General features: G+C 62.7%; 48 protein-coding genes (1 of these 48 running past the window's edge). 40 read left to right on the top strand and 8 right to left on the bottom strand.

Going from position 1 to position 57,671, the window contains the following annotated elements:
* The 10 genes from ABCN07_RS06720 to rfbB all read left to right on the top strand — a co-directional run.
* Positions 1–555, top strand: the final stretch of a protein-coding gene (locus tag ABCN07_RS06720) for an acyltransferase (protein ID WP_343005950.1). 585 nt of this gene lie to the left of the window's left edge; the window shows 555 of its 1,140 coding nt (coding positions 586–1,140); the start codon falls outside the window, past its left edge; the stop codon is at positions 553–555.
* 211 nt (positions 556–766) lie between these two features.
* A complete protein-coding gene (locus ABCN07_RS06715; RefSeq protein ID WP_343005949.1) occupies positions 767–3,781 on the top strand; it encodes a DUF4422 domain-containing protein in 3,015 nt (1,004 codons plus the stop codon).
* Between the two features lie 6 nt (positions 3,782–3,787).
* Positions 3,788–5,080 carry a glycosyltransferase gene (locus tag ABCN07_RS06710; protein ID WP_343005948.1) on the top strand — a complete coding sequence of 431 codons (1,293 nt, stop codon included), beginning with the start codon at positions 3,788–3,790 and terminating at the stop codon, positions 5,078–5,080.
* 36 nt (positions 5,081–5,116) lie between these two features.
* Positions 5,117–6,751 carry a hypothetical protein gene (locus ABCN07_RS06705; protein ID WP_343005947.1) on the top strand — a complete coding sequence of 545 codons (1,635 nt, stop codon included), beginning with the start codon at positions 5,117–5,119 and terminating at the stop codon, positions 6,749–6,751.
* A gap of 147 nt (positions 6,752–6,898) precedes the next feature.
* Complete coding sequence (locus ABCN07_RS06700; RefSeq protein WP_343005946.1) at positions 6,899–8,242, top strand: polysaccharide pyruvyl transferase family protein; 1,344 nt, start codon at positions 6,899–6,901, stop codon at positions 8,240–8,242.
* 173 nt (positions 8,243–8,415) lie between these two features.
* Positions 8,416–10,071: an S-layer homology domain-containing protein gene (locus tag ABCN07_RS06695; protein WP_343005945.1), complete on the top strand. Its 1,656-nt coding sequence runs from the start codon at positions 8,416–8,418 to the stop codon at positions 10,069–10,071.
* A gap of 579 nt (positions 10,072–10,650) precedes the next feature.
* The gene (locus ABCN07_RS06690; protein ID WP_343005944.1) at positions 10,651–12,093 is read left to right on the top strand and encodes an S-layer homology domain-containing protein; all 1,443 of its coding nucleotides are present in this window, start codon (positions 10,651–10,653) and stop codon (positions 12,091–12,093) included.
* A gap of 987 nt (positions 12,094–13,080) precedes the next feature.
* On the top strand, positions 13,081–13,653 hold the full coding sequence (locus tag ABCN07_RS06685; protein ID WP_343005943.1) for a hypothetical protein: 573 nt from the start codon (positions 13,081–13,083) through the stop codon (positions 13,651–13,653).
* 49 nt (positions 13,654–13,702) lie between these two features.
* Positions 13,703–14,932, top strand: coding sequence for an S-layer homology domain-containing protein (locus ABCN07_RS06680; RefSeq protein ID WP_343005942.1), 1,230 nt, complete (start codon positions 13,703–13,705; stop codon positions 14,930–14,932).
* Between the two features lies 1 nt (position 14,933).
* Positions 14,934–15,953 (top strand): dTDP-glucose 4,6-dehydratase, encoded by a 1,020-nt coding sequence (gene rfbB, locus ABCN07_RS06675; RefSeq protein WP_343005941.1) that lies wholly within the window; start codon positions 14,934–14,936, stop codon positions 15,951–15,953.
* A 133-nt stretch (positions 15,954–16,086) separates the two neighbouring features.
* On the opposite strand, the gene ABCN07_RS06670 is transcribed toward rfbB, so the two are convergent.
* Entirely contained in the window at positions 16,087–16,905 is an 819-nt protein-coding gene (locus ABCN07_RS06670; RefSeq protein WP_343005940.1) for an MBL fold metallo-hydrolase, read from the bottom strand.
* A 259-nt stretch (positions 16,906–17,164) separates the two neighbouring features.
* Between ABCN07_RS06670 and tilS the strand changes: the two genes are divergently transcribed.
* From tilS to ABCN07_RS06645, 5 genes are all read left to right on the top strand, one after another.
* On the top strand, positions 17,165–18,727 hold the full coding sequence (tilS, locus tag ABCN07_RS06665) for a tRNA lysidine(34) synthetase TilS (protein ID WP_343005939.1): 1,563 nt from the start codon (positions 17,165–17,167) through the stop codon (positions 18,725–18,727).
* Positions 18,728–18,960: 233 nt separating this feature from the next.
* Positions 18,961–19,512, top strand: coding sequence for a hypoxanthine phosphoribosyltransferase (gene hpt / locus ABCN07_RS06660; protein ID WP_293837074.1), 552 nt, complete (start codon positions 18,961–18,963; stop codon positions 19,510–19,512).
* 1 nt (position 19,513) lies between these two features.
* Complete coding sequence (ftsH, locus tag ABCN07_RS06655; protein WP_343005938.1) at positions 19,514–21,619, top strand: ATP-dependent zinc metalloprotease FtsH; 2,106 nt, start codon at positions 19,514–19,516, stop codon at positions 21,617–21,619.
* Positions 21,620–21,931: 312 nt separating this feature from the next.
* Entirely contained in the window at positions 21,932–23,128 is a 1,197-nt protein-coding gene (locus ABCN07_RS06650) for a pyridoxal phosphate-dependent aminotransferase (protein WP_343005937.1), read from the top strand.
* Between the two features lie 10 nt (positions 23,129–23,138).
* A complete protein-coding gene (locus ABCN07_RS06645) occupies positions 23,139–23,936 on the top strand; it encodes a phosphatase (protein ID WP_343005936.1) in 798 nt (265 codons plus the stop codon).
* Between the two features lie 156 nt (positions 23,937–24,092).
* Here ABCN07_RS06645 and ABCN07_RS06640 read toward each other — a convergent pair whose 3' ends face one another.
* A complete protein-coding gene (locus tag ABCN07_RS06640; protein ID WP_343005935.1) occupies positions 24,093–24,923 on the bottom strand; it encodes an exodeoxyribonuclease III in 831 nt (276 codons plus the stop codon).
* A 318-nt stretch (positions 24,924–25,241) separates the two neighbouring features.
* The gene (locus tag ABCN07_RS06635; protein WP_343005934.1) at positions 25,242–26,246 is read right to left on the bottom strand and encodes a patatin-like phospholipase family protein; all 1,005 of its coding nucleotides are present in this window, start codon (positions 26,244–26,246) and stop codon (positions 25,242–25,244) included.
* Positions 26,247–26,415: 169 nt separating this feature from the next.
* Here ABCN07_RS06635 and ABCN07_RS06630 point away from each other — a divergent pair, with 169 nt between their 5' ends.
* The 3 genes from ABCN07_RS06630 to ABCN07_RS06620 all read left to right on the top strand — a co-directional run bounded on the left by ABCN07_RS06630 (position 26,416) and on the right by ABCN07_RS06620 (position 29,757).
* Positions 26,416–27,168, top strand: a complete 753-nt coding sequence (locus tag ABCN07_RS06630) for an NAD-dependent protein deacylase (RefSeq protein WP_343005933.1) — start codon at positions 26,416–26,418, stop codon at positions 27,166–27,168.
* 115 nt (positions 27,169–27,283) lie between these two features.
* On the top strand, positions 27,284–28,915 hold the full coding sequence (folP, locus tag ABCN07_RS06625) for a dihydropteroate synthase (protein ID WP_343005932.1): 1,632 nt from the start codon (positions 27,284–27,286) through the stop codon (positions 28,913–28,915).
* On the top strand, positions 28,906–29,757 hold the full coding sequence (locus tag ABCN07_RS06620) for a biotin--[acetyl-CoA-carboxylase] ligase (protein WP_343005931.1): 852 nt from the start codon (positions 28,906–28,908) through the stop codon (positions 29,755–29,757). The genes folP and ABCN07_RS06620 overlap by 10 nt, the downstream gene beginning before the upstream one ends.
* A 153-nt stretch (positions 29,758–29,910) precedes the next feature.
* Here the strand turns inward: ABCN07_RS06620 and ABCN07_RS06615 are convergent, their stop codons facing one another.
* Positions 29,911–30,765: a type III pantothenate kinase gene (locus tag ABCN07_RS06615; RefSeq protein ID WP_343005930.1), complete on the bottom strand. Its 855-nt coding sequence runs from the start codon at positions 30,763–30,765 to the stop codon at positions 29,911–29,913.
* Positions 30,766–30,981: 216 nt separating this feature from the next.
* Between ABCN07_RS06615 and rpmE the strand changes: the two genes are divergently transcribed.
* Positions 30,982–31,407, top strand: a complete 426-nt coding sequence (gene rpmE / locus ABCN07_RS06610) for a 50S ribosomal protein L31 (RefSeq protein WP_293815707.1) — start codon at positions 30,982–30,984, stop codon at positions 31,405–31,407.
* A 231-nt stretch (positions 31,408–31,638) separates the two neighbouring features.
* Here the strand turns inward: rpmE and ABCN07_RS06605 are convergent, their stop codons facing one another.
* Positions 31,639–32,619: a hypothetical protein gene (locus ABCN07_RS06605; RefSeq protein WP_343005929.1), complete on the bottom strand. Its 981-nt coding sequence runs from the start codon at positions 32,617–32,619 to the stop codon at positions 31,639–31,641.
* Between the two features lie 90 nt (positions 32,620–32,709).
* Here ABCN07_RS06605 and ABCN07_RS06600 point away from each other — a divergent pair, with 90 nt between their 5' ends.
* Positions 32,710–33,867: a DUF1385 domain-containing protein gene (locus tag ABCN07_RS06600; protein ID WP_343005928.1), complete on the top strand. Its 1,158-nt coding sequence runs from the start codon at positions 32,710–32,712 to the stop codon at positions 33,865–33,867.
* Between the two features lie 319 nt (positions 33,868–34,186).
* A complete protein-coding gene (locus ABCN07_RS06595) occupies positions 34,187–35,560 on the top strand; it encodes a DUF4143 domain-containing protein (RefSeq protein WP_343005927.1) in 1,374 nt (457 codons plus the stop codon).
* 149 nt (positions 35,561–35,709) lie between these two features.
* Here ABCN07_RS06595 and ABCN07_RS06590 read toward each other — a convergent pair whose 3' ends face one another.
* A complete protein-coding gene (locus ABCN07_RS06590) occupies positions 35,710–36,873 on the bottom strand; it encodes an Mbeg1-like protein (protein WP_343005926.1) in 1,164 nt (387 codons plus the stop codon).
* A 372-nt stretch (positions 36,874–37,245) separates the two neighbouring features.
* Between ABCN07_RS06590 and prfA the strand changes: the two genes are divergently transcribed.
* Positions 37,246–38,313 (top strand): peptide chain release factor 1, encoded by a 1,068-nt coding sequence (gene prfA, locus ABCN07_RS06585; RefSeq protein WP_293815699.1) that lies wholly within the window; start codon positions 37,246–37,248, stop codon positions 38,311–38,313.
* 188 nt (positions 38,314–38,501) lie between these two features.
* Here prfA and ABCN07_RS06580 read toward each other — a convergent pair whose 3' ends face one another.
* Positions 38,502–39,305 carry a peptidoglycan recognition family protein gene (locus tag ABCN07_RS06580; RefSeq protein WP_343005925.1) on the bottom strand — a complete coding sequence of 268 codons (804 nt, stop codon included), beginning with the start codon at positions 39,303–39,305 and terminating at the stop codon, positions 38,502–38,504.
* A 22-nt stretch (positions 39,306–39,327) separates the two neighbouring features.
* Positions 39,328–40,287, bottom strand: a complete 960-nt coding sequence (locus ABCN07_RS06575) for a YARHG domain-containing protein (protein ID WP_343005924.1) — start codon at positions 40,285–40,287, stop codon at positions 39,328–39,330.
* A 198-nt stretch (positions 40,288–40,485) separates the two neighbouring features.
* Between ABCN07_RS06575 and prmC the strand changes: the two genes are divergently transcribed.
* The 18 genes from prmC to ABCN07_RS06485 all read left to right on the top strand — a co-directional run bounded on the left by prmC (position 40,486) and on the right by ABCN07_RS06485 (position 57,367).
* The gene (gene prmC / locus ABCN07_RS06570; RefSeq protein ID WP_343005923.1) at positions 40,486–42,039 is read left to right on the top strand and encodes a peptide chain release factor N(5)-glutamine methyltransferase; all 1,554 of its coding nucleotides are present in this window, start codon (positions 40,486–40,488) and stop codon (positions 42,037–42,039) included.
* Between the two features lie 193 nt (positions 42,040–42,232).
* A complete protein-coding gene (gene glpK / locus ABCN07_RS06565; RefSeq protein WP_343005954.1) occupies positions 42,233–43,759 on the top strand; it encodes a glycerol kinase GlpK in 1,527 nt (508 codons plus the stop codon).
* A gap of 242 nt (positions 43,760–44,001) precedes the next feature.
* Positions 44,002–44,442 carry a ribose 5-phosphate isomerase B gene (gene rpiB, locus ABCN07_RS06560; RefSeq protein ID WP_293815692.1) on the top strand — a complete coding sequence of 147 codons (441 nt, stop codon included), beginning with the start codon at positions 44,002–44,004 and terminating at the stop codon, positions 44,440–44,442.
* A complete protein-coding gene (gene upp / locus ABCN07_RS06555; protein WP_343005922.1) occupies positions 44,442–45,110 on the top strand; it encodes a uracil phosphoribosyltransferase in 669 nt (222 codons plus the stop codon). Before rpiB ends, upp begins: the two co-directional genes overlap by 1 nt.
* 2 nt (positions 45,111–45,112) lie before the next feature.
* Complete coding sequence (locus ABCN07_RS06550; protein ID WP_343005921.1) at positions 45,113–45,403, top strand: hypothetical protein; 291 nt, start codon at positions 45,113–45,115, stop codon at positions 45,401–45,403.
* A gap of 481 nt (positions 45,404–45,884) precedes the next feature.
* Complete coding sequence (gene atpB, locus ABCN07_RS06545; protein WP_343005920.1) at positions 45,885–46,685, top strand: F0F1 ATP synthase subunit A; 801 nt, start codon at positions 45,885–45,887, stop codon at positions 46,683–46,685.
* A gap of 190 nt (positions 46,686–46,875) precedes the next feature.
* Positions 46,876–47,067 carry an ATP synthase F0 subunit C gene (locus ABCN07_RS06540; protein WP_320680197.1) on the top strand — a complete coding sequence of 64 codons (192 nt, stop codon included), beginning with the start codon at positions 46,876–46,878 and terminating at the stop codon, positions 47,065–47,067.
* A 37-nt stretch (positions 47,068–47,104) separates the two neighbouring features.
* Positions 47,105–47,707: a F0F1 ATP synthase subunit B gene (gene atpF / locus ABCN07_RS06535; RefSeq protein ID WP_343005919.1), complete on the top strand. Its 603-nt coding sequence runs from the start codon at positions 47,105–47,107 to the stop codon at positions 47,705–47,707.
* Positions 47,691–48,170 carry a F0F1 ATP synthase subunit delta gene (locus tag ABCN07_RS06530; RefSeq protein WP_343005918.1) on the top strand — a complete coding sequence of 160 codons (480 nt, stop codon included), beginning with the start codon at positions 47,691–47,693 and terminating at the stop codon, positions 48,168–48,170. The genes atpF and ABCN07_RS06530 overlap by 17 nt, the downstream gene beginning before the upstream one ends.
* Positions 48,170–49,807 carry a F0F1 ATP synthase subunit alpha gene (gene atpA, locus ABCN07_RS06525; RefSeq protein WP_343005917.1) on the top strand — a complete coding sequence of 546 codons (1,638 nt, stop codon included), beginning with the start codon at positions 48,170–48,172 and terminating at the stop codon, positions 49,805–49,807. Before ABCN07_RS06530 ends, atpA begins: the two co-directional genes overlap by 1 nt.
* A gap of 11 nt (positions 49,808–49,818) precedes the next feature.
* Complete coding sequence (gene atpG, locus ABCN07_RS06520) at positions 49,819–50,733, top strand: ATP synthase F1 subunit gamma (protein ID WP_343005916.1); 915 nt, start codon at positions 49,819–49,821, stop codon at positions 50,731–50,733.
* Positions 50,733–52,214, top strand: coding sequence for a F0F1 ATP synthase subunit beta (gene atpD / locus ABCN07_RS06515; protein WP_343005915.1), 1,482 nt, complete (start codon positions 50,733–50,735; stop codon positions 52,212–52,214). The genes atpG and atpD overlap by 1 nt, the downstream gene beginning before the upstream one ends.
* Positions 52,215–52,225: 11 nt before the next feature.
* Positions 52,226–52,657 (top strand): ATP synthase F1 subunit epsilon, encoded by a 432-nt coding sequence (atpC, locus tag ABCN07_RS06510; RefSeq protein ID WP_293815988.1) that lies wholly within the window; start codon positions 52,226–52,228, stop codon positions 52,655–52,657.
* Between the two features lie 112 nt (positions 52,658–52,769).
* Entirely contained in the window at positions 52,770–54,050 is a 1,281-nt protein-coding gene (murA, locus tag ABCN07_RS06505; protein ID WP_343005914.1) for a UDP-N-acetylglucosamine 1-carboxyvinyltransferase, read from the top strand.
* A gap of 3 nt (positions 54,051–54,053) precedes the next feature.
* Positions 54,054–54,254: a hypothetical protein gene (locus tag ABCN07_RS06500; RefSeq protein ID WP_343005913.1), complete on the top strand. Its 201-nt coding sequence runs from the start codon at positions 54,054–54,056 to the stop codon at positions 54,252–54,254.
* 71 nt (positions 54,255–54,325) lie between these two features.
* The gene (locus tag ABCN07_RS06495) at positions 54,326–54,745 is read left to right on the top strand and encodes a metal-dependent transcriptional regulator (RefSeq protein ID WP_293815995.1); all 420 of its coding nucleotides are present in this window, start codon (positions 54,326–54,328) and stop codon (positions 54,743–54,745) included.
* Between the two features lie 221 nt (positions 54,746–54,966).
* A complete protein-coding gene (locus tag ABCN07_RS06490; RefSeq protein ID WP_343005912.1) occupies positions 54,967–55,854 on the top strand; it encodes a sugar phosphate nucleotidyltransferase in 888 nt (295 codons plus the stop codon).
* Between the two features lie 103 nt (positions 55,855–55,957).
* Positions 55,958–57,367, top strand: coding sequence for a phosphoglucomutase/phosphomannomutase family protein (locus tag ABCN07_RS06485; RefSeq protein WP_343005911.1), 1,410 nt, complete (start codon positions 55,958–55,960; stop codon positions 57,365–57,367).
* Positions 57,368–57,671 lie beyond the last annotated feature (304 nt).

Genomic DNA, 57,671 nt, shown 5'->3' with positions numbered 1-57,671 from the left:
TTTTCGTTGACGCGGTTCAATTCGATTTGCGCTTTCTACTACCTATTGGGTGGATACATCGGAAGATATAGAACGTTTTTGGACGACATTTCGGCCCCGCTGTGTGCAGCGGGTTATTTTGTTTGCACGTGCGCAATGATAATTTGGGGCCTGACCTCAAATGGGTATTTCAGCGGATGTGTAGCTGAAGGGTATAATTCCTATCCAATTAGCATTTCATCGCCGTTATGCGTTGCGCAATCATTGTTTCTCTTGCATCTATTAAAAAAAGAAGAGATCAAGTTACGAGCTTTGCCGGTAGAAGTGCAATCAGTCATTAAAAAGCTATCAGGCGCCGCACTTTATGTTTACCTGATTCATATTCTTCTGGTCAATCTGCAACCGGTCGGAAAGATGACTCTTGTTCATCGGATAATCAATCATTCTCCTGGAATTAAGCTCATTCTTGTGTATCTGATTTCGGTTGCGATTGGAGTATTCGTTCTAGATATGCGAAGACGCATGTTCGCGGTGAAGATTAAGCGATGTGACACCCAGAATCAATCTAACGAATAGTGGAGCGGACGGAAAGCGCCTCTGCGGCTGTTTTGTACACGGCAGTGAACGAATCGTTTTGCAAGTTGTGCCATCTCCTGAGTTTCTGGCGAGCGTGATGCTTTCTTGCCGCTTGTGTACTCCTATAGTTTATCGTGGACGGTTGGCAGATGCGTCAGGGCCTGGTCATGGACTATAAAATGGCGGGTCGTTAAATAAAAGGAGCAGCGTTATGCCGCAATTTTCAGTTGTGATTCCGGCCTACAACAACGCGGAATACCTTCCGGGTTGTCTTGATAGCCTGAAGGCCCAGTCGTTCGCTGACTGGGAGGCGATTGTTGTCATTGATGCCAGTCCGGATAACTGCAAGGAGATTGCCGAGCGCTATGCAGCGGAAGACGAACGCTTCGTTGTCCTGGCAAAGACCGTGAATGGTGGCGCCCATCTTGCGAGGCGAGATGGTGTTGCCGCTGCTAGCGGTGACTTTATTACGTTCCTGGATGCCGATGACGAGCTCGATCCTGATACCCTCCGGCTCTTGTCGGCGGTCCTTCCGTCAGAAGAACGTCAAATTGTCCACTTTGGTCTTAAGTGTGTGGGCGAGGATGTCGACGAAGGACGCGCACGTTCATTTGAGGCCTGGGCCAATTCAGGCTTTGGGCAGCTTGATAGGGACGAGCTTCTTTCGGCCATTTTCCAGACCCCTCCTCACAAAGGCGGTAAAGACTGGAACGTTGATCACAGACTGGTTGGCGCTTCCTTTGCTAAAGCGGCTTTCGAGAGGATGACATCCGAGCGTCTCTCTCGCGCAGAGGATGGTTACGAGGCATTCGTGCTCGCCAGTCTTTCGACGGGCGAGGTTTCGCATGACGAAATTACCGGTTATCTCTATCACATTGGCAGGGGAGTTACGAGCGACCGCGAGCTGACGTCTGACCGCTTCATTACTGAGACGCGTGACCTTCTCGATTGCTCCAGGGCGGCGGAAGATATCTCTGCTTCTCTTGGTGACGAGAAGGTTCTGGCTGCTGCGCGTGCTTTCAACGACCGACTTGTCGAGTCCGCTGCAAACGAGTGGTTCGAGCGCGTCCCTCTTGCGGAAAAGGAAAAGGCCTTTTCCGCATTCGTGGATCTTGCTGGTCGGGAGGAGGCTGCTACGAATCTTATGCGCTTCGCGAGGGACCTGTCGTATTCTGCGCTCTCTAAGGGCGAGCCTTATTCGGAGACCTCTCTCTATGCGAAGTGGAAGGCTCGTGCTGAGGAACTTATGCGTGACTGTGAGGAGCCGACGCACATGTATCTGAAGTACAGGAAGTCGGCAGCGGAGCATATCGAGGAGATTAAGGTGCGTTCAAGGAATTCGAAGTACGGGGCGTCGCCGGTCCGTATTTTTGTTTCGACCCACAAGGATGTCGATTTGTTCGACAGCACGATCTTCCAGCCGGTCCAGGTCGGTTGCGCCAATGCCGCCTATAAGTTCCCCTGGGCCTTCCACGATGATGAAGGGGACAATATCTCTGACCAGAACCCGATGTATTGCGAACTTACGACGCAGTATTGGGCTTGGAAGAATGTCGATGCCGAGTATTACGGTTTCTGTCACTACCGTCGCTACTTCGATTTTTCCGATGTGAGTCACAAGGAGAACGCCTGGGGCATGGTCCTTGACGGCTACATTAACGGCCAGACCCAGAAGCGCTACGGGCTCGATGACAAGACTATTCTCAAGGCGATCGAAGGCTATGACGTCATCACGACGGAAAGCAAGGACCTGAGCAAGTTCCCGGGTCCGGATCATACGCCCCTTGCACAATATGAGGCTGCGCCCCTCCTTCATGTGGAAGACCTACACCGCGTCATTGCCATTTTGAATGAGATGCACCCGGATTATGCCGAGGATGCTGAGGCGTTCCTTCTGGGCAAGTGCTCCCGTTTCTGCAACATGTTCATCATGCGCAAGAAGGTCTTCCAGGATTATTGCGCCTGGCTCTTTCCGATCCTCGAGCGCTTTGTCGAGGCGACCGACTTCTCCCTCTATAGTGTTGAGGCGATTAGGACCCCTGGCCATCTTGCCGAGCGCCTTTTCAACATTTACCTCCTCCACCAGGAGAGGACCGGCGCCAACCTGCGCGTCAAGGAGCTTCAGAGCGTTCAGTTCGAGCATCCCGAGAGGAGTAGGCTCGAGCTGTCTGTTCCGTATGAGGAGGCGTCCGACAGGAAGATCGTGCCCGTCGTATTCGCAGCGGACGATGGCTATGTGCCCATGGTGACCACCACCATTAGGTCGATGCTGGACAATGCAGATCCGACACGCTTCTATGATGTCGTTGTCCTGACGAGCAACATTACCGGCGAGCATCAGGAGCTCATGCGCGATTGCCTCATTGGCGAGAGCGATAATGTCATGCTTCGTTTTCACGATGTCTCTTCCGTGATGAACGAGTTTGACCTCGCGACCAATAACGCTCACATTGGCATTGAGACGTACTACAGGTTCATCATCCAGCACGTTATGCCCGAGTATAAGAAAGTCCTGTATCTTGACTCCGACCTCGTGATCGAGGGCGACGTCGCGAAGCTGTACGATATCGAGCTTGGCGACAACCTGCTCGCTGCGACGCGCGACGTTGACTACCTGGGCAATCTGAATATGAATGACGGCTGGCGTCTCGAGTACACGAAGACCAAGCTTGGGATGAAGGATCCCTATGCCTATTTCCAGGCCGGAGTGCTCCTGCTGAACATTGCGGAGATGCGAAAGGCGTATTCGACGAGGCAGTGGCTGGAGTTCGCAAGCGTCCGGGACTTCATCTTCGATGACCAGGATGTTCTCAATGCGCACTGTCAGGGCCGTGTTGTCTACCTCGACCAGGCGTGGAACGTTATGCATGACTGCGGAAACCGCGTTGCGAATGTCTACCCGTTTGCTCCCGCATATGCGTACAAGGAATACATGTCCGCTCGCCAGCACCCGCTCATTCGCCACTATGCTGGGTGCGATAAGCCCTGGAACCTCCCTGGCTGCGATTGGGGGCAGCACTACTGGAAGTATGCTCGCGAGACTCCGTTCTACGAGGACCTCATTGCGTTGCTTTGCAACACCAGGCCCAAGAAGAACAGGATGCCCGCTCCTGCACTGGGCGAAAACAACCCGATTCGCAAGATAGTCGACCCTCTTATGCCGCTTGGCTCGAGGCGTCGCGAGGTCGCAAAGAAAATCGGACGAACGCTTCGCGGCAGGGAATAATAGCTTATGGACAAGCCATCAGTGACCGTTCTGGTCCCGGTCTATAACGTCGAGAAGTATCTCGAGCACTGTCTTAACAGCTTGGCCGCCCAGACATACGAGAGCATTAGCTTCGTCTGTATAAACGACGGTTCGACGGATGCGTCGCCCCAGATTCTCGCTAACTATTCTCGTGCCGATTCGCGGTTCAAGGTTATTTCGAAAGAGAACAGCGGCTACGGCGCGTCTATGAACATCGGTCTCGACATGTGCGAGTCGGACTATGTCGGCATCGTCGAGCCCGACGATTTTGCCGATTCGCACATGTTCGAGCGCCTAGTGGCGCTCGCTGAGAACACCGGTGCGGACATGGTGAAGAGCAACTACTACGAGCACCATACGGGAGACGATCCCCAGAGCGACTGCCTTGTCGAGAACCTCGGTCAGGGCCTGCCCTTTGGAGAACCCTATTCGGTCGCTGATGACAGGCGCGTTCTCTGGAGCGCCGCTTCCATCTGGAGTGGGCTCTATAGGCGTGCCTTCCTAGTGGAGGAAGGCATCAGATTTCTCGAAACCCCGGGGGCGTCGTTTCAGGACACCTCGTTTAACCTCAAGGCGCTTATGGCGGCGAAGAAGGTAGCCCTTGCAAGCCAGGGCTACCTTCACTACCGCATCGATAACTCCGGCTCGTCGGTTAAGTCCCCGTCCAAGGTCTTTCCCATTTGCGAGGAATACGCCGAGGTTTGGCGCTTTTTGCGCCCCGAGGGAACTGAGCGCTACGACTCATTTGCCACCGCCATCGCAAACATACAGTTTAAGGGCTACTGCTGGAACCAATGGCGTCTCGCGCGAAGGTATTGCGAGCAGTTCTTCGATAGGTTTCTTGACGAGTTTAGGCAGCTTGAGGCCAGGGGGCTTCTCGACAAGGCGTGTTGGTCTGACTATGACTGGAACGATTTGACTCAGCTTCTCGAGGAGCCGGATGCCTTTTTTGCCCGCGTGTGCGGCGCTCGGGGCATTAGGAAGACCGTGATCGTATTCGCGGGCCTGGCGACCTCCGACGCGGAGCTTCGCGCATTTGTCGCGACGGTGGACGACGATGAGGAAATCGCTGTCTATGCGCCCGGCAACCAGAGCCTTGTTGAGTCTGTTCGCCAGCTGGAGAAGGAGGACCTCCGAGTTCGCCTGCTGCCGGAGGTGTCGGGAAGCGGTTTGATGGAGCTCAGCTCCATGAGGGGCGACGTGATCCGCGTTGCCACGCTGGAGGGGACAAAACGCTCTCGCTGCCTTGCGGGCTTGTTCCGGCGCGATCGCGCCTAGTTGGAGGCACGGTTTGAGAGGCGAGGTGGGACGGCCGTGGTGAGCACGTCTTACGAAAAGAACGGGATGGGGCGACGCCGCTCGTCGAGCGATGACGGCGCGGGCGACTTCCCAGGTGTCGGCGTAAGCCTCCTTTGTCGTGTACTGCTCAATATGGGCGTCCTCTTGCTTTCGTACGGGACCTTTCTGCGCGTTCACTATTCGGGCGATACGTATGCCGTATACGCCAGGGACGACTCTCTGGTTAATATCAGGAACGGTCGTCCGCTAGGCTTCCTGTTTGCGAAGGGCGCATATCTCCTGGACATTCAGAAGGCGGCCGTTCAGCCGCTAATGACGGTTTTGTTCCTGCTGCTTATATCGACGTGCGTGGCGGTTGTCGCCGGGCGTCTCATTTCAGGCGGCGATAGCAGCGCAGACTGTGCGAGGGCGAGCCGCTTTAAGGTGCTACTTGCGGACCTCGCCCTTCTCATCCTCTTCGTAAACGGATTCTTCCTGGACTGGATGAGGTTTCCCGAGTGCTACGTAATGATTTACGGCCCGGCACTGTTTTTTGTGTTTTGCGCCTTGTATGTGACGGCGACGATCCTTGCGGACGAACGTGCCTGCGATGCAAGGAAAAAGGCGCTTAGATGGCTTGTGGTCGTGATTTGCCTCCTGCTTTCTTCCTGGTGCTACCAGGTTGCCCTTTTCATATACCTCCAGCTTGCGATCGGCGTCTCTCTCTCCGAGTCCACGAGAAGATTTGAACACGCTGCTCGCACTGCGGTTTGCAGTGCCTTTGCGGTGCTTGCCGCGGGCCTGTTGAGCATGATTGGGGCAAAGGCGGTCTATGCGTTGTTCGTTGCGCGTGGGATGGTTGACCCCTCCCTTCCCGTGCGGGAGAGCGCTCTGAGCCTAGAGATGATTGCCGGGAATGTCCTGTTTGTCTTGGAAAACCTGAGCCATGTGTTCGTCGGAGGCATGGACTCCAATTTGCCCTATCTGCTCCTGTTTACGACGACGGCGCCTTTGGCTGGGGCTCTACTCCTGACGGTGCGTTCGAACGGTGGTCAGCCTCTCAGGATGCTCCTGTCCCTTCTGGCTATTGCGGCAATGCTGTCCATGATGTTTGCGGTGCAGATCATCTCTGCAAATCACGATATGTCTGCAAGGACGCTCCTTGGGTGTTTTGGGGCAAGTTCTGGACTCTTGCTCATGTCAATTTGTGCGAAGTGGCCAGAGCCGTCCAAGCCGGCGCAGGCGCTCAATGTTGCCGTCATTACAGTTGTCCTGATTGCGGGAATTGTTGTTTGCAGAATCGGCACATGCGTCGAGCTTCAGATAAACGAACAGGAACGTTGGTATGCCGAGATGGTTGAGACCGCCATTCGCGACTACGAAAATGAGACGGGGTGCGTTGTCACAACTATCTCGAGGACATCGGATTCCTCGCCGAGCATGGGTCGAGATCCGGTTAATGCCCCGTTGTTCCGCGACAGGGCATGGAGCATCGCGACATATTGGACAACAACCAATATGATTAACGAATACGAGGGTACGGCCTATGCTAACGAGGAGATGAGCGCCGAGGACAAGGAGCGGCTTTTCGGAAACGTGAACTATGACTCCTTCGATCCCGTCGCTGAGATGGCTTTCGAGGGGGACAAACTCTACCTTCTCGTCTATTAGGGCCGTTCCGTGTGCCCGCCCGTGATCTTGTTTGGGGGGGGGTGAGCGCGCCGAGGATTCCTGTCGGATTTTCGGTATCAAGGATGCACGTTTCGTTTCTCATCTCGTATGAAGTACGAGATGAGAGTCCCTAGCTGGAGGATAACTGTGTTTAGCGGTCTAAAAGAGCGTACGAAGCAAGGCGTTCAGCATCTGCTCTCTACGGCGATCGACCCCGTCTCTGCGAAGCTTGACTCTCTCGAGGAGACACGGGACTCTCTTCGTCTTGAGGGCAGGCTTGCCTGGCTTGAGTCCGAGACGGGGCGGGCCCGTCGCGCGGCGCTGTTGAGCTGTGAGCTTCAGGGTTTCGAGCGCAGCCTGAGGGGCTGCTCCGGGAAGAGGATTCTCGTTGCCGGCTGGTATGGCGCCGACAACCTGGGTGACGAACTTATGATGCGCTCCGTCCTCGAGCGCCTGCCCGAGGAGGCGCTGTGCCGGACAGCCGTCCTCCTGTGGGACAACCCGACGTACGACAGGCTCAATGTCGATGCCCGCGTTCATCCGATCCATTACCCCGCGACGACGAGGGAGCTTGACTCCATCGTCGACTACTTCGATGCCGTCATCTGGGGCGGCGGTGCCATTCTCGATGACGGTCAGTTTAACGATGACGTGAACAACTTCAATACCAGCAACCTGTTTATCAGGATCAACGAGCTCATGATCGCGCGTGGCAAGGATGTCTACTGCCTTGGCTTGAGCACGAACGAAGAGATCTCCGATAAGGCATACATCGAGCATCTCCGCCGCGTAGTTGCTGGCTCGCGCCATTTCTCGCTGAGAGACCCTCGTTCAAAGGAGATCCTGGTGGAGAGGGGCATTTCTTCGGATCAGCTGACCGAATGCGATGACCTTGTGTTTGCGCTCAGGGAGCTGGGGGACGGCGCTCGCGCAATCAACGATAAGGTGCTTACGCTTGGTTTTGTATTTCTTCATACCTGGGACCTGCTGGACACGTACGCCAATGTGGTTAAGGCGTGCGTAGAGGAGGCGAGCGCCTGTGCGGAGGGAAGGGACGTCTGCGCCCTTCTCATCCCCTTCATGAACGACGGCCACTATGACGAGAACATGAACGAGGCTCTCAGGGAGAGACTCGCTGCGGTTGGGGTCGAGGTTGAGCTCGCGGGCTATTCTCCCAAGGTGGTCGAATCCCCAATCCTGCGTTGCGACGCGCTCGTCAGCTACAAGTATCACTCCGCGCTGATCGCATGTTGCTACGGCATCCCGTGCCTGTTGGTATCGAGGGACGAGCATCCTCACTACGCAAATAAGATGCATCATCTCGCAGATCTCGCTGGTGTTGGAGAGATGTGCGTCGGGTCTGGTGAGTTCGAGGAAAGTCCGGCAGAGCTGGCAAAGAGGCTGTTTATGGATCCCGCCGTGCCGAGGATCGATCCCTTGCTCTGCGAGGGTGCCGACCGTGATCTGACCGGGGTCTGCTCGGGCCTCTAATTCGCGCAGCGATAATTGATCGATTTGACGCCGAAGACGGGACGCTTGTCCCGTTTTCGCATTTATCGGGCCGCCCGTCGAATGCGTGGGGTAATTGATGTCAGCTTGAGACACAATTCAGATAGAGGCGTGTATTCAGAAAACTGTCAGCGTGCTGAGGAAAGAAGGGGACCATGCGAGTAAGAAACGTGGTCAAGACCGGCCTGCTGGCCATTTGTTCGATCAGCCTGCTCCTGTGCTCTCCTAGCGTGGCGCTTGCGGATTCTGACGATGGCGAGAGGCTGACAAGCCCCGCCGCTGAGGCGGATGCGGTGCCCGCCGATGACGTTGGCGAGATTGAGGGTCGTGCGAACGGCAGCTCCTCTGGGCGCGTCTCGTCTGTGACGGGCGTGAAGATTGGCACGGGCTTCCATGCGAGAAAACAGATCTACGTCGACCAGAACGCCGTCTACGAGGATGCGCTTGATGCAATTACGTATTGGCGTAAGGAGGCGTATTACAACTCTGATGTGAAGCTCCTTTATAACGATTATCTTGTGACCATTCCCGAATACCTCAACTATGTGGGAATCAGCAGGGACGAGTACTTCTCGCCCAAGTGGTCGAATACTCTCGAGAGGATTGCGCTCCAGCGCGCTGTCGAGGCGGGAGATGACAACTTGGGCAATCGCCGCCCGGACGGATCGTACTGGCACACGGCAACGTACAACGGCGTTGGCTCTGAGGGCGAGATGCTCCAGTGGGGTGCCGGCAACATCTGCCAGGCCATCGATTACTGGGGTGCCGAGAAGGCGCAGTGGATTAAGTTTACGAATGGAGAGTCCAATTACGGCGAGTACAGCAATTACCTGATGCTGATCACCCCCGAGATTCGCTCTTACGGCTTCGCTCAGGCACCCGCGACGCGTTTTGACTACGTCTTCACGTGCGAGTACTCAACGAATGTATTCAGTGATCAGAGTCCGACGCGAATCGAAGGTCCCAACAATACGTTCGATGCCACCCTTAATCTCGCGTGGCTGGATAGCGACTTTGTCACTAACGTCCCGGAAGATGGCCTCTTGGTGGGCAGGCCGCTTTTGTATGTGATTGTCCCCGAGTATTCCGGCGGAGAATATAACCTGGTCGGCACGCTTGGGGTCGACTCTCCGAGTCTTGTGTCCGTTGAAAATGACTTCCTCGTTCCTCATGCTGCCGGTACGGTTACCGTGTGTCTGACGGACGATGCCGGTAACAGCATTCCGGGCGTGTATGAGGTCCGCTTCTTCTCCGACGTTCCGTCCACGGTGGACCACGCCGACGACATCAATTGGATGGGCGAGACCGGGATTTCCACCGGCTTCGACAACGGCGACGGCACCTTCGCCTTCCAGCCCTACGCCTCGGTCGCCCGCTGCGACATGGCCGCGTTCCTGTACCGCGTCGCGGGGTCGCCCGCCTACGAGGCCCCCGCGTCCTCGCCCTTCTCCGACGTCACCCCGGACACCCCGCACTACCGCGAGATCTGCTGGCTCGCCGAGAGCGGCGTCTCCCGCGGCTTCGGCGACGGCACCTTCCGCCCCTACGCCACGGTGGTCAGGCAGGACATGGCCGCGTTCCTGCGCAGGCTGAGCTCCCGGGCGGGCCACGACGTCTCGTCCGTGGGCGGGAGCCCCTTCTCCGACGTCCGCGACGGCGACGAGGCAAACCACGCCTCCGACGTCTGCTGGCTCGCCGCCAACGGCGTGTCCGCCGGCTTCCCGGACGGCACCTTCGGCGGAATGCGCAACGTCGCCCGCTGCGACATGGCCGCGTTCCTGCGCAGGATGAGCGACAAGGGCCTGGTATAGGGCGAGGTGGCATAGGCTCCAATGGCGCGCGGGGAGTGTCGGGTATCCGGTGCCCCCGCGCGTCTTTAGATGGGAGGTTATGAACGGCTCGCTGTCGCTTGCTACGCGCTTGGTGAGGGCGTTGCGATGTGCCTTGCGATGGAGCTACCCCTTGGAATCGGTGCGGGTTAGTTTCAGTGCTAATTTCAAGCGCCGCTTGTCGAATATATGGGTAGTTCGCCTGTGACATGGAGCACAATCGGTGTGAACAGGGCTATTCAGGAAGCGTTCAGCCTTTCGTGGCAGTGTGGGAATCCTGGCCCCGAGGAGCCATATGGTGCGGCTTGTTCCATTGTAGGTACATCGAAGAAAGAGGGGTCTATGCGAGTAAGGAATTTAGCTAAAGCGGGCCTGTTGGCAGCTTGTTCGATTAGCCTGTTACTGTGCTCTCCTCGTATAGCGCTTGCCGAGAGTATCAACGGGGAGGAGCTGTTTAGCGCACCAGTTGAGGCCGACCCGAACGCGACGGCCGACGATGCGGAAGTAGTCTCTGATCGTGACGGCGCCCGCTCCGTTTCGCGACCCTCCTCAATAACTGGCGTGGAAATCGGCAGGGCCTTCCATGTGACGGCGCAGGCCAGCGTCAATCAGAACGCCGTCTATGCAAATGCTCTCGACGCCGTGATTCGCTGGCGAAGGGACGCCTATAACGACTCCAGCGTGAAGCTTGAGTACAACGGTAGCTACGTGACGGTCAGGCAGTACCTCAGCAATGCGGGGATTAGCGTTAGCGAGTACCTTTCGCCCAAATGGTCGAATGCGCTCGAGAGGATAGCTCTGCAGCGTTCGATTGAGGCGTATGACTACAATTTGGGTCACATGCGTCCGGATGGAACGTCCTGCTTTACGGCAACCTACAACGGCATTTCTGCTAATGGCGAGGTTCTGGCGTGGGGAGAGAGCAACATCTCTGAGGCAATTGACGATTGGGCGAGCGAGAAGTCAGAATGGATTAAACATACGGCTGGGCAGAATAGCGGCGAATATGGTCACTATCAGGCTCTAATTGATCCGACGTTTCGATCTTATGGCTTTGCCCAGGCGCCGGCATTGTATCCTTATGGCAGCGTATTTGCCGGCGAGGCTTCAGCGGAAGTGTATGACGACCAGAGCCCGACTCGCATCCAAGGTGATAATCTGACTTTCGACGCCACGCTGTTCTTTGAGATGTTGGGCGCCCAGTTCTTCCATAATGTGAAACCCACCGGTCTCGTGGTTGGTCAGACGCTTGATTATAAGCTGGAATCCAACTATTGCGACTGGCGTTATGACCTTGTTGGCACTCTGACAAGTGCTGACAACAGCATCGTATCCGTCGAAGGAGGGCGGCGTCTCGTGCCTCACGCGGCGGGCACTACTGATCTATACCTTACTGATGACGCGGGTAACAAACGGATTGTATACATCTCCGTTTGTTACTTCAGCGATGTGGCGTCTTCGGTGGATCATGCGAACGACATCAATTGGATGGCGTCGCAGGGCATCACGACCGGCTTCGACAACGGCGACGGCACCTTCGCCTTCCAGCCCTACGCCTCGGTCGCCCGCTGCGACATGGCCGCGTTCCTGTACCGCGTCGCGGGGTCGCCCGCCTACGAGGCCCCCGCGTCCTCGCCCTTCTCCGACGTCACCCCGGACACCCCGCACTACCGCGAGATCTGCTGGCTCGCCGAGAGCGGCGTCTCCCGCGGCTTCGGCGACGGCACCTTCCGCCCCTACGCCACGGTGGTCAGGCAGGACATGGCCGCGTTCCTGCGCAGGCTGAGCTCCCGGGCGGGCCACGACGTCTCGTCCGTGGGCGGGAGCCCCTTCTCCGACGTCCGCGACGGCGACGAGGCAAACCACGCCTCCGACGTCTGCTGGCTCGCCGCCAACGGCGTGTCCGCCGGCTTCCCGGACGGCACCTTCGGCGGAATGCGCAACGTCGCCCGCTGCGACATGGCCGCGTTCCTGCGCAGGATGAGCGACAAGGGCCTGGTATAGGACGGGTAGGGTTCGGCAACTGGCGAGTTTGGGGGCGTCGGGTTTCCGGCGCCCCCTCTTCGTTTGAGATTGTGCAGGGATGGTTACTCGGGGTCAGTGGACCCGTCGATGAGTTGCCGACTTCACTCGCTAGCGCTTCCCATCCCTGTCATAGAGGCTCTCCACGACGTTGACGATGGCGAGTGAGATGCGCGAGGGCATGTAGGGGCACCCCTGCCGGGCTTCAGGACGGACATGACGGCTTCCTCCATGGTGCCGGTGCCCGATGCGGTGAGGAAGACGCAACGGCTGTCCTCGGGGACGTTGAGGAGCCCAAGCGTCAGATGCTCGTTTTCGAGCATGACCTGCGAGAACCCGGCATTGTTTCGTTGTGGGCGGCGGATTCCAATTGCGCCCCTTGGCGCCCTTTCGACATTGGTGCCGAGAAGTCGGGCTTCTCGCGCGAAAGCTTTCATCGGCCACGCCATTATGTTGTTGCTGGGATAATCTGGACAGGAACGGTCTGGACGGTCGATCGGGGAGCAGTCTCATTGGGGTCTCGGCAGAGAGAATACGGGCTAGACATCGCTCGTCTTGCAAGCATGTTCATGGTTGTCCTCCTGCACAATCTTGGTCGGGGGGGTACTGGATTGGTCGCTGGCGACGCGCGGTGAGCTAATCTATGCCTGCCTCAATAATGCGGCGTCAGTCGCCGTTAACGTTTTCGCGATCATCAGTGGATACCTTGCCGTTGGAAGGAAGACAAATTGGCGAAAAGTTCTCGGCCTCTGGGAGACCGCCGTCTTTTGGTCGGTTTCTACGGCTTTGGTTGGGCTGCTTGGTGGCGCCGAGCCCGGACCGTGGCTATATCGTGCTTTCTTCCCTGTGCTGACCTCGAGATATTGGTACCTGAGCTCCTATCTCGTTATGCAACTACTGCTGCCCTTCGTTTGCGAGGGCATCGAGCGATTGGAGTCGCGCCGGATTGGGCGCCTGTCCGTTCTTCTCGTGATCGCGTGTAGCGTTCTCGGGTCTATTCGCTATGACAACAGGGCGGGCATCGGAATTAACGACGGCTATTCCGTTATGTGGCTGATCGCTCTTTGGATTTTGGGTGCTGCCATCAAGTTGAACCTGGACAAGATCAACGCCGCGCTCCGTAGCCCTGTCCTCGTTGGCGCTGTTCTCGTTATTCCCGTTGTGCTGACGTTTCTCGAGGTAAAGGGTCTTGCTGTTGGCATCGAGCCACATGGGTGGATTGCATATGTGTCCCCTCTCCTGGTGGTGGATGCGATCTGCGTCTTTCTCCTTTGCCAGAGGATTGCCGGGTTGCCCAAGCCGGTGGAGCGAGTGCTTGTCGTTCTCTCGGGCTCTGCCTTTGGCGTCTACCTTATCGATACCAGTAGCTGGTTTTATGATATCTGGCTTGTCGGCCGCTTTGCGTGGATTGGCGAGCTGCCTCTGGTCATGGGCCTTCCGATGCTGCTTGGCATGACGTTGCTTATGTTTGTGGGCTTCCTGCTGCTCGAGACCGCACGAAGGAAGCTCCTCGCTATGGTTAAGGCCCTGGCTAAGGCTTAAACTTAGCTAAGTTCCTTCATTAATTCTCGCGCGAGTCTTTGGAGTGACAATGGTTAGAAGAGCCCGCTCGGTCGCGTTGGCGCTGCTCGTTGCGCTGGCGGTATCGTTTGTGCCGGCGACCTTGGCCCATGCCCAGGATATGAGCCGCATCGTGTACGTGTCTCGTACGGGCTCCAAGTATCACTACGTTAGCAACTGTTCGGGGATGAAGAACCCCACCTCCATGACGCTCCAGGAGGCTATCAATAAGGGCAAGACCCCATGCTCAAATTGCGTGCACGAAAGCGGCGGGTCCACCGGTGGCGGCTCGAGCAGCGGCGGTACTTCTGGCGGGGGCAGCTCGTCTGGCTCCGGCGGCACCCCTTCTGTTCCCAAGCCGCAGCCTATTAGCCCCTTTACGGATGTCTATGCCGACACGGGCCACAGCGACGACGTCGCGTGGCTCTACTCGACCGGCGTAACCACCGGTTGGCCCGTTGCTGGCGGCATTGAGTTTCGTCCCTATGAAACGGTGAAGCGTTGCGACATGGCGGCCTTTCTCTACAGGCTTGCGGGCTCTCCCGAGTTTGAGCCCACGGAGCAGGATAGGGCCCGTTTCTCTGACGTTGACGAGAACTTCTATCATGCCAAGGAGATCTGGTGGCTTGCCTCGGTGGGCATCTCGACCGGCTTTAGCGACGGCACCTTTCGTGGTATGGACACGGTTGCCCGCTGCGACATGGCCGCGTTCCTCAAGCGCCTCGCGCTCTATATGGGTGGCGATGTGAACGGCATGGCCGTCAACCCGTTTAGGGACGTCAACACCTCAACGTATCACCGTGACGACATCCTCTGGATGGTGTCGTCCGAGATCAGTACCGGTTGGATTAATGGTGATGGATCTCGCGAGTATCGCCCGATGAGTTCGGTGACCCGTTGTGATATGGCGGCGTTCCTGCGTCGTCTCAAGAACTGGTGTGACCGTAGTAGCCATGCCCACGATTGGGTGGCCCAGGCCAAGACCGTGCACCACGATGCGGCGACGCATGAGGAGTGGGTTGAGTCAACGGTTCAGGAGCGCTCCATTTGCGGTGGCTGCGGGGAAGATATTACGGGAATCGAGCGAGAGCACATCGATGCTTCTCTTTTGAGCGGTGGCGATTGCGGCTCGTGGAACTCGGAGTATGTCACTGTTGAGGGTCATTACGTGACCGTCGTAGATGCCGAGGCGTGGGACGAAGAAGTTCCCAACGGCTATAGGTGCTCTACCTGCGGTGCCACGATTGGCCAGGCAGCATAAGGTGGCAGAGACCTTCGAGCCCCACAACATCATCGTCACGGGCGGCTGCGGCTTCATCGGCAGCAACTTCGTGCACTACGTGGTGAACAACCACCCGGACGTGCACGTGACCGTGCTCGACAAGCTCACCTACGCGGGCAACCCCGAGAACATCGCGGGACTGCCGGCCGACCGCGTCGAGCTCGTCGTGGGCGACATCTGCGACGCGGCCCTGCTCGACGAGCTCGTGCCCGGGCACGACGCCATCGTCCACTACGCGGCGGAGTCCCACAACGACAACTCCATCGCGGACCCGGAGCCGTTCCTGCGCACCAACGTCGAGGGCACCTTCCGCCTGCTGGAGGCCGTGAGGAGGTACGGCGTCCGCTACCACCACGTGAGCACCGACGAGGTCTACGGCGACCTCGCGCTCGACGACCCGGCGCGCTTCACCGAGGAGACCCCGTACCACCCGAGCAGCCCGTACTCCTCCACCAAGGCGAGCTCCGACATGCTCGTCCGAGCCTGGACCCGCACCTACGGCCTGCGCACGACCATCTCCAACTGCTCGAACAACTACGGCCCCTACCAGCACGTGGAGAAGTTCATCCCCCGCCAGATCACCAACGTCATCGACGGCGAGCGCCCGAAGCTCTACGGCGGGGGCGAGAACGTTCGCGACTGGATCCACACCGAGGACCACTCCTCCGCCGTGTGGGACATCCTCACGAAGGGCCGCGTGGGGGAGACCTACCTCATCGGCGCGGGCGCCGAGCAGAACAACATCACGGTCCTGCGCATGATCCTCGAGGCCATGGGCAAGGACCCGGACGACTTCGACTGGGTGCGCGACCGCCCCGGTCACGACCACCGCTACGCCATCGACTCGACCAAGCTGCGGCGCGAGCTCGGCTGGGAGCCCAGGCACACGGACTTCGCCGAGGGCCTGCGCCAGACGATCGCTTGGTACGTGGCCAACGAGGCCTGGTGGCGTCCCGCGAAGGCGGCCACCGAGGCCAGGTATGCGAAACGGGGGCAGTAGGGGCTGGTGCCGATTCGCTTCCATTCAGGAGCTGCTAACGGAAGCGAATCGCATTTCACTTCCGTTAGCGAGGGCGTAAGGGAAGCGAATTAGCGCTTGGCGGCGTAGACGCCCCCCGGCGCGCTCGTCCCCGCTACCACACCGACATCGGGCGCGCTTGCGCTGCGGCGCAGATGGTGAGGCGGCCGTCCGCCGTGCGGGCTTCCGTGAAGGTAGAGTTCGCGGCCTTCGCGCCAACGGCGGCAGCAAGCGTGCGGACGGCGACGCTCGGGCGGTTGTTCTCCTCCGAGAGATGCATGGCAACGACGGTCTCCGTGTCCGGCCCGACGAGCTCGCGCAGCGCCGCCGCGGCCTGGTCGTTCGAGAGGTGGCCGTGGTCTCCCGCGACGCGCTGCTTGAGAAAGCCCGGGTAGGGGCCGGTTGCGAGCATGCGCGCGTCATGGTTGCTCTCGAGCGCAAGAACTCGCACGCCGGAGAGCAGCTCGAGCGCGCGATCTCCCAGCATGCCGGTGTCCGTGCAGAAGCCGAGGGAATCCGCGTCCTCGCCCGCGCCGCAGTCGAAGCGAAGGCCGAACGGGTCCGCCACGTCATGCGAGGTGGGGAAGGTGCGCACGCGCATGCCGCCCGCCTCGAACTCGTCTGCGTCCCCCACGAGCTCGAACGGCAGCTGCGCGAGGTACTTGCGCCCGCTTGCGGTGCCGGCCGTGGCGACGAGGCGGCCCTCGTACTTGTTGCAGAAGACGCTAAGGCCGCTCACGTGATCCGCGTGCTCGTGCGTGACGACGACGCAGCAGATGCGATTCATGTCGACGCCCAGCTCGTCCGCGCGGCGGAGGAGCTCCCTGCGCGAGAGGCCGTCGTCGATGAGGACGGAACCTGCCGGGCCCTCCACCACAGACGCATTGCCCTTCGAGCCGCTGGCTAGAACGTGAAGGTGCATCTGCGGCATCATCGGCGCGCTCCGTCTTGCATGTGAGGGTTCCTCTCGACGTAAACTTGACCCGTATAGGATACGCGCGATGGCTGACGTTAATGCGCGGCGACGGGCGCGGGCGTGTGCCGAGCGTGCGGCGACGGGCGCGGGCGGGCATCGAGCGGGCGCGTCGAGCGCGCGGCGCCGGCTGCCGAGCGGGCACGGGCGTCGAGCGAGCGCGTCGAGCGCGCAGCGCCGGCTGCCCGGGTCGTCGGCCAAAGCGCACGAGGGGAGTGTCATGACAAGTGTGAGCAGGAGATACGCGGCGGCGACGTCGCCCGTGCGCGCCGGCCGCGCAGATGCCGAGGCGGCGGGCCCCGTCGTCCTCATGGTCTCTGGTGGCGCGGACTCCACGGCCCTCCTTCTGCTCGCCGCGACGGACGAGCTCGACATCGATGACGGCCGTGGCCTCGCGCGCATCGCCCGCGAGCGCCTCCATGTGCTCCACGTGAACCACCAGCTCAGGGGTGACGCAGCGGATGGCGACGAGGCTTTCGTGCGCGAGCTCTGCGCCAGCCTCGGCGTTCCCGTCGAGGTCGTGCGGGTAGACGTCGCGGCGCTCGCGGCGGATCCTGCCACCGGCGACACCAACGTCGAGAACGTCGCGCGAGAGGTACGCTATGCCGCGGCGACGCGCCTGGCGAATCGCCTGTGCGAGGAGGCGGGCCTGCCCCGCTCCGTCGCGCGCATCCTCACGGCCCACACTGCCAATGACCGTGCGGAGACCTTCTTCATGCATGCCATCAAGGGCTCCGGTACGCAGGGGCTCTCGTCCATCCCGCGCCGGCGCAACCGCATCGTGCGCCCGCTGCTCGACCGCACGCACGAGGAGCTCTGCCGTCTCCTCCGCATGCGCGGCATCGCTTGGCGCGAGGACGCGACGAACGCCGACACCCGTTACCTGCGGTCCTTCGTGCGCCACGAGGTCGTGCCGCGGGCGCTCGAACGCAACCCGCGCCTCTTCGAGAGCATGGCTGCCACCTGCGAGATCCTCTCGGACGAGGACTCCTACCTCACGCAGGTCGCCTCGCGCGCGTTCCGCGCCCTCGAGCGCAGGCAGGAGGAGGGGCTCGTCGTGCTCGACGGCGCCCGCCTCGCCGCGGCGGACGTCGCCATCGCGCGCCGCGTCGTGCGCATGGCAGTGCTCGCGGCGTGCCCGGGTTGCCGCCTCGATTCGCGTCACGTCACTCGCGTGCTCGAGCTCGTGGCGGCGGGCGAGGGCTCTGCCACGTTGCCGGGCGGCGTCGACGCGCGCGTCTCGTACGGGATGCTCTTCGTGCGCGCCCGCGTGGCGCAGGCCAGTGTCGCCACCTCGGGCTGGATCGAGGTTCCCGCGCTCGAAGGGATGGCGGGCGCTTCGAGCGTGCTCGCGGCTCCCGGGCCCGAGGGTGCGCTTCTGCTTGCTGGCGGCACGCTGACGGCGCGTCTGCGCGAGGTCGCCCCGGGGAGTGACCCGGTAGCGCTCGCCCGTGCTCACGCCCGCGAGTGGGAGGGCGCGTCCGTGCTGCTCGACGCGGAGGCATGCGGGCTTGGCCCCCTCGGCGGCAGCCTCTGGGTCTCCTCGCCGGAGGTGGGCGAGGTACTTTGCCCACTGGGGATGCACGGTCAGTCGAAGAAGCTCTCCGACCTGCTGATCGACGCGAAGGTCCCCGCGGCGGAGCGTGCTGGCGTGCCCGTCGTGCGCGCCGGTGATGGCGGGCGGATCCTCTGGGTGGCACCCCTCCGCGCCGACGAGCGTGCCCGCGTGACCGACGCCTCCCGCGTCCTCCTCGAGCTCCGCCTCGTCCCCACGCGCCAGTGAGGCAGCTCGCACTGGCCACCAGAAAAAGGGACAGTCCCTTTTTCTGGTGACTGCGGCGGGGTTGACAAAGGGACTGTCCCTTTGTCAACTGATGGCGACCGCCTGCGCATCGTTTCCCGTGCCGTCCCGTTTATTGTCAGACGGGGCTGGTAGAATGGCAGTTCCCACCGTGAGCGCCGGCAAGCGGCGCCGTGGGGCAAATGAGGCGACCGGCCTCAGAGAGGAGCGCTCCCATGGAGCAAATCCATCCAGACGTCGAGAGCGTCGTGCTCTCCGAGCAGGACATCAAGGATATCGTCACCCGCATGGGCGCGGAGATCACGCGTGACTACGCAGGCAAGAACCCGCTGCTCATCGCCGTGCTTCGCGGCGCCGTCGTCTTTATGGGCGACGTCATGCGTGCGATCGACTGCGAGCTCGGCATCGACTTCATGGCCGTCTCGAGCTACGGCGATGGCGCCAAGAGCTCGGGCGTCGTCCGTATCGTGAAGGATCTCGACACCAAGATCGAGGGCCGCGACGTCCTCATCATCGAGGACATCCTCGATTCTGGCCTCACGCTGTCCTACCTCATGAAGAACCTGCGCTCGCGCAAGCCCGCCTCCCTCGAGATTGCGGCCTTCCTCGTGAAGGACGTCGAGGGTCAGACCGCCGCCGTCAAGCCGCGCTACGTGGGCGCGCACGTGCCTGACTCCTTCATCGTGGGCTATGGCCTCGACTTCGCCGAGCGCTACCGTAACCTGCCCTACATCGGAGTCCTCAAGCCGGAGGTTTACGGTAAGTAGCATGAGTGAGAACAACCAGAGCAACGGCCCTGAGCGCCCTGGCGCCCCGGTGCCTCCCGGCACGCCCAATCCTGGCGACCAGCGCCGCGGCATCGTCTACACCATCCTGACGCTCGCGCTTATCGGCTACATCGTCTTCTCCTTCATGCCGGGCTTCATGTCCGGTCAGGCGGGCGCTGCGGAGCTCCCCACGAATGACGTCGTCACCGCCATCAAGGAGGATCGCGTCGATAACCTCACGTATCGCGCGGCGTCGGGTGAGCTTGCCGGTGAGTACTGGGCCAACAAGCAGGATGTCGGCGATGATTCCAAGCTCGTCGCCTTCAAGAGCTCCTACGTTGGCTCCGACTCCCTGTCTGAGCTCATGGAGGAGCACCCCGGCACCACCTACGTGGTGGATACCTCGAACGATGACTGGATCGAGACCCTTCTGTTCACCGTCCTCCCGACGCTGATCATGGTTGCCGTCTTCGTCTACTTTATGCGCGGCATGCAGAACCAGAACGGTCGCGCCATGGGCTTTGGCAAGACCAAGGCGAAGACGACGGAGCAGACGCGCCCCAAGGTCAAGTTCGCCGACGTCGCCGGTGTGGACGAGGCCGTTGAGGAGCTCAGGGAGATTCGCGACTTCCTCGCCGAGCCCGAGCGCTTCCAGAAGATGGGCGCCAAGATCCCCCGCGGCGTGCTGCTCGTCGGCCCTCCGGGTACGGGCAAGACGCTGCTTGCCAAGGCCGTCGCCGGCGAGGCGGGCGTGCCGTTCTTCTCCATCTCCGGCTCTGACTTCGTGGAGATGTTCGTGGGTGTTGGCGCGAGTCGCGTCCGCGACCTCTTCAAGCAGGCCAAGGCCGCGAGCCCCAGCATCATCTTTATCGACGAGATCGACGCCGTCGGCCGTCAGCGTGGCGCTGGTCTCGGCGGTGGCCATGACGAGCGCGAGCAGACGCTCAACCAGCTCCTCGTCGAGATGGACGGCTTCGAGGCAAACGACGCGGTGATTCTCATCGCCGCCACCAACCGCCCGGACATCCTCGACCCGGCGCTGCTGCGCCCCGGCCGCTTCGACCGCCAGGTCACGGTCGACCGTCCGGATGTTCTCGGTCGCGAGCGCATCCTCCGCGTTCACGCGGAGAACAAGCCGCTCGCCCCGGACGTCGACTTCAAGCGCCTCGCCCAGCTCACTCCGGGCTTCACCGGCGCGGACCTCATGAACCTCATGAACGAGAGCGCCCTTCTCGCTGCCCGCTGCAACAAGCCCCAGATCACCATGGCCGAGGTCGAGGAGGCAATGGAGCGCGTCATCGCCGGCCCCGAGCGCAAGAGTCGCGTCATGACGGCGGAGGAGCGCAAGACCATCGCCTACCACGAGAGCGGACACGCCCTTGTCGGCCACATCCTCGACAACGCGGATCCGGTGCACAAGATCTCGATCATCGCGCGTGGCCAGGCCCTGGGCTACACGCTCTCGCTTCCGGAGGAGGACCACTTCCTCAACACGCGCAACGGCATGCTCGATCAGATCGCCGTGCTGCTGGGTGGCCGCACTGCGGAGGAGCTCTTCTGCAACGACATCACCACCGGTGCCAGCAATGACCTCGAGCGTGCCACGAAGATCGCGCGCCAGATGGTCACGCGCCTGGGCATGAGCGAGGAGTTGGGTACGCAGGTGTTTGGCGAGGCGCAGCACGAGGTCTTCCTCGGCCGCGACTACGCGGATCACCAGGACTACTCGGCTGAGACTGCCAAGCGCATCGACGACGAGGTTGAGCGCATCATGCGTGAGGCCCACGACCGCGCTCGCGCCGTGCTCGAGGCCCGTCGCGACCAGATGGACACGATGGCCGAGGTGCTCCTTTCCCGTGAGACCGTCGAGGGCGAGGCCGTGAAGGCCCTGCTCGACAACGAGTGGGACAACTACCTGGAGGCTCACCCGGAGGAGACCGCCGGCAAGCAGGCTGCTCCTGGCGAGGTCGACGAGGCCGCGGCCGCAGAGGCCGCTGCGGCAGCCCATGCCGCCCTTGCCGCCGAGGCTGGTGACGCCGCGGATGATGCCGCATCTGCGACGGAGCCCCCCGCCGGCGAGATGTCAACGCAAGCTAGTCACGGCTAGGCAAACAAGATCCGTCCGAGGGGTGGCGCGCAGTTCGGATTGCGTGCCGCCCCTTTTTGCGCGCCGGCTCTCTTGCGTGCCGGCCGATTTGTGCGGTGGCTCCGCGGCGGCCCTCTTGCGCGGCGGTTTGCCCTCGGCGCTGGGCCGGGCACCTCTCCGCGCCGTCCCCGCGGCGGCCCGTGTTCGCTCGTCGCCGTCATATGTAGCGCTGCTGTAACCCAGCGCTGCCATCGGAGGGATAGAATGCGACATAGCGCGCTGCTACCCGGCCCACGCTGACACGACAAGCCAATCGCGATCGAGGGGGACGATATGATCAACGAGACGATGTACGGCTATGGGGCGTCCAAGAGCTCAATCCGAGACATTGCGGCCTATGCCGCCGTGCGCAAGGCCGAGATTGGCGTCGAGAACGTCTTCGACTTCAGCCTGGGCAACCCGAGCGTGCCCGCTCCCGCCGCCGTCGCTGAGTCGCTCAAGCGCTCCACGGAGCTCCCGCCCGTTCAGGTCCACGGCTACACGCCGGCAAACGGCCTGCCCGCCTGCCGCGAGGCCGTCGCTGCCTCCCTCACCCGTCGCTTCTCCGCTGAGATGGGCGACGCGCCCGTCGCTGCGGCCGACGACCTCTACCTCACCTGCGGTGCCGCCGCGTCCCTCTCCATAACGCTGCACTCCGTGACCAACCCCGGCGACGAGGTCATCGTCATCGCCCCGTACTTCCCGGAGTACCGCGTCTGGATCGAGACCTGCGGCTGCACTTGCGTCGAGGTCATGGCGGATCCCGCGACCTTCCAGGTTGACGCCGATGCCGTCTCCGCCGCCATCACCGAGCACACCGCCGCCGTGATCATCGACTCGCCCAACAACCCCACCGGTGCCGTCTATACGCGCGAGACGCTCGAGAAGCTCGCCGACGTGCTCGAGGCTTGCGGCGAGGAGCTGGGTCACCCCATCTACCTCATCTCCGACGAGCCCTATCGCGAGATCACCTATGGTGTCGAGGTGCCGTGGGTGCCGGCCATCTACGCTCGCACTATTGTCTGCTACAGCTACTCCAAGAGCCTGTCGCTGCCGGGCGAGCGCATCGGCTGGGTGCTCGTGCCGCCCACCAACCCCGAGCACGACCGCCTCGTCCTCACCATTGCCGGCGCGGGCCGCACGCTGGGCTTCGTCTGCGCGCCGGCCATCTTCCAGCGCGTGGTGACTGATTGCGTCGACGAGCCGAGCGACGTCGCCGCCTATGCCGAGAACCGCGCTGCCCTCACGGAGGGCCTCGCCGCGGCCGGCTTCGAGTACGTCGAGCCGGACGGTGCCTTCTACCTCTGGGTCAAGGCTCTCGAGCCCGACGCCGGGGCGTTCTTCGAGCGTGCGAAGGCCCACGAGTTGCTGCCCGTCCCGTCCGATTCCTTCGGCTGCCCCGGTTGGGTTCGCGTAAGCTATTGCGTGAGTCACGACCTGATCGTCAACTCGCTGCCCGCCTGGAAGGCGCTGGCGGCGGAGTACAAGTAGGAAGGTGCCCATGCTCACTAACCGCTGCGACGTTCACACCCACACGCTCTTCTCCCGCCACGCGTACTCGACCATTCGCGAGAACGTCCTCGCCGCCGCCGAGCAGGGCGTCGAGGTACTGGGAGACACGGAGCACTTCAGCTGCATGCTCTTCCCCGAGCAGCGCATGCGCGACTTCCAGTTCTTCTTCAACTTCGGTGCGTGGCCCAAGGTCTGGGAGGGCGTGCGCCTCATGCATGGCTGTGAGGCGGACATCGTCGACCTCGACGGTCGCCTGTTTGGCTATGACATCCCGGTTGACATGGAGATCAACGGCGCGCCCCTCGCCGAGGTCACGACCCTCAAGGAGAGGGTCTTCTCTGATTGCGACTACGTGATCGCAAGCGTTCACGACCGCTCCTTCACGCGTGAATCGGGAACTGTCGCGGGTACGCAGATGTACCTGAATGCCCTGCATGACCCCAAGGTCCTCATCCTCGGACACATCGGCCGCTCCGGTGTGGACTTCGACGTGCGAGAGGTTGTCGCCGAGGCGGCGCGCCTGGGCAAGCTGATCGAGATCAACGCCCACAGCCTCGAGTTCAAGCGCGAGGCCGTGACCACCTCTTGCCGCAAGATTGCGGAGACCTGCGCTGAGCTGGGCTGCAAGATCGCCGTCAGCACGGATGCCCACATCTGCTGCTCCATCGGCAAGTTCGAGCCGGCGCTCGAGGTTCTCGATGAGATTCACTTCCCGCAGGAGCTCATCGCCACGACCAACGCCGAGACCTTCAGCGCCGCGATGGTCGCTGCGGGCCTGGGGGAGTAGAGAGGTCGATAGAAGCCCTCGCCGCCGGAGTTGGCGGGGGCGGCTTGTCGCATATAACGTCAGCCGGCGGGGACGCCGCACGCGAAGCGAGGGTTTTCCGAAGGCACCCGAGCGCAGCGTACGGCGTCCCCGCCGGTATTCATTTGGGAGGCGCCGCTACCCCAGCTCGATCGTGAGCTCGACGGGGCAGTGGTCGCTTCCGTAGACCTCGGAGAGGATCGAGGCGCCGGTCACGCGGTCTGCCACGTCGTCGCTCACGAGGAAGTAGTCGATGCGCCAGCCCGCGTTGTTCTTGCGGGCGTTGAAGCGGTAGCTCCACCAGCTATACGCGCCGGTGAGCTCGGGGAATCTTGCGCGGAAGGTGTCGGTGAAGCCGGCGTCGAGCAGGCGCGTGAAGGACTCGCGCTCCTCGTCCGAGAAGCCGGCGTTGCCGCGGTTGGGGCCGGGATTCTTGAGGTCGATCTCCTCGTGCGCCACGTTGAAGTCGCCACAGGTGACCACGGGTTTCTCGGCGGCGAGGCGGCGGAGGAACTCGCGATAGGCGGTGTCCCACGCGAGGCGCGTGTCGATGCGCGCGAGCTCGCCCTGCGCGTTGGGCGTGTAGACGTCCACGAACCAATACTCCGGGAACTCGAGCGCACAGACGCGGCCCTCGGTCGCGGCGACGGCGACGAGCTCCTCGTCTTTCGCGGAGAGGACCTCGTGCGCAATGGGGAGAAGGGCGTCCGCGCGAAGGACTTGGAGCGGCTCCTCTCGACTGAAGACCGCGGTGCCGGAGTAGCCCTTGCGCTCTGCGTAGCTCCAGGTCTGGTGGTAGCCGGGGAGGTCGAGCTCGATCTGGCCGGCCTGTAGCTTCGTCTCCTGGATGGCGAAGACGTCCGCCGCCGTATCCTCGACGACCTGGGTGAAACTCGGGTCCTTCTTCATGACGGCGCGAAGGCCGTTGACGTTCCAAGAAACGAGCCTGAGCTCGCGGGCGTTTGGCATGGGTCCTCCAAAGTTGTTGCGTGCAGGAGGATTGTAGCCCAGGGCCGGCGCGGAAGGCCGGCGACGAGCATCGCGCAGGCTGCTCCGGCGCCGAGGCGGGCGTCCTGCGGGCGACCAGCGGACTGACCTCGGCGTCGAGACATGCGTTTTTTCGAGTTATGGGGTCCCAATCGCCGCTATAACTCGAATTTCCGCATGTCTCGGCGAGCTGTGGGGCGGCGAGCCGTGGGCCGATGAGCCGAGGGCCGATGAGCCGAGGGCCGGCGAGCTGCGGACGGCAAGTCGCGGGCGCTTCCGTGGTTCGGCGTCGAGCGGCGGCTAACGCTTCAGCCACTCCAACCAGCCGTCCATCTCGCGTTCTGCCAGGGCGTGGCCCTGGTCGAAGACAGCGCGGAGGCGCTCGACGTTCGTCTCGGTGTTCTGGATGGGCATGCTCTCCGGCCGTACGACGAGGGCGCGGCCCTCGCGCTCGAGATCGGCCAGGTGGTCGAGCGCCGCGTTGTAGCGCTCCGCGCGCGTGGCGAGGGCTTCGAAGACGTGGGACTGCCCGGCACAGACGCGGCGCATAATGCCGCGGGTGCCGTGGCCCATGGGCTCCTTGCGGTAGCCGGCAGGGCGCGTCGCGACGAAGAAGAAGCGCTCGAAGCCGTCCTCCTCCGCCATGTGCAGCGGAATCCCCGCGCCCGTGCCTAGCCCGCCGTCGAGCATGACCTGGCCGCCCACCTCGATGGGCTTCATGATAAACGGCATGGTGGAGCTCGCGCGGACGAGGCTCGCCATGCCCACGCGCGAGCTCATGTCATCGCGCGTCCAGGTGATGGTGCGGCCCGTGTCGCGCTCGAAGGCCTGGATGCGGAGCTGCGCGGGGTTCGCGCGGAAGGTGTCCCAGTCAAACGGCAGCGTACCGTCCTGGATGGCGCGCTCGTAGAGGAAGTCCGCGTTGAAGAAGCCGTTGCGGCGCATGAGCGAGCCGATGCCGCCGAAGCGCTCGTCTCCGGCGATGTCGACGAAAGCCTGGCGCGTGCGATCCGCATCGCGCGAGAGGTAGTTGACCGCGTTGGAGGAGCCGGCAGAGAGCCCGCAGACGTAGGGGAACCACACCTCGTGCTCGATGAGCGCGGCCACGATGCCGGCGGTGTGTGCGGCGCGCATGCCACCGCCCTCCAGCACGAGCGCCACGCCGGAAACGTTAGCGGGGGCGACTGCCGGGGTGGGCTGCACGGCTTCGGGAGTGTTGGCGGGGGCGACTGCCGGGGTGGGCTGCACGACCCCGGAAGCGTTGGGCGGAGCCACTGCCTCGGAAGGTGTGTTGGTTGGCTCCATGTTGCCCCTTTCTCGTCCTGGCGGTCTATGGCACTTTAGCACGACGGAGTGAAGAGGTTCTGATCTGCCCATGCGTCCGGCCGCCCGGCACCCGGCCACCCCGGCACCCGGCCGTTTGCCAAGGACTATGCTTGTACCGAAGTGACCGCGCTCGAGAATCGAGGCTCTCATGCCCATCACCATCACGGATCCTACCGAGGCCGCCGCCGAGCTCAAGGCGCGCGTCGAGCGTCACGAGCGCATTGTCTTCTTTGGTGGCGCGGGCGTCTCCACGGCTAGCGGCATTCCGGATTTCCGCAGCGTGGACGGCTTGTACAACCAGCAGTTCGACTACCCGCCGGAGACCATGCTCTCGCACGGCTTCTACGAGACCCATCCCGCCGAATTCTTCGAGTTCTATCGCACGAAGATGATCGCGCTGGGTGCCAAGCCTAACCAGGCACACCTCAAGCTCGCCGAGCTCGAGCGCGAGGGTAAGCTCACCGCCGTGGTGACTCAGAACATTGACGGCCTGCATCAGGCGGCGGGGTCGAAGAACGTGCTCGAGTTGCACGGCTCGGTCCATCGCAACATCTGTCAGCGTTGCGGCGCCACTTATTCTGCCGAATGGATCATGTCGCGCGAGCACGAGGACGAGCGCGGCGTCCCCGTCTGCCCCGAGTGCGGCGGCGCGATCAAGCCTGACGTTGTGCTCTACGGAGAAAGCCTCGATGACCGCGTGATTCACGACTCTGTGCGCGCAATTCAGCAGGCAGACATGCTGATCGTGGGAGGAACGAGCCTCGTAGTCTATCCCGCGGCAGGTCTGGTCGACTATTTCCTCGGCCAGGAGCTCGTGGTTGTGAACCGCGACCCCATTCCCGTGAGCTCGCGCGCCAGCGTCATCATCCAGGCCGATATCGCCAAGGCTTTTGACTTCTAGCGATTCCGGGGTGGTATCGTCACACCTTCCCGTTGTGTGTTGGGTTTCCGCGCGACGGCGCGAAATCTGCCCGCCCGCTACAATCGAGAGAGCTAATCACGACGGAGAGGTGCCTATGCTTCGAGAAGACCAGATGACCTGGCGCTGCGGAAAACACGAGATATCGCTCGCACGCCCGCGCATTATGGGCGTGCTCAACGTGACGCCCGACTCCTTCTCGGACGGCGGCGCCCACGCCACGACCGCCGCTGCGATCGAGTGGGGCCTTCGCATGCTCGACGAGGGCGCGGATATCATCGATGTCGGCGGCGAGTCGACGGGCCCCGGCTTTACCGCGGTCTCTCCGGACGAGGAGGGCAAGCGCGTGATCCCCGTGATCCGCGCGCTGGTCGATGCGGGTGCCATCGTCTCGATTGACACGCGTCACCCCGAGGTCGCGCGCTTGGCGGTCAAGCTCGGCGCCTCCATCATCAACGACGTGACCGGCTTCACCAACCCCGAGATGGTGCGCGTCGCCCAGGAGAGCGACTGCGGCTGCATCGTCATGCACGCTGGCGAGGTCTCCGAGCGCGCACCGCGCCAGACCGTCACGCTTGACTCCACCGCCGCCGCCCGAGCTGCCGCCGCTGGCATCACGGGCACCGCCTCCGGCGTGTCGACCCTGCCCAGCGCCCCCACCGGCGCCGCCGCAAACGCCAAGTCTGCCGATATCGCTGCAGCTAGCTCACCCGATGAACCCACTGCTGCCGAGCGCGCGGACGCCGCCGCGGCCGAGCGTCTCGACGAGGTCATGCGTCGCAGTGCCCGCGGCGTGACGAGCACGTCCGTCGCCCTGGCGGGAGGCAACCGCCGCTTCACCCTGCCGGAGGAGGCGCCCATCATGCGCCGCGTCATGGGCTTCCTTGGCGACCAGGCCCGCGAGCTCATGCGCGCCGGCGTTGCCCGCGACCGCATCTGCATCGATCCTGGCCCCGGCTTCGGTAAGCTCGCGGATGAGGATGTCGTCATCCAGCGCGCCTGCGCCAAGATGGTCTCTATGGGCTATCCCGTGCTTTGCGCCGTCTCGCGCAAGCGCTTCGTGGGCGCCGTCTCCGGCGTGACGGAGGCTCCCGCGCGCGACGCGGCGACCGCCGGCGTCTGCATCGCCGCCGTGGCGGCGGGCGCCCGTGTTCTGCGCGTCCATGACGTGGCGGGCGTCTCGCAGGCGCTTGACTCGTACTGGGCCATCGCCCATCCGGATCCGCGCCGCGCGTTCGTGGCGCTGGGCTCGAACGTTGGCGACCGCGTCGAGTACCTCGCCCGTGCCTGCGAGCTCATCAACGCCATCCCGCTCACGTGCGTCACCGGCGTGAGCCACGCCTACGAGACGGACCCCGCCTACGGCATCGCGCTTCCCGTCGCCAATGCCGTCGCTGAGATAAAGACCGAGCTCGCGCCCCTCGTCCTGCTCGACGCGCTCATGGGCGTGGAGAAGCAGCTCGGCCGCAAGCGCGTTCCCGGACAGGAGGGCCACGGCCCCCGCACCATCGACTGCGACCTCCTCTGGATGGAGGGGGAGACCCACGCCGGCCGCAAGCTCGCCCTACCGCACCCGCTTCTGGGCGAGCGCGACTTCGTGCTCGTGCCGATGGAGGATCTCATGCACGATCCCGTCCGCTTCCTCACGCATGCGGGCATTTCAATCAAGCCGCGCGAGGAGCGTGTGGGCCTCGTTCGCGCTGACCTGGGAGAGATTTCATGGGAGTAACTGAGTCAGAGGGCGCCAATCGCGTCAATAAGGCCCCTGAGCTGCAAATCGTTGCCAGCACGGGATCGACGAACGACGATGTCATGGAGCTGGGCCGTGGCTCTGCCCCGCACGGCGCCTGCGTCGCCGCCCACGAGCAAACCGCTGGTCGCGGCCGCCGTGGCCACGGTTGGGGCTCTCCCTCGACGGGCCTCTACCTCTCCGTGCTTCTCCGTCCGGACGTCCCGATGAGCCACTACATGGGCATCTCGGCCGTGTGTGGCATGGGCGTGCTCGACGCGCTGCGCTCCCTTGGTGCCACTCGCGCGGCCCTCAAGTGGCCAAACGACGTGGTGGTTTCTGCCGCGGACGCCTCCGTCCCCGATCGCAAGCTCGCGGGAATCCTCGTCGAGGCAGGCACGGGCGACTCCGGCATGTTCGCGGTCTGTGGCATCGGCGTGAACCTCGAGCGTCCGGTGCTCGAGGGTGACATGGGCAGCGTTAATCCGCTCGCGCCCGCAGGCATTGCGGACGCAATGGCCGAGGGCGCCGAGGTCCCCGGCTTCGACGAGCTTGCGCAGGCCATCCGCGACGCCGTGGTGGCTCGCGCGGATGCCTGGGCTGCCGCCGTGAACTCGGGCTATGCCGTGGCAGGCCCGCTGGCGCCCGTGCTCTCGGAGTACTTCGACGCGCTTCCGCTCATGGGCGCACGCGTCGACGTGGTCTACCCCAACGGCAACGTCGCTGCGACGGGTGACTTCGTGGCCGTTGACGTTTGGGGGCGTGCGACCGTCCGCCTGGAGGACGGCCGCGAGGTCGTCGTCTCTAGCGAGCAGGCCAGCCTGCGCCGTGCCGCGAAGTAGGCGCCTGCCTAACCTCCAACAAACGCCTCGGGGCGGCTCCGCATCGTGCCGGAGCCGCCCCGCTTTTGTTCGCGCCATATGGTTCGCGCGCCACCGTCCGCGCGTGTCGTGTGGCAGTACGCCGCGTTGCACGTCCGCGCGCGCCGCTTGCCCCTACGCCTGGTGCGTGCTCCAAATGCGCCAGACTCCGCGCAGCGTGAGGTCCATGTCGACCGAGTCAAAGACGTCCGTCGCGCGTTCGATGACGCGCGAGAGGCCTCCCGTGGCGATGACGGGGCAGTCGAGAACCTCCTTGCGCGCCGCCTGAACCGCGTGCGCACGGTCCTCGTCGCTTCCCGCGAAGGAGGCCAGCGCCTCCCGCTCCGCCTCGTCGGCAAGCTGGTTCTTTATGCGACGGACGAGGCCTTCCGCCTGGGCGGCGACGCCCAACACAAGGCCAGACTGCAGCGCGTGCTCCGTCGTGTCGCCGATGGGCGCGGGCGGAACCTCGATGGGAATGGATGCGAGCTTGGCGGCGCGGTCGAACAGCGCGGTCGCGGAGAGCATGAGGCCCGGCGCGATGCATCCGCCGCGATAGCGACCGCGGAAATCCACCACGTCGATGTTCGTCGCGGTGCCAAAGTCCACGACGATCGCGGGCGAGCCATAGGCGGCACGCGCCTCGACGGCATTGGCGATGCGGTCCGCACCCACCTGCGTGGGGTAGGGCATGGAGATCTCCATGCAGCAGTCCGTGCTGCCATGGACGAGGTAAGGCCTGGTGCCGAAGGCGTCCGTGAGGGCCGCGTCCCACATCTTGGTGAGGATGGGCACGACGCTGGAAACAGCCGCCGCCTCGATACCGCCGAGCTCGTAGTCGCGCAGCGCAAGGAAGCTGCGGAGATGCGCGTGAAGCTCGTCAGAGGTGTCTGCGCGGTCCGTCTTGAGGCGCCAGCGCTGGCAGACGTTGCCATTCTCGAGCAGGCCGATGGTGGTCTGGGTGTTGCCTACGTCAATCGCGAGGAACATGGTTGCCCCTTTGCCGTGGCCGCGTGAAGTGGCGGCATCGTGGAGCTTGGCGTGTTTGGACGCTCAAACTCCAACAAATTCGTGACATGAAACAAGGCCCATGCTACCATTCAAAGGCTTGAAGCCTTGGTCGGAAACCAAGGCATCTCCGGACCATCCCCGGGGAGTTCCATTGCCTGGTTGGTAACCAGGCGCGAAGCAAGAAGGAGTCCTGCAATGAAGAAGGGTATCCACCCGGATTACGTCGAGTGCACCGTCCGCTGCAGCTGCGGCAACACTTGGACCACCCGCTCCACCGTCTCTTCCCTGACCGTCGACCTCTGCGACAAGTGCCACCCGTTCTACACCGGCCAGCAGAAGCTCGTTGACACCGGTGGACGCGTCCAGCGCTTCGCCGACAAGTTCGGTGGCGCCGCTGCCGCCCAGCTCGAGAAGGCCGCTGCCGCTAAGGCCGCCCGTGAGGCCAAGGCCGCCGAGGCCGAGGCTGCTCGCAAGGCCGCCGCTGAGGCCAAGGCCGCCGAGAAGGCCAAGCGTGCTGCTGAGTACGCCAAGAAGGCCGCTGCCGAGGCCGCCAAGGCTGAGGCCGAGGCTCCCGCCGAGGTCGCCGCTGAGGCCACCGAGACCGAGGCTGCCGCCGAGTAGCATTTCGCTCTCATAGCACGAATTAGCCCCGCATGGCATTGAGCCGTGCGGGGCTTTTTGTGTGCGCGGACGCTTGCGTCCTCGTTCGCGTGCGCGCCCTACATCCGCGCTCTCGCGGGACGTGGTGGCAAGCGCAAAAAAAGGCGGGGCGCCCATGTCAAGCGCCCCGCCTCGTTCGATTCTCTATGCAAGTTTGCCCGGAAGCGCCGCCGCCTCCACGTCAGCCGGGCTCTAGACCAGCTTCAGGTGCGGGCGATTGTCGCCCTCGCCGTGGTCGCAGCAATCGTCGCCGTGGCCTCCACAGCAGCAGCCACCCTCGCCATGGTCGTGGCCGCAGCAGCAGTCGCCCTCGCTGTGGTCGTGGCCTCCGTAGCACTCGCCTTCGCCGTGGCCGTGCTCGCCGCCGCAACAACCGCAGCAGCATCCGTCGTCCTCGGGGAAGGTCCAGTTCGCGCGCTCGGCGAGCATCTGTTCGACGCGCTTCTCGGCGTCCTCCGCGGTCTCGTGCTCGTAGGTGACCTCGGCCTCCGCCGCGAGGATATTCCTCACCTTCGTGCGGACGGCGACGCGCAAGAGGTCATCGAGCGCGTTGTGGGCGCGTGCGTCCTCGATGATCTGCTTCGCCATGGTAGGCGAAACCTCGAGCACGCCGGGCAGCTCGGACTCGTCGGCGACGATGGCATACTCGTCTGCGAAGGCGTCAAGCGCGGCCTCCTGGGTGGCGAGTTCAATCGCCTGGTTGGCGAGCATGGCCTGGAAGTCCTCCGGGCTCATGCCCATGCCGGAGAGGACGGCCTCGAGGGGCAGGCCCTGCTGCTGGGTGTACTGCTGGTAGCCCTGGATGAGACTGTCCGATGCCGTCTGGACGAGCTGGGCGGGGACGCTCTGCTCGAGGCGCTTGGCGAGCTCGGTGGCGCAGAGCGAGGCCTTGGAGAACTCCGAGTACGCCTGGTTCATGCGCTCCTGCTCGCTGCGGATCGCATCGCGCAGGGCGGAGAGGGACTCGATGCCCTCGAAGTGCTCGGCGACCCACTCGTCCGACGGCGCGTCCTCGCCCGCGTGGCCGCGAGAGCGCAGTGCACCGCTGAGCTCGGCCTCAACCTCGCGCTCGCTGACGTGGGGGACGGTGATGGTGACCTGGACGGGGTCGTACGAGGAGAGCGTGAAGTGATAGTGGCCCTCGATGAATAGGGGCTCGGGCTTGTTGGCCATGGGTCCTCCGGTGCGTATGCTTGCAGACTGTAGTAGCGTACCCCTAACTAACGTTGCCAACCACGCCGAGATGGGCGCGAGGGGAGAACCGTGGCAAAAGACGAGATAATCGCTGAGGAGGGCGAGCTGTTTCGCACGCACATCGGCGGTTCGGCGTTGACCGAGGGCGTGATGATGCGAGGCAAGCTCTCGTGGGCCGTCGCCGTTCGCGAGCCGAGCGGGCACATCTACGTCGAGGAGCATGAGCTGCCGGATCCGGCGGCGCGCCCCGCCTGGCGTCGTTGGCCCCTCGTGCGCGGCTGTGTTTCGTTCGTCGAGTCGATGGCGCTCTCGTTCAAGGCGATGAACCTCGCTGCGGACCACGCCTATGACGCGGAGGGCGAGACCTTCGCGTCGCTTCTTGCCGCCGGGCGCGTCCCCGACGCGGCCGATCCTGCCGCTGCCTCGGGTGCCGCCGACGGCGAGCCCGTCCTCGATTCCGCCTCCGCTGCCGGCAGCGAGTCGGCAGACCCCGCCGCCGGGCCCGACGCCTCCATCGCTGAGTCTTCCACTCCAGATGCCATATCGCCTCTCCTGATGGGCGGCTCCGCTGTGCTGGGCGTCCTTCTCGGCGTGGCGCTCTTCATGGTGGTGCCGGTCTTCGTGGCGAACCTGCTGGTAGGGGACTACACCCCTGACAACGCCATTCGCTGGAACCTCATCGAGGCGTGCCTTCGCATCGCGATCTTCGTGGCCTACATCTGGGCCATTGGCCTCATGCCGGACATGCGCCGCGTCTTCGGCTATCACGGCGCGGAGCACCTCTGCATTCATTGCTTCGAGCACGGCCTGCCGCTCACGCCGGAGAACGCCAGGCGCTTCTCGCGCCTGCACGTCAGGTGCGGCACGGCGTTTCTCATCATGACGATGCTCGTGGCAATCTTCGTGAACACGCTCGTGCCCATGGCACTTTGGGCGGAGGAGCTGGGCATCGCGGGCATGGCGCGCACAGTGCTCGTTGCGGCGAGTCGCATCGTGTTGATCCCCCTTGTCGCCGGCCTTTCGTACGAGGTCACGGTGAAGTGGGCCGGGGCTCACCCTGAGCTGCCAATCGTCCGCGCCGTGCTGTGGCCGGGCCTCCAGATGCAGCGGCTCACCACGCGCGAGCCCGACGACGGCATGCTCGAGTGCGCGATTGCCGCGCTCGAGTGCGTGCGCTCGCGTGAGGAGGCTGCCGGCATAGACGCCGGCGTGCGCCGCGCGGGCTAGACGCAGCGCCGAGCCGCAGGTCCTGCCACTCGCCTGCGCGCGTCGCCGTGTCGCGCCCCTGCTGCTCACTGCGGGCCTTGCCGTCCACTTTCGCGCGCCGCCGGCTTTGCGCGGCATGCCGTTCGCCTTCGCATGCTGTCGCCAGCTCCGCGGCCTGGCAATCCTAGCGGCGTAGCCATCCCTCGCTTGGCTGTGTACACGAAAATCTGCAAAATCGTGTACAAGCTGTACACGAAATTACAGAAAATCGTGTACAGGCTGTACGCGAAATCGCATAAAATCGTGTACATGGTGTTCGCGAGAAAGATGGAACAGGACAATGGCAGGCATGGCATCGCTCCCGCTCAGACGCAAGTTATTTCAGACGATTGAGAACTGGTTCCATGAGGACGTGGAGCATCCTCTTCTTGTGACGGGCGCGAGGCGTACCGGAAAGACCTATCTTCTCGACCGAGCAGGTGCTGAGCTTGCGGGCGACCAGTTTGTTCGCCTCGATTTCCAGACAGACCTTGCGGCGGTCGAGCGTATTTTCGATGGTCCCACGGACGATGTTGATGCCATTGTTCGGCGTCTTGCGGAGTACAAGGGGGTCGACGGCCTTGATCCTTCGCGAGCTCTGCTCTTCTTCGACGAGGTACAGCTTGATGAGCGGGCCCTTAACTCGCTTCGATTCTTCGCGGGCTCGCGCTGGCGGGTTGTTGCGAGCGGCAGCCTCCTTGGCGTGACGACGCGCCAGCGTAAGCTTCCCTTTCCCTCCGGGGTTCGTCAGGCAACGCTTCTTCCTATGGACTTCGAGGAATTTCTCTGGGCGTTAAACGAGGATGCCATGGCCCGTGCGATTCGTGAACACTCGGCCTCATTTGAGCCCTATGTCCTGCATGAACGAGCACTCGATCTTTACCGTCGCTACCTCATGGTTGGCGGCATGCCGCTTCCCGTGCGGCAGTACCGCGACACGGGCTCTCTTGACGCCGCAGCGGAGGAGATTGCGGAGATCGAATCTACCTATACGGCTGATATGACCGATGTGGACAACGGCATCAGTGGCATTTCTGCCAAAAGGATCTGGGATAGCTTGCCCAAGCAGCTACTTCGCGCGTCTACCAAGAAGTTTAAGTACTCGGAAGTTGTGCGCGGCGGCAGGCGCGCGCGTCTTCTTGAGCCCCTCGAGTGGCTTGCGGCGGCGGGCGTCGTGTCCATCAATGATCTTACGCGCGACGCGCGAGCGCCGCTTGCGCCTTATAACGATGAAGAGGGCAGTTTCTTCAAGGTTTACGTGGCGGATACGGGCGTCATGTTTAACAAATTCGGGATTTCTCCCAGCCTCTTTCTCAATCCCGAGCTTCAGGCGTCGCTCTCCTCAGACTTCAGGGGTGCGTTGGCGGAGAACTACGTGATGCAGGCCCTTAAGGCGGCTGGTCTCAAGACCTTCTATTGGATGCCCGAGGATAATGGCCAACGGGGGGAAATCGACTTTGTTTATCAAACGAAGAGGGCTGAGGTCATTCCCGTCGAGGTCAAGTCTGCCCGCAACGTGAGCGCTAAGACCTTCTCACGCTTTATGAGGGAGAGCCACGCGCCGTTCGGAGTACGTCTTTCTGAGAACGAGTTTGGTCGTATGGAGCTTGAGAACGGCGCCGAACTCAGAAGCCTGCCGCTTTACGCTGCCTTCTGCATGGATGCGTGGAACTAGGGAGTCTCAGCTCGAGTCGAAAAAGCTGGTGCTGAATTTGACGAATGCGATCCGCACCCCTCCGTGTGGCGCTAAGTCGCGGGCCCTGCCACTCGCCTGCGCGCGTCGCCACCTGCTTGGTTTCGCGTCGTGTCAGCGAAGCCGCTGGCCTAGTGCTTCGAGCTGAAGAGGTTCGCGATGACGCCGGCCGCGCTGGTGCCGGCGTCGGCGATGCCCTTCGAGATGGCCTCGCCCACAAGCAGGCCGACGACCTCCGTCACGGCGTCGCGCACGTCTGTGTCGATCGCGGAGTAGGCGCGCGCCACGCGCAGGTACGACGCCGGCGCGTCCTCGGAGAGCTCGCCCATCGTCTTGCCGCCCGCCTCGAGCGCGTCGAAGAAGCAGTTCGTGAACCTGCGGCGGAAGTCCATGTCGTGATCCTTGATGGCGTTCGAGAAGATCTCGCCAAAGCGAAGCGCCCGCGCGTCGATTGCGTCGCGGCGTTCGAAGCGATTGCCCTTGACCTGCCAGTTCATGCCGCTGTGCTGCATGACGCCCGAGGTCGCCGAGGCGACGACCTCGTATGGGTACGGCTGGCTCATGATCTGGCCCACGACGCAGAACTCGGGCACATAGCGGTGCACCTTGGGCGCGATCGCTTCGAGCTTGGCCCCGTTCACGGTGCTCTCGTCAAAGCCAGGGCCGTCGTGCACCCAGACATCCGCGACGCGACGCTGCGTGCGCCAGCCAGACATCGCCACGGCATAAACGGCCAGGTTCGCGCCCTTGGAGTGGCCGCCCACGCGGAGGGTGCCGCGAGTCGACTTGCGTGTCGCCTCGAGGTATTCGAGCGCGCGCGTCTGGGCACCTACCACGGTGTAGGTCATGGCGAAGTCCTCGCGCCATCCGGCGAACGTGTCATCCGTGCCGCGGAAGGCGACGTACGTGCTGCCGTCTCCCAGCTTCACGCTAATGGCGGCGAACTGCTCGCCAACCGCGTCATCCAGGTGCTCCGCATAGTGGAAGAGACGCGCGTTGGCGAAGCGCTCGCTTGCCGCCATGGCCTCGAGGACGAGGGGCGTGAGGGGAGAGACGAGGCCGCCGGGGGCGCCGTCATCCTCCACGTGGAGGGCAGCGAAGCGCTTGGCGGCCTGGCGAACGGTGATTCCATGCCCCTCCTCGTCCACGACGTCAGAGAGGTCAAGATACGAGAGCTGGCACAGAATAAGGCTGTCGACCTCGTTGAACGGATCGATATCAAAGGTGAGGTCTCCTCGCCAGGAGAGGTAGTCGAGGATGTTGCCCATGCGCCGCCCTTCGTTCTTGTCTGCCATGCACCCATGATGCCCAGAATCGCGGACGTCCTTGCGGGGGATGCCTCGCGTCTGCGCCACGCCTTCACAACTGCCGTGCCGCGCTGAGCCGCCCGTGTCACCGCGCGCCCGCGTCTGCGCCGCGCCACCGGCGTTGCCGCGCGACCGCGTCTGCGCCGCGCCTTCACAACCTGGGGTTCAGCGGTGCACGCCGCGCCCGTCTCGGGGTATGATACGTGGGCTTATTCGAAAGGGGATCCATGTATCTGAGGCGCGACAAACTCTAGCTACCTTGCCATGATGCCGACGGCGAAGCCGCCGCGGCCCCTCACCCCTGTCGATTTTGCGACCGCGTGGGCCTCGCCCCGGCCGCCAACCACCCAAGGAGTTCACATGCGTGACAAGCTTGAGAAGCTGATTCTGGCTTATCAGGAGCTCGAGAAGAAGCTCTCCGACCCGTCGGTCGTCTCCGATCAGAAGGAGTACGCGCGCCTCGCCAAGGAGCACGCCAGCCAGGCTGACCTCGTGGCCGCCGCCCGCGAGTATCTCGGCGCCCTCGATGACATCGAGGCTGCCAAGGAGATGCTGCGCGACACCTCCGACGCGGACGAGAAGGAGATGCTCCAGGAGGATATCTCCGCCAACGAGGAGAAGCTTCCCCAGCTCGAGGAAGACATCAAGTTCATGCTCATCCCCGGAGACCCGAACGACGAGAAGGATACCATCGTCGAGATTCGCGCCGGCGTGGGCGGTGACGAGGCGGGCATCTTCGCCGGCGACCTCTTCAAGATGTACGAGCGCTTCATTGCCAGCAAGGGCTGGAAGACCGAGATTCTCTCCAGCAGCCCGTCCGATTCCGGCGGCTTCAAGACCATCGAGTTCAAGGTCACGGGCGACAAGGTCTACTCCGTCATGAAGTACGAGAGTGGCGTCCACCGCGTCCAGCGCATCCCGAAGACCGAGAGCCAGGGTCGCATCCAGACCTCGACGGCCACTGTCGCGGTTCTCCCCGAGGCCGATGAGATCGACATCCAGATCGACCCCACCGAGCTCCGCATCGACACCTATTGCGCCTCCGGCCCTGGTGGTCAGTGCGTCAACACCACCTACTCCGCCGTGCGCATCACGCACCTTCCCACCAACACCGTGGTGCAGTCGCAGGACCAGCGCTCTCAGATCCAGAACCGCGAGGTCTGCATGCAGATGCTGCGCGCCCGCCTGTACGAGCAGGAGCTCGAGAAGCAGCAGGCCGAGCTCGGCGCCGAACGTCAGAGCCAGATTGGCCACGGCAACCGTTCCGAGAAGATCCGCACCTACAACCAGCCGCAGGATCGCGTGACCGATCACCGTATCGGCTTCAACAGCACCTACAACGCGGTGCTGCTTGGCGACGGTCTCTCCTCCGTGATCGAGGCGCTCGCCGCCGCGGATCGCGCGGAGAAGCTCGCCCAGCAGGTGTAGGGGGCGGGGCCATCGAGCCTACGAATTAAACGAGAAGGCCGGCAGGGGGAGTGCTCTTGCCGGCCTTTTTGCTTGCGCCTTCTTGCGCCTGCTCGCAGCGACTGCGCCGCGTGCGTATCGTGCAAGTCGCGTGGCGTCGCGTCCGCGTTCCCCCGCCCGTGCGTGGCCTCGCCACGGCGCTCGGCGCCCTACGCGTGCGTGCGGTGGTCCTGGTAGTTGGCGAGATACGTCGCGAACTCCGGTGAGGTGTCAGAGTTGCCCGTGCGCCAGGCCTTATGGTCGATGATGGCACTAGGCTCGCTCTGGCCCTCCTCTGCGAAATAGGCGTCGATGTAGGCGATAAGGCTGTCGAGTGCGTCGAGCTGCTCGGCGGGGTAGTCGCCCTCGCCGCCCACGTGTACCATCTCGATGCCCACGGAGTACGAGTTCATGCCGTAGTCCGGGCAGGCAGATCCAATCGAGGTGGTTCCGCGCTTATCGTCGCGACTCTCGTCCTCCACGCCATAAAGCTCGTTGTGGCCGGCGTCGCCAAAGCCGGCGTGATGCGCGATGCGGTCGATCCCCACGCACTGGGCGATGTGGCCGTCCTTGCCCACCACATACTGGGCGGCGACGAGATTGCCGTTGCCTGCCCAGTAGCTGATGATGTCCTCGGGCGCCCCGTCGCCCTCGGTGTCGTGGAGCACGATGTACTTCTGGTACTCGACGGGCTTGGGGCCGTGGTCAAGCTCCTCATGCATGACCTGGTTGATGTCGAGGAGGGCGAGGAGCTCCTCTGCCGTTGCCTCCGGGCTTTTGGCCTGGGACTTCTCGAGCGCTTCGCTCTCCGTCGTGGCGGGAGAGTGCGGAGATGCCAGGGGTTCGACCTCGCGGGGGCGACTGACCCTGAGCGCCGCGAGCCCGCCGATACCTGCGACTGCCACTCCCGCGACTGCGATGATTGCCGTGCGCCTGTTGACGGTGGGCGTGCCGCCCGGCGCGCCCTCTCTCATGTGACGTGGACTCATGGTTGGCTTACAGGTTGCTGGAGCCGCGGGCCTGCTCGATGGCCTTGATGGCATCAGCGTTCTGCTGCTCGGTCGCGCTCAGGGTCACGGTTGAGTCGAACGTGTCGGGATCAATGGGGTTTCTCGTGTACCAAGGCTTGCTGTTGAAGTAGCTCTGGAGCTCCGGGTTGCGGAAGCCGCGGCCGTGGCGCGCGAAGATTTCGTTGCGCGCATACCAGAGCTCGTCCGTGCTGAGCTGCTCGAGCTCTGCCGTCGAGTAGACGCGCGTCTGGACGTCCGGGAGGATATAGTCGCCGCTCGCGGGCGTTACGGATTGCGTGGTCGCGGCGTCGGTGGCGGCTGGCTGGGTTGCCGGGGCTGTCTTGGCGGGCTGGCTTTGCGCGGGCTGGCTCTCTGCGGCGACGCTTGTCGCCGGGGCCTCGTGCTTGGGTGCGATGACGCCCAGCGGGTCAAGGACGATGAAGACCACTGCCGCCGCGGCGACGAGGACGATGGCGGCGATGATGGCGGCAAGCGTTCCGTGGCTCATCCCCTTCTGCGGCGTCTGGCCGACGGAGCTCTGACCGTAGTCATATGCGGGTTGCTGAGGAACGCTTTGGTAGGCGGGCTGCGCCGGAGCCTGATACGTCTGCTGTACACCGGCCCCGTATGCCTGCTGCGTGCCGCCCTGGTTGAAGTGCGGGTAGGCCACCGTGGGCTGCGACGCCATCTGCGCGGGCTCCTCGGCGCCGCACTCGGGGAAGAGGGGCTCCGTGATGGGCTCTGGGCTGACCGGCGTGGTGAGGCCCTGGTCGAGATGGGTCGTAGGTTGTGCGCTCATCGGCGCGGGCTGCGTGTTCGCAGGCGCGACGACGGTCTGCGAGGGACCTGCTTCCTGCCGGGGAACCGGGGCGACAACGGGCTGTCCACAGCTGGTGCAGAAACGGGAACCTTCGGGCAGCGTGGCTCCGCAGTGGGTGCAAAACATGGGCTCTCCTCGCATCGTGGTCTAGCTATGTGCAGTCTAGCGCTCGAGACGGGGCGCGTCCGCTTTCAGCTCATTGGCAAATGGAGTGCGTTGCTTGTCAGATTTCGAGGCCGCGCCCTCCTTGCGGTTAGTATTGATGCGACAAGCTCCGCGCGGTGCGGCAACATGCCGGCCGAGCGTCACGAATCGGGAGGACCCATGCCCCAAGAGAACGTCTGGACCATCAAGCGCTGCCTCGAGTGGACCCGTGATTACCTCGCGTCCAAGGGGGATGACCACGCTCGCCTCTCCGCGGAGTGGTTGCTTAGTGCCGCGACGGGCAAGGACCGCACGGGTCTCTACATGTCCTATGACGAGCCGCTCGATCCCGCCGAGCTCAACCTCATGCATGGGTTCGTCGCCCGCCGCGCCAAGGGAGAGCCGCTCCAGTACATCTCTGGCAAGACAAGCTTCCGCTTCATCGAGGTCGCCTGCGCGCCCGGTGTCCTCATCCCCCGCCCGGAGACCGAGCTTCTGGTCGACGCCGCCCTCGAGGGCATTGACGCCGCGGCTGCGGCACCCGAGCTCCGCGTGCTCGAGGTTGGTTGCGGAACGGGGTGCGTGAGCTGTGCCATCGCAAGCGAACGCCCGGGCACTCGCGTCACCGCGACGGATATTTCGCCCGTCGCCGCCGGCCTTGCACGCAAGAACCGCGACGCCCTTGGCCTTACGGATACGGTTGACATCGTGGAGTGCGACCTTGCCACCGGCGTGTCCGAGGGGCTCATGGGCACGTTCGCCGTCCTCGTCTCGAATCCTCCCTACATTCCGGACGAGGTGATGCGCCAACTTCCTTCTGAGGTTGCGGATTTCGAGCCCGAGCTCGCGCTTGCCGGCGGCGTGGATGGCCTCGACATTTACCGCCGCTTGCTTGACCTCGCGCCTCGCGCCCTCATGCCGGGCGGCATGTTTGCCGTCGAGCTTCACGAGGAGTGCCTCGATGCGGCGGCGGATCTCGCGCGTGCCCAGGGCGGCTGGAAGAGTGTCGAGGTTCGCCATGACCTTACGGGCCGCCCCCGTTTCCTCGTCGCTCTTCGCGTGGGGGAGCTTCCCATGGCTGAGCCCGAACACCTTCCGGAGGGCCGCATCGAGCCATGCGACCAGAGCGATCCTTCGCCCGAGGTAATTGAGGATGCCGCCTCCGTACTTCGCGCCGGCGGGGTCGTCGTCATGCCGACGGACTCTGTTTATGGCATCGGTGCCGCCGCGATACCCGGCAACCCCGGCCATCGCCGCATCTTCGACATCAAGCGCCGCGATCTTGCGCAGACGCTCCCGCTGCTCGTGGCAGACCCAGAGGAGCTTGATCGCCTCGCGGTGGATGTTCCGTCGTGGGCGCGTCATCTGGCGGAGCGTCTCTGGCCCGGTGCCCTTACGCTCGTGGTCCGCGCGAGTGGAGCGGTGCCGCCCGAGTTTTGCCGTGAGGATGGCACGGTGGCCTTGCGCGTGCCCGACTCGCCCCTCGTTCGTGCGCTTGCCCGCGAGGTGGGTCCGCTTGCCGTTACGAGCGCTAACACGCATGGTATGCCGGCGCCGGCGGCTTCGGATGATATCGAGAGACGTATCGCTGAGGCGGCGGACCTCACGCTTGCGGCCGGTCCCACGCCCGCGGGCGAGGCGTCGACCATCGTCGACGTGACCTCCGCCGAACCCCGCATCGTGCGCCAGGGTGCCATCCCGGCGGATGTCATCGAGGCCCTCGCCCAGGCGTAGCGCCGCCCGTCGCTCCCATCGAGCTTGCCGGAATTACCGCTCACCAAAAAGTGAGGGCCTTCCGTGCGGGTCTACGGCCCTCCCGCCGACGCGTCCGGGCGCGCGCGGGAACACTCCCATACGCTGTGGAAGGTGACAATAAGCGGCCAGAGGCGGTTAGGAGACGGACATGGCAACCATCATGGACAGCGTTATGAGCTCGGCCGTGAGCCCTGCGGGGCTGGGCGGAACGCCGGCTTCCGATGGCTGCATCATGGCGCTCGACGCCGGCACGACGAGCGTTCGCGCAATCCTCTTTGACGAGTTTGGCCACCGCATAGCTGTGGCGCAGCGGTCGCTCACCATGAAGTACCCGCATCCTGGCTGGGTGGAGCAGGATCCGGTTGAGATTCTCTCCGCGCAGGTCGCCTGTATGATCGAGGTGCAGTTCAAGAGTGGAATCCACTCGAATCGCATCAACGCCATCGGCATCACAAACCAGCGCGAGACCGTTATCGTGTGGGATCGCCAGACCGGCCAGCCCATCTATGACGCCGTCGTGTGGCAGTGCCGCCGCACCGCACCGCTCGTTGAGAGGGTCGTCGCGGAGGGCCACGGCGAGCTCATCCGTGAGCGCACCGGTCTCGTGCCAGACGCGTACTTCTCCGCGACGAAGATCGCCTGGATCCTCGATAACGTCGACGGCGCCCGCGAGATGGCGGAGGCCGGTCAGCTTATGTGCGGCACGGTCGACACGTGGCTCGTCTACAACCTCACCCGTGGCAAGGTCCACGCGACGGACTTCACGAACGCAAGCCGCACGATGCTCTTCGACATCCACAAGCTCGACTGGGATGACGAGCTCTGCGAGATCTTCGGCGTGCCGCGCTCCATGCTGCCGGAGGCGCGCCCCTCGTCTGGCGACTTCGGCGAGGTCAGCGCTGATATCATGACGCATCATCCGCGCATCCTCGGTGTCGCGGGAGACCAGCAGGCGTCGCTCTTCGGCCACTGCTGTTTTAAGCCTGGCAGCGTCAAGAACACGTACGGCACGGGCTGCTTCATGCTCATGAATCTCGGTGGCGATGCCGTGACCTCCAAGAACGGCCTTGTCACGACGGTCGGCATCGCCGAGGGAGGGGCCATCGATTACGCGCTTGAGGGCTCGGTGTTTCAAGCTGGCTCCGTCATCCAATGGCTGCGCGACGGCCTGGGCCTCATCGATAGCGCGGAGGAGACGGCGAGCCTTGCGTCTTCCGTGCCGGACACGGATGGCTGCTACGTAGTCCCGGCATTCACGGGCCTTGGCGCGCCCTGGTGGAGGTCCGACGCTCGCGGCGTCATAGCGGGCATCACGCGCGGCACGGACAAGGCGCGCCTCGTGCGCGCGGCGTGCGAGTCCATGGCCTATCAGACCTACGACATCCTCAAGGCCATGGAGGCGGATTCCGGTCATGCCCTGACCTCGCTCGAGGTCGACGGGGGAGCGGCAAACAACCCCTTCATCATGCAGTTCCAGGCAAATCTTCTCGGCATTGACGTGGTGCGTGGCCAGACGTCTGAGAGCACCGCCCTCGGCGCCGCGTTCCTCGCGGGCCTTGCGTCGGGCTTCTGGGCCGACAGGGACGAGCTCGCGGGTCTTTTCGAGGATGAGACGCGCTTCTCTCCCGAGATGGCGGAGGAGCGCCGCGAGGAGCTCCTCGCCGGTTGGCACGAGGCCGTGCGTCGCACCCTGGCGTAGTCGTTGTGGCTGGCGCGCGCGAGGGCCGGTCTGCGCCACGCCGCGCGGAGAGTCCTGGCTTGCCGGGTGTCCGTGCCGCTCGTCGTCGCGCCCGCCTTCTCGCGCCCTGCTAATCCGCGTCTTGCGTAATCCGTGCCGCCTGCTCCCAATTCCCCGCAGCGTGGTACGCTTCTGCGAGTATGAGCGCGCATCGCGCGAGGGGCGCTCCCGACAGGGCGCGCCAAGGATAAAAGGAGATTCACATGCGCATTGTCGTTGCATCCGATCACGCCGGTTTCTGCCAGAAGGACGTCATCTGCGACTTCGTCCGCGGCCTTGGTCACGAGGTCGAGGACCTTGGCCCCGAGACCGCCGACCGCGTCGACTACCCTGACTTCGCCGACAAGGTCGCTCGTCGCGTCTCCGAGGGCACCGCTGACCGCGGCATCCTCATCTGCGGCACCGGCATCGGCATGGCCATGACCGCCGACAAGGTTCCCGGCGTGCGCGCCACCGTCGTCCAGACCAACAAGTTCGCCGAGCTCTGCCGCGAGCACAATGACTGCAACGTTCTGTGCCTCTCCGGCCGCTTCACCGCCCCGATGGACAACTGCCAGTTCGTCGAGACCTTCCTGACCACCGAGTTCGGTGGTGGCCGCCACGAGGGCCGCGTCGCCAAGATCATGGCCGAGGACGAGCGCTAATGGCACAGCTCGACGCGATCGGGCTCACGCCAGAGCAGCGCGCCCGCGTGACCGTTGTTGACCACCCGATGGTCCAGCACAAGGTCGCGATCCTGCGTGATGAGTCCACGGGCACCAAGCAGTTCCGTGATCTCGTTCGCGAACTGGCGATGTTCGAGGGCTATGAGGCCACGCGCGACTTCCCGCTCGAGCCGGTGGAGGTCGCTACGCCGCTCGAGACTTGCACATGCCACAAGATCGCCGGCAAGAAGGTCGCCATCGTGCCCATCCTCCGTGCCGGCCTTGGCATGGTTGATGGCATCCTCGACCTTGTTCCCGCCGCTCGCGTGGGTCACATCGGCATGTACCGCGACCCAGAGACCCATGAGCCGCACGAGTACTACTGCAAGCTTCCCGAGGACGTCGATAAGCGCACCTGTCTCGTTGTGGACCCGATGCTCGCGACCGGTGGCTCCGCCATCGCCGCGATCGACTACCTGAGACGTTCGGGCGTCTCAGACGTCCGCCTGCTCGTGCTCGTGGCGGCTCCGGAGGGCGTTCGTGCGGTGCTCGAGGCGGATTCTAGCGTCCGTCTCTATACGTGCGCGCTTGACCGCGAGCTGAATGACCACGCGTATATTCTGCCGGGTCTCGGCGATGCGGGCGACCGCATCTTTGGCACGCTGTAGCCATGACGACGAGTGCCTTCACAGCCGGTGTCGTCATGGGGCTTCTCGGCGTGCTGCCTCTTGTCATTCCGCTGGTGCGTATGGCCAGGCGGGGAACGGGGCCGTCGAATGGAAACATCGCTGCCCAATGCCTGATTGGCGTGATGGCGTCTTTTGCGATTCTCACGCTCGGCATAGGCGCGGCGAGCCGTCTCTGGCCCGATTCCCTGGTGGGCTGCTCGTCTATCGCCGTCGCGGAGTTGCTCGTCATTTCGACGGTGTGCGTGCTTAAGACGAGGCGTTTCTTGCCTTAGGTTCCCGGACGTGGGTAATTCCCCATGAGTCCTAGAGTGCGGTTAGTTCCCCCTAGGTCCCTCAGAGACGCGGGTAAAACGTTTTTTGTCAAATACGGCCCCCTCGAGCATCTGGCTCGAGGGGGCCGTTCCTATAGCAGAATTCAAATGATCATGTAGGCGAGAACATTTGCTCAAATTGGTCCGATATTAGCGTAGATGTACTTTACAAATTATCGGATATCCCCTGATAAAAGAGGTGCAAAAAAGTTGCGCCACTCTAATCTGGAAGTGCTACCATGCCGATTCGACAAAAAGAAAAAGGCCGGACGGCCCATTCTTTCGGCAAGCGGCAATCTGCAACATTGAGGAGAAATGTCGTGACAAGTCGTGTTATAAAGCCACTAGGGGGCATAATCACTAAAACCTGTGCGGAGCAAACCTCCGGGCGGAATCGTGGTCTTTGGCTGCGATTCCTCCGGGGCTAGCGAAAGGATGATGCATGTCTCCACTTGATGCGCTTCCTGAGGAGATTGACGAGCTCCTCGATGGATTTATGTCGCATTCCGTTTTCGGCAACATGACAGTGGGCCTGACGACCTACACCTTCTGGCTGATCGTCGCCCTTGCACTGCTGCTTGTCGTCCTCTTTGTCTTCAAGAAGAAGCAGGCTGAGAGCCTCGTGCCGCAGGGCACCTTCGTGAATGGCGTCGAGTTCGTTGTTCAGTACATTCGCGATGATGTCGTGAAGGGCATTTGCGGTGAAACGTGGAAGAAGCACTTCCCGTTCCTCTGCACCATGTTCTTCTTCATTCTTGCCAACTCGATCGTCGGCATGATTCCTGGCTGCCACCCCGGCACGGGCACCATCGGCGTAACGGCTGCTATCGCGGTTTGCTCGTTCGTTTACTTCGTGGTCCTTGGCTGCAAGCGTATGGGTGTCCTTGGCTACATCAAGAGCCTCTCGCCCAAGGGCGTTCCGTGCCCGATCAACCTTCTTGTTGCCTGCATCGAGTGCTTCTCGAACTTCCTGCGCCCAATCACGCTTGCCATTCGTCTGTTCTGCAACATGTTTGCGGGCCACATCGTCATGGGCGTGTTCGCCATTCTCGCGTCTCTGTTCGTTGAGCCGCTTCTGAACGGCTTCTCGGTCGTTGCCCTTGGCAATGCCGGCGCGTCGATCTTCTGGGTTCTGCTCCTTATTGGCATCTATGTCGTGGAGATTCTGGTCGGTGTCATCCAGGCCTACGTCTTCACCCTTCTCTCCGCCGTTTACATTCAGCAGGTCGAGCAGGAGCACTAATAGCTTGCCTGCCATGTGCTAATGGCGCCGCCGGCTGTGCCGGCAAATCCCAACCAACGCCGGCATGACCGGCACCCAATCAAAGCCGATTCATCGGTAAATCTGGTACCTGGCAGGTAAAAACCTGCTTCGTATGAATTAGCTCACGAGATCGTCCGCAAAGGAGCGGGCGACAAACAAAGGAGGAATCGTGGGAACCATCGGTTACGGTCTCTGTGTTATTGGCGCCGCTTTTGGCATCGGCCTTACGGCCTTCGGAGCTACCCGTGCTATTGCTCGCCAGCCTGAAGCTGAGGGTCGTCTCTTCACGATCTTCATTCTGGGTTCCGCGTTCATCGAGGCCCTCGCCCTTATCGGCTTCGTCGTTACGCTGATTTCCTAATCAGCCGACGCCGAGTACGCTAAGTGGAGGCAAGAGTATGAACAGCAACACCAAGAGGCGCGGGCTCGTCGGCGTAATCACCGCTCTCGCCGTTCTTATCCCGACGCCCGCTTTCGCGGAGGCGCCGAGTGGTCCGGAGATTCTGCTTCCCAAGATGGCGGAGTTCATTCCTGCCCTTATCGCTTTTCTCATTATCTGGGTCGTCGCGGCTAAGTTCGTTTGGCCGTCCGTCCTGGGCATGATGGATCAGCGTCAGCAGAAGATCCAGGGCGACCTTGATGCCGCCGCAGCCGAGAAGGCCAGTGCTGTCAAGGAGCACCAGGAGTATCAGGCTCAGATCGCTAACGCCCAGAACGAGGCTGATGAGATCATCGCCGAGGCCAAGGCTCAGGCCGAGGCTGAGCGTGCCCGCATTCTCGCCAAGGCTCAGGAAGAGGCCGCGGCTACGGTTGCCAAGGCTCGCGACGCCGTTAGCTCTGAGCGCCGCAAGGCCATGGCTGAGCTCTCTGATTCCGTCATTGATCTCTCGGTTGAGATTGCCGGAAAGATCATCGGCAACAGCCTCAGCGACAGCGATCAGCGCAAGCTGGCCGAGAAGTATCTCGTGGAAGTGGGCGGCGGACATGACAGCGACGCCTAACGATAACGCGAGGTCCGAGAAGTCTGAGAAGTACGCTCGCGCCCTCATCGAAGCCGCACGTCAGGAGGGAAGGGCCAACAAGGACCTCGTCCAGTGGAAGCACGCGATGAAGTTCTCCTTCGAGGTCCTCGAGACCCTCTCTGCGATGCGCAACGAGGACGACCTCGATCTTGTCAGCGACGTTGAGCGTGCCTATAACGAGCTTCTCGAGTCCGAGGATGAGACCGTCTCCGTCACGGTGACGACCGCCGTCCCCCTGGACGATGATCTTCGCGCCAAGGTTCGTGCGAAGGCCGAGAAGGAGCTCGATGCTCCGATTTACCTGGTCGAGCGCGTTGATCCGTCCATCATTGGCGGCATCATTCTTGAGGCTCACGGCAAGCGCTTTGATGCTTCTGTCAAGGCCCAGCTCGCCAACATTCGCAAGACGCTTACCTCGACCTCTATTGGAAGTGATGATTAATGGCAGACCAGATCAGCTCCGAGGTGATTCTGCGCACGTTGCGCGAAAACCTTGCGCAGATCAACGCCGCGGTTGACGAGCAGGAGGCGTCTGTCGTTACCGAGGTGGGCGACGGTATCGCTCACGTCGCGGGTCTCAAGTCCGCGATGGCTGGCGAGCTTCTCCAGTTCACGAGCTCCGTCTCCGGCAAGTCCGTCTACGGTCTTGCTCAGAACCTCGACAAGGAAGAGGTCGGCGCCGTTCTCTTTGGTGAGGTTGACGCCATCAAGGAGGGCGACGAGGTCCGCACTACGGGTCGCGTCATGGATATCCCCGTTGGTCACGCAATGCTCGGCCGAGTCGTTAACCCGCTTGGCCAGCCCATTGACGGCAAGGGTCCCATCAGCACGACGCACCGTCGTCCGATCGAGTTCAAGGCTCCTGGCATCATGGAGCGTCAGCCGGTGTGCGAGCCGGTTCAGACCGGCCTCCTCGCTGTCGACGCCATGGTTCCTATCGGACGTGGCCAGCGAGAGCTCATCATCGGCGACCGTAAGACGGGTAAGACCGCCATCGCGATCGACGCCATCATCAACCAGGCTGACACTGGCATGATCTGCGTCTATGTCGCCATTGGTCAGAAGGCGTCCACCGTTGCCGCCATTAAGGGCACGCTCGAGGCTCACGGCGTTCTCAACAAGACGATCATCGTTGCTGCTACCGCTGCGGATTCCGCCCCGATGCAGTACATCGCGCCTATGGCCGGTGCCGCTATCGGTGAGTACTTCATGTACAACGACGCCAATGGTAACCCCGCTGACGCCGAGCACCCCGGCGGACACGCCCTCGTCATCTACGATGACCTCTCCAAGCAGGCCGTCGCCTATCGTCAGATGTCGCTTACGCTGCACCGTCCGCCCGGACGCGAGGCTTACCCGGGTGACATCTTCTACCTGCACTCTCGTCTTCTCGAGCGCGCTTGTAAGCTTTCTGACGCAAACGGCGCCGGTTCGCTCACGGCTCTCCCGATTATTGAGACGCAGGAGGGCGACGTTTCCGCCTACATCCCGACGAACGTGATTTCGATCACCGACGGTCAGATTTACCTGCAGTCCAACCTGTTCTTCCAGGGCCAGCGCCCGGCTGTTGACGTGGGCATTTCCGTGTCCCGAGTTGGCGGCGCCGCGCAGATCAAGGCCATGAAGCAGGTCGCCGGTACCCTCCGTCTGGACCTTGCCAGCTACGCTGAGAAGCAGGCGTTCGCCCAGTTCGGCTCTGACCTCGACGCCTCGACGCGCTATCAGCTTTCGCACGGCGCTCGCATGACCGAGCTCCTCAAGCAGAAGCGTTACTCCGCTCTCGACGTCGCTGACCAGATCATCGTTCTGTTCGCGGGCAAGGAGGGCTTCCTGGACGATCTCGACGTCGACCAGATCTGCCCCTTCCGTGATGGTCTCGCTACCTATATGCAGGAGCGCCACCAGGCGGTCCGCAACGAGGTTCGCACGAGCAAGATTTCGGACAATACGTCCGAGCGCCTCAAGGAGCACATCGCCAGCTTCAAGAAGAAGTTCCTGCTCCAGCACCCCACCAAGGAGATGCTCGCGGCTAGGGAGCTCGAGGCGCAGTCCGCTGACACCAACCAGAAGAAGGCGTAGGGCACCAGCTCATGTCGAATCTTCGTGAAATTCAGAGGCGCATCTCCTCGGTCAAGGCGACCATGCAGATCACGCGCACGATGGAGATGGTTTCCACGGCGAAGATCCGCAAGGCACTCGATCGCGCCGAGGAGGCTGAGCCGTACAAGGACGCGATCAGTCGTATGCTGGCCGCTGTCGTGGGCGCTGGCGTCAAGGGTGAGCAGCCGCTGCTCGAGAGGCATGGTACGGAGAAGAACGTTCTCTTCATTGTCATCGCGTCCGATCGTGGACTTGCCGGCGGCTTCAATATCCAGCCCGAGCGCGAGGTTCTTCGTAAGATGGACCGACTCAAGGCGAAGGGTGTCACGAGCCAGCTGATCACGAGTGGCCGTAAGCCGACCGACTTCTTCGCGCATCGCGGAGTGGATCCGGTGATTAGTTTCGTCGGTACCTCCTCCGAGCCCACGATGGACCAGGCAGATCAGATTGCCACGTACGTCATGGATGCCTATGCAAAGGGCACCATCGATCGCGTGGAGCTGAACTACTGGCACGCGAAGAACCGCTTCGAGCAGGTGCTTGTTAGCGAGCAGCTGCTCCCGATCGACCCGGATGTGTTCAAGTTGCCCAATGAGCCGCGCAACCGCGAGGCTCTGACGACGGTCGAGCACGACTATCGCACCGAGTTCGACTTTGACCCGTCCGCATCCGAGGTTCTCGGCTACCTTATCCCGGCCTATGTCCGCACCGTGATCTTTCATGCAATGCTTGATTCGGCTGCGGCAGAGCACGGCGCGCGCCGTCGCGCGATGCACTCCGCGACGGAGAATGCGGAAGAGGTCGTCAATGACCTCAGCCGTACGTACAACCGTGTGAGGCAGGGCTCCATCACCACTGAGCTCAACGAGATCATCGGCGGCGCGGCCGCATTGGAGGACAAGTAATGTCAGAAACCACTGAGAAGAGGTCGGTGCTCGAGGAGGCGGCCCTCGATATCAAGCACCGTAGTGTCGGAGACGGCACCATAATCAGCATCGTGGGCTCCATCGTCGACGTTAAGTTCGACGATGCCGTCCCCGCGATCTACAACGCCCTTACCGTCAAGGGCGAGACCCCGATCGGCGCCATCAACCTCACGCTTGAGGTCGAGAGCCTGCTCCCGGGTAACGTCGTTCGCTGCGTCGCCATGGCCTCCACCGATGGCCTTCAGCGCGGTCTCCGTGTCCATGACACGGGTGCCCCGATGATGATGCCCGTCGGCCCTCAGACCCTTGGCCGCGTCTGGAACGTCGCTGGTAAGCCTGTTGATGGCATGCCCATGCCGGAAAACATGCAGCTTTACCCGATTCACCGTCCCGCTCCGCAGTTCGAGGACATCACCACCCAGACCGAGATCTTCGAGACCGGCATCAAGGCCATCGACCTTCTCGAGCCCTATGTCCGTGGTGGTAAGACCGGTCTGTTCGGCGGCGCAGGCGTCGGCAAGACGGTTCTGATTCAGGAGCTCATCAACAACCTCGCCCAGGAGCACGGTGGCACCTCGGTGTTCACCGGCGTTGGCGAGCGCACCCGTGAGGGCACTGACCTGTACCTTGAGATGAGCGAGTCTGGCGTTATCAGCAAGACCTGCCTTGTCTACGGTCAGATGAACGAGCCGCCTGGAGCACGTCTGCGTGTCGGCCTCGCTGGCCTCACCACGGCTGAGTACTTCCGCGACCAGGGCCAGGACGTCCTTCTGTTCATCGACAACATCTTCCGCTTCTCCCAGGCAGGCTCTGAGGTCTCCGCACTTCTCGGCCGTATGCCGTCCGCCGTTGGTTACCAGCCCACGCTGGCCACGGAGATGGGCGACCTGCAGGAGCGAATCACGTCGACCAAGGAAGGCTCGATCACCTCGGTCCAGGCCGTCTACGTCCCCGCCGACGACCTTACCGACCCGGCTCCTGCCACGACGTTCACGCACCTTGACGCCACGACGGTTCTGTCGCGTAACATCGCCTCGCTCGGCATCTACCCGGCAGTCGACCCGCTGGCGAGCTCGTCTGACGCCCTCGATCCCAGTGTCGTCGGCGACGAGCACTATCGCGTGGCCACCGCCGTTCAGGAGACCCTGCAGGAGTACACCGACCTTCAGGACATCATCGCGATTCTTGGTATGGACGAGCTCTCTGAGGAGCAGCGCCTGGTCGTTGACCGTGCGCGTAAGATCCAGCAGTTCCTCTCGCAGTCCTTCCACGTCGCCGAGAAGTTCACGGGCAACCCGGGCGTGTACTGCCACATCGAGGACACCGTTCGCTCCTTCGCCGCTATCGTTGACGGCGAGTGCGACGACATCCCCGAGCAGGCCTTCCGTTACGCCAGCACCATCGATGACGTGCGCGATCGCGCCGCCAAGATGGCTGCTGCCGAGAACGCGGCTGAGTAGGGGCGGATCTGATGGGCTACCTAACCTGCAAGTTTGTGAGGCCTGACAAGCAGATCTTCGAGGGTAAGGTTGCCTCGGTTGTGCTCGCAACGTACACGGGCGAGCTCGGCATCCTCCCCGGCCACGCTTCAGAGATTTGCGCTCTGGGCAACGGCGTGGTTCGCATGAACCTTCTGCCGGAGGATGGCGGCGGCGTGCGTCGTGTCGTGGTTTCTGGTGGTTATGCCGAGGTGCACAAGAACACCGTCGTCGTTATCGCCGATCACGCTCGTCGCGAGGATGACATCGAGCCGAATGTCGTTCTGGCCACTCGTAAGGCTGCCGAAGAGTCGAGGGACGCCCTCCCTGAGGACGACCACCAGCGCGCCTACTACGAGAATAAGATTGCTTGGTGCAATCAGCTTCTCGCCCAGGCAGAGAAGGCTGGCAAGCTTAAGCATTAGCCAATTGGCATCCTTGAGGCTTGACTCGATTACAATTAGGCAATGGATGTAACCCGATGGGCGTCCGCGTGCGGGCGCCCATCTTGTCATGGAAGGCCAACGGAGGAGGAACATGGACGTCATCAAGGTTGAGGGTGGGCATCCCATTACCGGTGAGGTCAGGGTCGAGGGCGCTAAGAACTCGGCGCTCAAGCTCATGGCGGCGACCATCATGGCTCCGGGCGTGAACACGCTCACGAATGTCCCCAACATCTCCGATGTCCATGTCATGGGTAAGGTCCTCAAGCGTCTTGGCGCCAAGATAGACGTTCTGGATGAGCACACGCTCGTCATCGATACCACGAACGTGGACAAGTGGGAGGCGCCTTACGAGCTCGTCGTCAAGATGCGTGCCTCGACGGCCGTTATGGGTCCGCTCCTGGCTCGTTTTGGCAAGGCCGTTATCGCCATGCCCGGCGGATGCAACCTCGGTGCTCGCAAGATCGATATGCATATCCTTGGCCTTGAGGCGCTTGGCGTGCACTTCGAGACGACCCACGGCAACATGCATGCCAGTGCGCCCCATGGCATCGTTGGCGCCAACGTCACCCTTGAATTCGCGAGTGTTGGCGCAACGGAGAACCTGATCATGGCCTCCGTCCACGCGAGCGGCACCACGATTATCGATAACGCTGCTCGTGAGCCTGAGATTGTCGATCTTGCCAACATGCTTAACGAGATGGGCGCGAAGATCACCGGCGCGGGTACCCCCGTCATTCAGATCGAGGGCGTCGCTGCGCTCCATCCCGTCACGCATGCCGTCGTGGGCGATCGTATCGAGGCCGGTACCTTCATTGCCGCTGCAGGTATGACCGGCGGCCCCATTCACGTTACCGGCTTCAAGCCCGAGCACCTCGGTCTTGTTCTCAAGAAGTACGAAGCCATGGGCATGCGCATCGAGCGCGAGGAGGATGGCGTCGTCGCCTCCGCGGATTCACGCCTTAAGGCCGTGGACATCCAGACGCTGCCGTTCCCTGGCTTCCCAACGGATATGCAGGCTCAGACCATGGCCATGCTCGCTCTTTCGGATGGTCAGTGCGTTATCACCGAGAATATCTTCGAGAATCGCTTCATGTTTGCCGGCGAGATTGCCCGCATGGGAGCTGATATCCGCGTAGAGGGCCATCATGCCATCGTTCGTGGTGTCGAGGGCCTTTCCGGAGCCCAGGTTGAGTCCCCCGATTTGCGCGGCGGAGCGGCGCTTGTGCTCGCCGGCCTTGTGGCGGAGGGGGAGACCACGGTTTCTGCCATCCATCACATCGAGCGCGGCTATGAGCACTTCGTAGACAAGCTTGGCGCGCTCGGCGCGAAGGTGTGGCGCGATACGGTTCCTGACGTCGAGATCGAGGACTAACGCATGCCCGCGCACTCTGAATGGGATCCGGGCAAGACTGGCTTCTACGACTTCGATCGCACGACTTCGGGGTCCTCTTACCACGAGCGCATGGTTCGCCGCACGTCCAGGAGGCGCGCGATCATCGTGGTGGCGGTTGCGCTTGGGGTGGTTCTTGCCGTCATATGCGGCATCGTTGTCGCTGGTGGATCCTCGGTAAAATAATCTGTATGCATAGTAAGCCGTGCGTTCTTCCGTGGCTTACAGGGGGCGTTTCAAAAGCTGGAGGTATTGGCATGAGGGCTAAGAATGAGGGGCATGAGCTTTCGAACGCCGGTGAGGACTATCTCGAGGCAATCTATTGCGTTCTACTCGAGCATCCTGGCGACAATGCCGTTCGCTCGGTAGACGTTTCGGAGCGACTTGACGTCTCGAAGGCGAGCGTGAACAAGGCGCTCTCCGCTCTAAAGGAAGGCGGTTTCGTCGAGCAGACTCGCTATGGCCGTGTCGAGCTGACGGAAGAAGGCCGCGAGTATGCCGCGCGCGTTTGGCGTCGTCACCGCATGCTTAGGAGCTTCCTAAATCACGAGCTGGGCGTGGAGGAGGACGTTGCGGACGAAGAGGCGTGCCTCATGGAGCACGCCCTGTCCGAGGACACGACTCGGCGTCTCATGGATTATCTAGAGCGTCAGGGCGTTGCCATCGATAGCGAATAGGCTGCTGTCTGGCGGCTGTGTGAGGCCGGCGTGTGCGGACGCCCAAATTAGAACCGTATGAGCGGGATGCGTTCACGTCTGCCGAACGCACCCCGCTCTTTGTATGAAGACCGCCCAACCGCAGCACGGCGGCGGTACCATCCCACACACCAGATCATGGACCGTTGCGCGCGTGGTGTCGGTCCCACGCGTGTGGGTTGCGCGTCGGAGAATGGAGCATCGTGAAGGCAATCATCCCTGCCGCTGGTTTTGGCACTCGCTTTCTTCCTGCCACCAAGGCGGTTCCCAAGGAGCTCCTGCCCGTTCAGGGCCTGCCCGTGATTCAACATGTCGTTGAGGAGGCCCTTGCGGTTGAAGGGGTTGACGGCGTTGTCATCGTCAACTCTCACGATAAACCTGCCATTGAAGAGCACTTTGCCAAGAATGAAGAGCTAGAAGAGCTCCTGCGCTCGCGCGACAAGGAAGACCTTGCGGCGGGTGTCGAGCGCGCCGCTTCGCTGCCCGTATCTTTCGTCTATCAGGATGAGCCACTGGGTCTCGGTCACGCGGTGTTGCAGGCTGCGCCCGCCATGGACGACGATCCTTTCCTGATTCTTCTTGGCGACTATTTCGTGCCCGATCACGAGATGTGTCGTCGCATGAAGGAGGTCTCTGATGCCCATGACGGCGCCTCGGTCATCGCGGTGGGCGTCGTTCCGGCTGACGAGGTCTCGCGTTACGGCATTATCGGGGGGAAGTGCGTTTCCGGCGGTGACCCCGAGGCCCCGGGTGCCGTCTGGCTGGTGGGTAATATGGTCGAGAAGCCTGCTCCCGAGGACGCTCCCAGCCATCTCTTCATCGTGGGTCGCTACCTGCTTTCTCCCCGCGTAATGGAGCTTCTTGCGACGCAGGGCCCCGGTGCCGGTGGCGAGGTTCAGCTCACTGACGCCATGCTCCGCCTTCTCGACGAGGAGGAGATGTACGCCATCGTGGTCGATGTCGACGAAGGCCGTGACACGGGGACCCCGGCTGCCTGGGCTGGTGTTGCCGCTCGTGCCGCGCTTGAGGATCCCTCGACTCGTGCGGAGTTCCTCGAGGCCCTTGGCGCAGCGGCGGATCTCATCCGCTAGCTGTCCAGGCCTTTGTGCCGCACGCGTATCGATGCGACCCCGCGCGGCTTTGCGCCCGTGGGGTCGCTTACTGTCCTGCCGTCATCTTGGAGGATATACGGCTATGAACGTCATTAACTTCACTGGCGATGCGTGGGAAGCGCGCGTTGGTGACGGAGATCCATACGAGGACGCGCTGCGCATCGCGGACGCTGTTGGCGAACTCGCCCATGAGCTGAATCCCGATGCTCGCGTCTACGTTGGCTTTGATTCACGGTCTTTGTCTCGTTCGCTTGCGCCCGAAATGGCTGAGGTTGTCGCCGGACACGGTATTACGTGCTATGTCTCAGACGCCTGCTGTCCCTCGTGTGTGCTCGCCGAGGCTGTAAGGCTGGACTCCAAGGCCATTGGCGGAATCATGCTTACGGCGGGGAATAAGCCTGCGGACTACTTTGGGATTCGCGTCTGCATGGCAGACGGGTCGCCCGCCACGTCCGGCGACACGGATGTTCTCGAGAGCCATGTCGTGCCAGAGCTACCCTCTGCGCGAGGCGAAGCCGAGCCTGTTGACCTTATGACGCGCTATCTTGAGCGTACTTCGGGCTTTATCGACGGTGATGCCATTGCCGTGCAGGCCCCTCTCGTCGTGTGTGACCCGATGTACGGTTCTATGTGCGGACATGCCGCCCGTCTTCTGGGCTCGCTCGGTGCGCGTGTCATCGAGATTCATGCGGATGACGAGGAGGACTTCGGTGGCCTTCATCCGGACGCAGCGGAACCGTGGATTGACGAGTGCGAACAGGTGGTTGGCGATCGGGGCGCCGCGTGGGGCGTTGCGATTGATGGTGCGGGTGAGCGCATCGCGCTCATTGACGAGCGCGGACGATATGTCACTCCCCATAAAATGCTTGCTCTCATAATGGGCTACCTCGTGCGAGAGCGCGGGATTACGGGGCGCATGGTAGTCCCGATTTTCGTCTCATCTGTCGTGCGAAGGCAGGCGGCGCGTCTCGGTCTTCAATTGACGGTCACCCCGGCCGGCTATATGTGGATGCGCGAGGAGATGCTCGCCGGCAACGTCGTGTGTGCGGGTGATGCCCTGGGCGGGGTCGGGATACCCGCACTTGGACTCGAGCGCGACGCTCTTGCTGCGGCTGCCGTTCTGGCAGATTGCATTGCCCGCGATGGCAGGCCGCTCTCCGTGATTTCTGATGCTCTCGATGAGGAGCTCGGGCGAATGTACTACGGACGCCGCGAGGTTCGCATGGGCGCAGGAGCCATCCAGATGCTGAGAAACTACCTCCCCGGACTGAATCCAGCGGAAATGGCGGGGATGAAGGCCGTTTCCGTTTCGCACTCCGCGGGAAGTCTTCGAGTGGAGCTCGAAGGCGACGCATGGGTGCTCGTTCGGCCGAGCGCTTCTTCGCCCACCGCGCTTGTGTGCGCAGAGGCGCCTACCAAAGCCGATCGTGACGCTCTCTTAGACGCTGGGGCGGCGCTAGCGCTTGAGCCGCTTGAGTTAGGCAAGGAGTAAAGCTCCCGTAGTAAGTAGGGTGGCGAAAGAATCTGCGAGAAGCGGGGCATCGGATGTACCGATGTCCCGCTTCTCTATCCGCGCTATGTAGTGGCGAGAGGAGAGAGAGTTGCTGAGCCTCATGCCAATAAGGTGAGAAACGGCTCGCTATCGCATCGCTATCAGGGAAAACAAGGCGGCAAACCGGATTCGTGACGCTCCGCTTCTAAAACCCAATCCTCCCGAGTTGTGTGCGTCCCGTGGAGACGCCCCCGCCCCCTTGCGGGCGGCCCCGGGGGCGCGTATATTTCATCCCTGCGCTGCG

This window comes from Collinsella sp. 1033st1_E11_1033SCRN_220408, assembly GCF_039062465.1.
Lineage (GTDB): Bacteria > Actinomycetota > Coriobacteriia > Coriobacteriales > Atopobiaceae > Parolsenella.
The sequence above is the reverse complement of the archived record's forward strand: the minus strand, read 5'-3'. Positions and strand labels throughout refer to the sequence as shown.

Coding starts and splice junctions, on each gene's coding strand:
- ABCN07_RS06715 (WP_343005949.1), top strand. CDS start 767: ATGCCGCAATTTTCAGTTGTGATTCCGGCCTACAACAACGCGGAATAC.
- ABCN07_RS06710 (WP_343005948.1), top strand. CDS start 3,788: ATGGACAAGCCATCAGTGACCGTTCTGGTCCCGGTCTATAACGTCGAG.
- ABCN07_RS06695 (WP_343005945.1), top strand. CDS start 8,416: ATGCGAGTAAGAAACGTGGTCAAGACCGGCCTGCTGGCCATTTGTTCG.
- ABCN07_RS06680 (WP_343005942.1), top strand. CDS start 13,703: ATGGTTAGAAGAGCCCGCTCGGTCGCGTTGGCGCTGCTCGTTGCGCTG.
- ABCN07_RS06670 (WP_343005940.1), bottom strand. CDS start 16,905: ATGATGCCGCAGATGCACCTTCACGTTCTAGCCAGCGGCTCGAAGGGC.
- tilS (WP_343005939.1), top strand. CDS start 17,165: ATGACAAGTGTGAGCAGGAGATACGCGGCGGCGACGTCGCCCGTGCGC.
- hpt (WP_293837074.1), top strand. CDS start 18,961: ATGGAGCAAATCCATCCAGACGTCGAGAGCGTCGTGCTCTCCGAGCAG.
- ftsH (WP_343005938.1), top strand. CDS start 19,514: ATGAGTGAGAACAACCAGAGCAACGGCCCTGAGCGCCCTGGCGCCCCG.
- ABCN07_RS06650 (WP_343005937.1), top strand. CDS start 21,932: ATGATCAACGAGACGATGTACGGCTATGGGGCGTCCAAGAGCTCAATC.
- ABCN07_RS06645 (WP_343005936.1), top strand. CDS start 23,139: ATGCTCACTAACCGCTGCGACGTTCACACCCACACGCTCTTCTCCCGC.
- ABCN07_RS06640 (WP_343005935.1), bottom strand. CDS start 24,923: ATGCCAAACGCCCGCGAGCTCAGGCTCGTTTCTTGGAACGTCAACGGC.
- ABCN07_RS06635 (WP_343005934.1), bottom strand. CDS start 26,246: ATGGAGCCAACCAACACACCTTCCGAGGCAGTGGCTCCGCCCAACGCT.
- ABCN07_RS06630 (WP_343005933.1), top strand. CDS start 26,416: ATGCCCATCACCATCACGGATCCTACCGAGGCCGCCGCCGAGCTCAAG.
- folP (WP_343005932.1), top strand. CDS start 27,284: ATGCTTCGAGAAGACCAGATGACCTGGCGCTGCGGAAAACACGAGATA.
- ABCN07_RS06620 (WP_343005931.1), top strand. CDS start 28,906: ATGGGAGTAACTGAGTCAGAGGGCGCCAATCGCGTCAATAAGGCCCCT.
- ABCN07_RS06615 (WP_343005930.1), bottom strand. CDS start 30,765: ATGTTCCTCGCGATTGACGTAGGCAACACCCAGACCACCATCGGCCTG.
- rpmE (WP_293815707.1), top strand. CDS start 30,982: ATGAAGAAGGGTATCCACCCGGATTACGTCGAGTGCACCGTCCGCTGC.
- ABCN07_RS06605 (WP_343005929.1), bottom strand. CDS start 32,619: ATGGCCAACAAGCCCGAGCCCCTATTCATCGAGGGCCACTATCACTTC.
- ABCN07_RS06595 (WP_343005927.1), top strand. CDS start 34,187: ATGGCAGGCATGGCATCGCTCCCGCTCAGACGCAAGTTATTTCAGACG.
- ABCN07_RS06590 (WP_343005926.1), bottom strand. CDS start 36,873: ATGGCAGACAAGAACGAAGGGCGGCGCATGGGCAACATCCTCGACTAC.
- prfA (WP_293815699.1), top strand. CDS start 37,246: ATGCGTGACAAGCTTGAGAAGCTGATTCTGGCTTATCAGGAGCTCGAG.
- ABCN07_RS06580 (WP_343005925.1), bottom strand. CDS start 39,305: ATGAGAGAGGGCGCGCCGGGCGGCACGCCCACCGTCAACAGGCGCACG.
- ABCN07_RS06575 (WP_343005924.1), bottom strand. CDS start 40,287: ATGTTTTGCACCCACTGCGGAGCCACGCTGCCCGAAGGTTCCCGTTTC.
- prmC (WP_343005923.1), top strand. CDS start 40,486: ATGCCCCAAGAGAACGTCTGGACCATCAAGCGCTGCCTCGAGTGGACC.
- glpK (WP_343005954.1), top strand. CDS start 42,233: ATGAGCTCGGCCGTGAGCCCTGCGGGGCTGGGCGGAACGCCGGCTTCC.
- rpiB (WP_293815692.1), top strand. CDS start 44,002: ATGCGCATTGTCGTTGCATCCGATCACGCCGGTTTCTGCCAGAAGGAC.
- upp (WP_343005922.1), top strand. CDS start 44,442: ATGGCACAGCTCGACGCGATCGGGCTCACGCCAGAGCAGCGCGCCCGC.
- ABCN07_RS06550 (WP_343005921.1), top strand. CDS start 45,113: ATGACGACGAGTGCCTTCACAGCCGGTGTCGTCATGGGGCTTCTCGGC.
- atpB (WP_343005920.1), top strand. CDS start 45,885: ATGTCTCCACTTGATGCGCTTCCTGAGGAGATTGACGAGCTCCTCGAT.
- atpF (WP_343005919.1), top strand. CDS start 47,105: ATGAACAGCAACACCAAGAGGCGCGGGCTCGTCGGCGTAATCACCGCT.
- ABCN07_RS06530 (WP_343005918.1), top strand. CDS start 47,691: ATGACAGCGACGCCTAACGATAACGCGAGGTCCGAGAAGTCTGAGAAG.
- atpA (WP_343005917.1), top strand. CDS start 48,170: ATGGCAGACCAGATCAGCTCCGAGGTGATTCTGCGCACGTTGCGCGAA.
- atpG (WP_343005916.1), top strand. CDS start 49,819: ATGTCGAATCTTCGTGAAATTCAGAGGCGCATCTCCTCGGTCAAGGCG.
- atpD (WP_343005915.1), top strand. CDS start 50,733: ATGTCAGAAACCACTGAGAAGAGGTCGGTGCTCGAGGAGGCGGCCCTC.
- atpC (WP_293815988.1), top strand. CDS start 52,226: ATGGGCTACCTAACCTGCAAGTTTGTGAGGCCTGACAAGCAGATCTTC.
- murA (WP_343005914.1), top strand. CDS start 52,770: ATGGACGTCATCAAGGTTGAGGGTGGGCATCCCATTACCGGTGAGGTC.
- ABCN07_RS06500 (WP_343005913.1), top strand. CDS start 54,054: ATGCCCGCGCACTCTGAATGGGATCCGGGCAAGACTGGCTTCTACGAC.
- ABCN07_RS06495 (WP_293815995.1), top strand. CDS start 54,326: ATGAGGGCTAAGAATGAGGGGCATGAGCTTTCGAACGCCGGTGAGGAC.
- ABCN07_RS06485 (WP_343005911.1), top strand. CDS start 55,958: ATGAACGTCATTAACTTCACTGGCGATGCGTGGGAAGCGCGCGTTGGT.